The sequence below is a fragment of the Psychrobacter sp. Rd 27.2 genome (assembly GCF_001921755.1).
Classification (GTDB): domain Bacteria; phylum Pseudomonadota; class Gammaproteobacteria; order Pseudomonadales; family Moraxellaceae; genus Psychrobacter; species Psychrobacter celer.
Map to the genome: position 1 here is coordinate 115,343 of NZ_MRYB01000004.1, position 57,671 is coordinate 173,013.

A 57,671-nucleotide genomic window follows, 5' to 3' on the forward strand; every position below is an offset into this window, starting at 1 on the left:
TACGCGGACGATAATGGACGAACTTAGAGCGCTTATCAAAGAATGCAGAGTCATACTCATCGGCTTCGATGACAAAATAGCCGCCGTTTTTATTCTCACTGTCTTTATTCGCTGCAAGTTTGTCTGCACCAAGATAGCTGCTGTGGGCAAACACTTGCTGCAAGTGCGTATCAGGCGTATCGACCAGTGGCACGCCGCCGATCAAAAACCCTGCATCGATACCAGCATAGTGCAGTATCCAAGCGAGCATCGTCGTGGTCGTGGTCTTGCCGTGCGTACCGGCTACCGCGATGACGTGACGCGACTGCAATACTTGCTCAGACAAAAACTGCGGACCTGAGGTGTAGCGCAGTCCTTCGTTTAGCAGGTACTCGATGACATCCATACCGCGTTTCATGGCATTGCCTACCACCACTAAGTCTGGCGCCGGCTGTAAATGCTCGATCAGGTATCCTTCTTCGATGACGACGCCGGCATTTTGCAGCTGGGTCGACATCGGCGGATAGACATTGGCATCTGAGCCGGTAACCTTGTGCCCAAGCGCCCGCGCCAGCAATGCCAGCGACCCCATAAAAGTACCACAAATGCCAAGGATATGAATATGCATAGACGTTCCGTACGTGCTGAAGTAAAAAGGTGGACTCTCAAGCTGGTAGACCCAAAGACATAAGGTCTATCGGGGCAAACTGACTGGCTGAACCTTGCTGGCTAGACTTGCTGATTAGAGTTCGTCTGCAAGGTTGGATGTGCAAACGTTTGGCGCCCAAGAGTGGGATTCATTGTAAAGTAAACGTCGTTCGATGACCAATAAAAAACACCTAATGGTGGGTAGGCGCAGTATTGAGGCTTTATCATAACAGGCATGAGTCAGCAACAAATGGATACGCTATTTACGCGATAAAACATAATCGTCATCGAGCTGTTCGTCATTGTCCATCATTATCAGATGATTGTCTTGAATACGGTAGGTCTCTATGTTTTCTTGCTCATAAACGATGGTAATGAGGTCGTTATCTTGACGATAAATGCCAGACTCAATCGTCGGGACTTTGGGCTGGGAGGGGTTTTTATACAGACTGGTTTTTAGGACGGAGCCATCGGCAAATAGGTTTAGGGTGATATCGATACTGTCACAAAAAGAGCAGGGTACCATACCGCCGTAGTCGCCTATTAGCGTGGCTTGTAGCGAGCTATAATTGGCGGTGTCTCCATCCCTATCTACAGTGTCAATGCTGCTATCGGCAGTTGATTGCGCTGCCATGATCAGTGAGCGACCTTCTACGGCGTCGAGCTCGTCGGCATCAGCCTTAGGTTTAGATAGGCTGTCTGCCAGATCGACGGTAGATGGGCTGCTGTCTGCAGCGTTATTGACCGGCGCAACTTTAGTACTCACTTCTTTGTTGGTATTAGAAGAGGCGCTATCGCAGCCAATCACCAACACGCAAAGCGGTATACCTAAGAGCAGACGATGAAAGCGTCTGATCGTCGATACAATAAAAGAGCAACTAGGCGCACGGTATATCATGGTCACACCAAAAACAGTTTTTTAAACAACATCTGAAAAGACTGCCTATCATATCGGCAAGTTCAGGGTATTGTCAAAATCGAGAAGTAATGAAAAAACCAGACAAACCATCAAAAACCATGATTTTTATGAGGCGATTATCATGTGACTCATCGTTGGTTTTGAGGTAGATAAACAGCGTTCAATCGCTTGGCAATTCTATAAAGCGGCGTATGTCACGCAGGTCTGCTTATCAGCAAATAGAATAAGCTGTGACAAGATATCAAAGGTTTAGAACATCTTTGTAGCGTTTTTGTTATTGGTTATTTTTATAGAATTATGCCATACCGATAGGCGTATCGGTATGGCAAGGGATAATATGGGGATAAAGAGGACTATTTAGAGGCGATAGGACGTACGATACGCCACAACACCAAACCGTGGACGACCAGCAATAGGCTAAACAAAATCAAAGACTGCTCAGGGATACTCAGTCCCATAAACGTCCAGTCGATAGCGGCGCACTCACCAGAGCCTGCAAAAACTTCTTTAAACACCTGCAAAAGAGGTAAGGTATCTAGCCAGTAGTCTAGCCCCGGGCCACAAGAAGGCACTTGATCGGCAGGTAGGTGCTGTAGCCAGACGTGACGGCCTGCTACCACAGTCGACCAGCCGATACCCACCAGGCTACCTAGCCATAATACCAGACGCACCGCCATAGATTTGGGGTGAAATAAAGCCGCCATTAGGGCAAACACGCCCATCACAATCAGCCCGATACGCTGAAAAACACAAAGCGGGCAAGGGGTAAACCCCATATAGCGCTGCAAAAAGAACAGCGCAAAGCTCATACCTATCACGGCCATAACGACCAAAAATACTTGTAGATTGCGGTAAGTGGTCAGCGGTAGCATGGGACAGTCACTCTTATTAGGTCGTTGTCTAAGATATCAAACCAGTGGTTAAGTTGGTTGCTGGCGGTATTGTTGTAAAAAGTCCATAAAGTCTTCTGTTTCGGCAGACTCAATCTCTGCTTGTTGCAAAATAGATTTTTCTGCCAATACCTCATATTTGGCTTGGGTGTTGGGGCTCAAGGTCTGCTGCAACAACGCGTCACGATGCTGCTCTGCCAAGGTAAAGCCAAGTTGCCATAAGCTGCCCAAGCGTTTGCTATCGGCATTGACTTGCGCCGAAATCGTCGATTCTGGATGACTGGCTTTGCCTTGCATCAAGGCTACGGCTGCTCGGTAGTCATTGCCACCGTAGTGCGCGTCAAATAGCTCGGCAAGTGGTTGCATACGATCTAAATGCATAAGCATCCAGCTCTCAAGCGATTGCTCTTCGCCATTATTGATGATGTGCAAGCCCTCGCGGCGACCTTCGTTTACCACGCGCTCAAGGTTGATTGCCAGCGCTTCTTCTTCCTCAGGGAGCAAGTCAGGCGAGTCATTTAGCAGACAGTACAGCGCCATGACTTCTAGAAAACAAGCGCTAGAGAGACGGATACCGACATCGCTATACGGGTCGAGATCGATGGCGCGAAACTCGACATAGGCGATACCACGGCGCTCTAGTGCTTCGGTTGGCGTCTCACCGCTCATGGCGATTTGTTTGGGGCGGATAGGACTATAGTACTCGTTTTCTATTTGCAAAATATGATTGTTAATCTGAATAGGATTGCCGTCCGCATCATCCAAACCCAGTTTTTTAAAGCTCTCATGCGGCGTCTGAATCGCGCGGCGCAGTCCTTTGATATACTCAGGCAAGTTGTTGTAGCGGATGTCGAGCTGCTCTTGTACGCTGTTGGTATAGCCAAGTTTGCCCATCCGTAGGCTAGTGGCGGTAGGTCTGTAGTAGGTCGAGTCATTGAGGCGCTCTAGGTCATGCTCGCGCCCCGCTAAAAAACACGGACAAACGCTGGGGCTGGCTCCCAATAGATACAGCACCAAGCTGGTTAGGCGCTTAAAATTACGGATCAGTCCAAGATACTTATCGTTTTTAAACTCCGTCAGCGTCAGATTTTGCGCCGCTGGCGTCTTTTCTTGCCAAGCCGCAAACAAATCATCACCAAACGACAAATTATAATGCAAGCCTGCGATGGTCTGCATACGGCGACCATAGCGGATACCAAGCCCGCTGCGATACAGTGTTTTTAACTTGCCCGTATTAGAGCTGCCATAGTCGGCCAGCGGAATATCTTCATCGTTTGATGACAGCATACACGGCATGGATAACGGCCACATCAGCTCACCCTCAGGGATACCTTGATAGACCAGCAAATGCAGCTGGCGCAGCATGTTTAAGGTTTCTTTGGGAGAGGTTTTTGGGTCAGTGATCAGCTCAAGCAGACTTTCTGAGTAATCTGTGGTAATAAACGGATGAGTAAGTTTGGAACCCAGTTTGGCCGGATGCGGGGTTTGTGCCAAAAAACCATCAGGTTTAACACGCAAGCCTTCTTTTTCGATACCGCGGAGCATCCCAGTCAGATGCTGATGGTCAAACCAATTGGGGATTTCAAAGTTCACAAAGCTACTCACAAAATTACTCATAATAGGCATCTATTGTTATTGATTATGGCAGACCAAAACACGACGGGCGTTTGACCATAAAAGAGGTAAATATAAGGATAAAGAATTTGGTCAGTTTAGCTCAAAGCAGTCCTGAAAACCACGGACAATTACAAATACGATAAGCTTTATCCAAGGCGGTTTTGGCTGGTTTTACTAAAAAAATTGACACACAAATCACAGAAAAAAGCAGTCTGGTTTACTGCCCATTTAGCGAATGGGCAGGCACAAGACGAAAAAGCACCTATGGATAAGATAGAAGCCTTATCCATAGGTGCTTGAGCCGTCGTTTTCAAACCGCAAAAAAGCGTCATTTAGATAGAGAATGACGAGCCGCAGCCACACGTCGTGGTGGCGTTGGGGTTGGTCACGATAAAACGCGCCCCCTCTAAGCCCTCGGTGTAGTCAACGGTAGAGCCTTGCAGGTATTGATAGCTCATCGAGTCGACGACCAAGGTCACATCGCCATTATCAAAATTGGCGTCGTCTTCGTTTAGGTCATTGGCAAAATTAAAGCCATAAGAAAATCCTGAGCAGCCGCCACCGGTGACATAGACGCGCAGCATCAAGGTGTCATCGCCTTCTTCTTCGCGCAGGCGGCGCACTTTTTGAGCGGCGCTGTCTGTTAGGTTTAAAACCGTTGGGTCTACAGGCTGGGTGGCGCTTGGGTTAAATTGATTGGCTGATTCGTTCATATCTACCTCAGTTACTAGGATCAAAGGCTGTCGTCCTGTTTGGGTTTGCAAGCACAGTCATGCAAAAAAAGATACGCACGGCGTTTGATTCAATGGAATGCTGTCATTATGGCAAAGCGATGCGCGCGTTATCAATCCTCGTTATCAATATAATACAAGTGTCATCACTCACGCGCTAAATACATGCTCGGCCATGGGCACTTATGGTATCGCAGTATATCATAATGGGGGTGTTGATTCGTTTGTCAAGAGTGACGCTTGGTTATGCGCTATTAATAAACAAAACTGCCTTCGATGCTGCCGTACGGCCTCACCGAGGCGACTATGTTAACCGACTATGTTAACTGACCACGTTTAGCGATTCTGTTTAGCGATGATGGCCATCATAGCAATCAAGATTTGCTTGTAAAATAGTGATTTAATCGTTTGCCTATCGGTGAGGCGTTTGAAATAATAGCCGCCAGTAAACATGCCAGACGTGTGTTTTTTATTGCTTTGAGTTTTATATTATTGTTGAGATGAAGAGATTATATGATCGAATTTAAAGACGTAAGCGTACGCCGTGATGGTCGAGAGTTGTTTGCAGGGGCAAGCTTTCAGCTCCATCCGGGTCATAAAGTCGGCCTAACGGGCAATAATGGCACTGGCAAATCTACTTTGTTTGCGCTACTGCTTACGCAGATGGGTATGGGGGACACCGAGGTCACGCTGGACAAAGGCGAGGTGAGTATCCCTGATAGCTGGCAGGTGGCGCACATGGCGCAGGAGGTCGGAGCCAGTGATCAGACGGCGATTGATTACGTGTTGAGCGGTGATGAGCAGTGGTACAAGATTAATGCCGCGCTCAGTGATTTAAGCGCTGTCAGTGACGAGCAAATTGGGGTGTTGCATCAGCAGTTCGATGAAATCGATGGCTACCGTACGCCGACCAAAGCCGCACAAATCATGGCAGGCCTTGGGTTTAACACCAGTCAGCACGAGCTGCCTGTCTCAGGGTTTTCGGGTGGCTGGCGCATGCGCTTAAACCTCGCCAAAACCTTGATGAGCCGCGCCGATTTGATGCTGCTCGATGAGCCGACCAACCATTTGGACTTAGACGCCATTCTCTGGCTTGAGACTTGGATCAATGCTTATACCGGACTGGTCATCGTCATCTCGCATGACCAAGCGTTTTTGGATGCCACCGTTGGTCATATCTTGCACGTCGAACAACAAAAAATCACCCTTTATACCGGTAACTATCAGCAGTTTATCCGTACCCGTCACGAGCGTATGGCGCAGCAGCAGCAAGCGTTTGAAAAACAGCAAGCGACCCGCGCCCACTTGGATGACTTTATTCGTCGTTTCCGTGCCAAAGCCAGTAAAGCCAAACAGGCACAAAGCCGTATCAAGCAGCTTGAGCGTATGGCAGAGCTGTCGCCGATGATGGCGGACAACCCGTTCTCTTTTCGCTTTTATGAGCCAGCCAATATGAGCTCGCCGCTGATTGAGATGACGCATGCCGATATTGGCTATAGCGATACGCCTTTGCTTCGTAACGCCAATGTGCAGGTCACGCCTGATACGCGTCTTGGGCTACTGGGTATGAATGGCGCCGGTAAGTCGACCTTGATTAAAGCCTTGGTCGGCGAGCTGAAAATTTTGTCAGGTACTTACCGCGTGTCCGACACACTCAAGCTTGGTTACTTTAACCAGCATCAAATGGATGCACTGGATGCGGCGGCTACCCCGCTGCAGATGATGCGCCGCCTCGCTGGTAAGACATCAGACGCCGAGTTGCGCTCGTTCCTCGGTAGCTTTGATTTTCGTGGTGATCGTATCGATACGCCAAGTGAGCTGTTCTCTGGTGGTGAGCGCGCTCGTCTGACGCTGGCTTTGATTGTCTGGCAGCGTCCAAACGTGCTGGTCCTCGATGAGCCGACCAACCATTTGGACTTACAAATGCGTCAGGCGCTGACCCTAGCCTTACAAGGCTTTAAGGGAGCGGTGGTGCTGGTCTCGCATGATCGTGAGCTGATTGCCAACGTCTGTGATGAGCTATATCTGGTACATGACGGGCAAATCGATGCGTTCGATGGTGATATCAGCGACTATGGAAAATGGCTGAGCGAGAAGCGCAAACAAGAAAATAGCTCAGATAAAGCAGCAGGCAAGAAAAAAAGCAAAAAAGAGAGTAAAAAGTTTGTTTCACGTGAAACGCGCGATAGCCTAGCAAAGACAGCAGCGCCTACGAAAGCAATCAAAGACAACCCTACGTCGCCTGCTTTGAGCAAAGAAGAGCAGCGCAGAATGGCCGCCGAACAGCGTAAACTGACTGCACCGGTTCGCTGCGAGATTGAAGATACCGAAAAAGTATTGGCTAAGACTGAAACGGCGCTGACTGCTATAGAAGAAAAGCTTGCCGATACCAGTCTGTATGAAGAAAGCCGCAAAGCGGACTTGCTAAAATTGCTGGATGAGCAAAGCACCCTACAGCAGCAGCAAAGCGCTAATGAAGAAAAGTTACTGCTGGCCATGACAACGCTGGAAGAAATGGAAGCGGGTTTTGAATAGAGCCGTAACTGGATGCCGTACCTGGATAAAGCGCCGCACATAAAAAAAGGGAGAGCATAGGCTCTCCCTTTTGTTTCACGTTATTCTTTACGGTATTTACCATCACCATAAGACAGTATCTCCATGGTGGTGGTGCACAATTGGCAGTTGATTTGACCAGCAGCGGCTTTCGACAAATCTAAAATACGGCCTCGTATAAAAGGCCCTCTATCCGTGATTTTGACGATCACGCTTTGCTTTGTCTTTTGATTGGTCACTTGTACCTTAGTACCGAAGGGCAGCGTACGATGCGCAGCGGTCAAGGCATTCATATTAAAAATACTGCCACTGGCAGTACGCTTTCCATGAAACTTGCTACCATAATAACTGGTGTTACCTGCAAAAACGCTGGTGCTTAGTAGCAGTGACAAGGTGACAACCAAAGACTTGATTAAATACGACATTCAATACCTTTATACAGTTTATAAAATAGACAGATAACCTTGCCTATATCATCGATACTCCCTGTGAGTATCAAAGTTATATTCATTTTATAGCACATAAATTGTCGTATCCTTACGGCTCTGTTAAAAAACGCCCCAGTTCAAATAAGGGTAGGATACGAGAAAATCATTTTGATGGTTCAGGCAGTTTTGTACATTCAGTTTTCTAAACGTTGATTTATATGGCATCACACTGTGGAAAATTATCATGAAGTTAAGTGAATAAATATGTTTGCTCATAAATAGAACAGCGTTATCGCATCAAAAATGAATAATGGTAATGATTGAATTTATATAGAATTTGTGTCTTTATCTTTAGGGGGTTCGTAGGAAGCCCTTGAGCTACAAGGGTTGGTACCATATATTTAATAGCTGAAATATCAATAAAAGCAACCTAAAATAGCGTTTAATTTAATGTAAAAAATCTTGCTATATTCTTACAATTTTGTAAAATATGTAAGATTGAACATTATTTCATAATATTGAATAGTCACTAACAATATTTTGAGTAAAGGTTTGACAATTCGTTTTTTATCACTCTTTAAGGAAGTTGTATGTTGAAAAAAATTGCAATTGCTTCAGTTGTTGCTGCCATGATTCCATTTAGCGCAGCTAATGCCGATCTTGGTTCTAAATTTAAAACGGCAGAAACTGGTCGCACTATCGAGCAGATTTATAAGCAGTGTGGTATTGGTGGTGCTTTGTTTGGTAATTCTAGCCCTATCTTAGCTATTATCTCTAACGTGACTTGGGATTTAGGTACTACGGCTGCTACTTCTGACTCTATGTCTCCTGAAACTTGCCAAGGTGGTAACGTTAGAGCTGCGGTTTTGATTAAAGAAGCTTTCCCAAGTGTTGAAAAAGATCTAGCTTCAGGCCAAGGTGCTCATTTATCAGCATTACAAAGCGTTGCTAACTGTGACTCAGCCGCTAGCGTACGTGCACAGTATGGTCAATACGCGCAGACTTCTGCATATCGTACTGCTACCCAAGATCAAAATGCAGAAGCGCTATTCAGCATCGTTAAGACAAGCTGTGCTATCTAAAGCTTGTCAGTTTTAAAGTATTAAGTCATCGGTTTAATGATTAAGCTTTTGACTGTTTAATGATAAAAACACGTAAACCTAGTGCTTACGTGTTTTTTATTGCTTATGTGTTTATGGTGCTAATAAAAAATGCAAAAAATATTTTTGTACGTAGCTTGTTTTGCTGTACCTACTGTCTATGCCGCTGAACCCTACGTGATGAATTCGGTAATGGATTCAATAATGGTTGAAGAACAAGATAGTAGTGTTTTTACTCACGATGGAAATGCTGATAATAATGAGACTTCTGAACCACGCATGCTTGCTAACGGACTGGATATTTCATTAGCGAAAGAGCAAGGCATGCAACTGCCTAGTGAAACTATCATTGAAGAAAAACGACAACCCAGTAAAAACACAGCTACCACTTCTGCCAAGCTAAAAGCATTATCTAAGCACTCTCAATGGCAACATTTACTATTTTACAAAAATGGCAAAGCTGAAGTTATTTCACCAGATTTTTATTTAACCGATCCAAAATCACGCTCAAAACGCAATTTTGATCCTTATGCAGAGCTCATGGCAACGATAGAGCAGGCAAGTAATGAGAGCGTTTTTTGCAAGTATCCAGCCAGATATTTATGGCTGAATCACCATTTACCCGAACTAAATATTAATCTAAAAGATTGCCCGCAGCTGCCAGATCCCAATCAAGAGATAAGCCTAATCTTAGTCAGTAATTACTTAAAAAATCCTGCGTCTTCATTCGGCCACGTGTTGGTCAAGACCAGTATGACTGCAGAGGCTGAAGACAGTATGAGTGAAGCAGTCAGAGCGCTCTCAAGTGAGGATTTGCTTAATAACTCATATAACTTTGGCGCGCGTATTCCAGCCAATGAGAACGGAGCAATGTACGCTATTAAGGGGCTCTTTGGACTCTACGATGCGGGTTTTTCGGAGACAGAGTTTTTTAAACAAGATGCCGTGTACTCCAAAAACGAGCAACGAGATATGTGGGAGTATGTGCTAAATCTTGAAGCATTTGAAACGCAATTACTTAACTACCATTTATACGAAGCAAAATCCGCTCGATTTGATTATTACTTCATCAAACAAAACTGTGGTTATCGTTCAGGAGAGATATTAGAGCTGATAAGCGATGTAAAAACGACTGAGCGCATAGGCCCTTGGTACGCGCCAGATTATGTGTTTGACCAGTTGTTAGAGCATGATAGTGGCACAGAGTCGTTAGTAGCCTCGGTACGTTACCTACCTTCTGAGCAAACGCAATTGCGAGAGAAGTTTGTACAGCTATCTAAGCCACTACAAAATGTTATCAATGAAGTTATTCGTACAGAAAATACCGCACCGCTTACCACGCTGAATGCTGATGACAGAGCACTTGCGCTTGATTTTCTAATCTTACATCGCACTTATAAAATATCGCAAGACAATACTCCAGAGCAGCTAGCGTTTAAAAATGAATTATTGAGTCAACGTTTTGCGCTACCAGCCAGTGATGATTTAGCTAATCTGGCTGTACCTAATAAAGCGTCACCCGCACTCAGTAACAAAACCACGCAGACCAAAGTAATTTTGTCTAATGAGCGTGTGCAGGTGGGACTATCACTATTTGTGAAAGATCCTCTCAACGCTTACACTGATATTGATAAACGGTTTGAAGCAGTACAAGCCTCTTTAGGTTATGATTTTGATGATAATAAATGGACGCTGACAGACTTTATCTTTTTGGACATGCAGCAGATCGAAAACTTAAGACAACCGTTATCAGGCGAACCCAAATTGTCTTGGCAACTAAAAACAGGCGCGCGCACAGACTTGTTTACTGGTAATAATCACAGCCCTTACGCGCAAGGTGGGATTGGAGCCGGCGCAAAATTTGGCAAGCATATGCTTGGCTATGGGATGGTAAATGCGACAGTCCACGATCAAGATCGGCATGCAGATATAGGGGTTGAGTTTGGTTTGCGCGCTAAACGTGATACTCAAAGTGCTGAGTTGTCTTATAGTGCCTCTAAACGAGAGGGACGTGCCTCCATTGCCCTTACCAAATTGACATTACGGCAACAGTTATCAAAGAACAATGATGCCAGAATCATAGTGACACACGCTAATTATGATGCTTTAAGCGATTCAGATAATACAAATGCTAGCATCGCTTGGCATCACTACTGGTAATACCTTAAAAATCAAAGTTGTATTTACAGGCAAAGAAATGAAATATTGCCGCATCATCCCTATATTATGTATTAAGTAAATCGTTAATAATAAATGCGATAAGGAAAAATAATATGGCAGAAAAAAACTACTACGACGTTTTGGGGGTCAAAAAAGACGCCTCAGATGCTGATATCAAAAAAAAATACCGTAAGCTGGTTCGTCAGTATCACCCCGATGTGAGTGATGACCCAAACGCGGATAATAAAATCGCTGAAATCAACAACGCTTATGAGACGCTTAGAGATAAAGACAAGCGTGCGCAATATGATGCCATGCTCGACAACCCATTTGCCGGTCAAGGCGGCGCTGGGGGCTTTGGCGGGTTTGGTGGTCAGTCGGCGGGCGGACAGGGTGGTTTTCGCTGGGAAGACATCAAAGATCAGTTTGGTGATGGACAAGCCTTTGGCGATGGCGGCTTTCGCTTTGATGATATATTTTCGGCATTTGGTCGCGGCGCGCGTGGCTCAGCTGGTGGACAGGCAGGGGGCCGCACGCAAGGTAGCGGCTTTGAGCAGTTTGGGGGTGGCTTTGGCGCGCAGGATAATAAAGGCCAAGATCAGCACGCCGAGATTGCGGTGGACTTGGCCTCAGTCTATAGCGGTGACGACTATAGTATCAAACTAAACGTGCCGGTACGCCAGCCCAATGGCAGCGTGGATTATGAAAATAAAACCCTTAAGATTAAAATCCCAAAAGGCATCACTGATGGCAAGCAAATCCGCCTAGCAGGTCAAGGCTCAGCTGGTATGGGTGGCGGCAAAAACGGTGATTTGTTTTTAAAGGTGAAAATTCGCCACGACGCCAATATCCGTATCGAGGGCGCTGATGTCTATCAGACAGTAAATATCGCGCCATGGGAAGCGGCATTGGGTGACAAAATCAATGTCAGTACGCCCGCTGGTACCCTTGGCGTGACCATTCCCAAAAACAGTAAATCTGGCAGCAATTTACGTCTAAAAGGTAAGGGCATCCCTGCCAAACAAGCGGGCGACTTATACTTAACTCTCAATATCGTCAACCCTGATATCACTGATAGCAATAGCGAGGCTGTGACAAAAGCCTATGAGCAGCTAAAGCAAGCCTTTGCTGATACCAGTATCAATCGCTGATATCTGCCGCGCTGCTATCGACAGAGGTCAGCGAAAAGCGATAACGGGGAGAGATGAAAACGATCACGATGACATAAAGCACAAATAAGGATAGCAACCAAAAGAGGATAATAATAATGAAACACTCGCCTGAATTTACCGATATTATCATGAGCTTGGATGAGCTGGTATCTGCCTGTGGTCAAGAGCGTCAATGGGTCATCGAGCTGATGGAAGAAAACATCATCGAGTACGACGTGCCAGAGCGTGAGCAGTTTACCGGCTATCAGCTCACCACGGTGCGCCGCGCCTCTCGTCTGAGCCGTGACTTTGATGCTAGTGTGCCAGCGATCGGCCTGATACTGGAGCTATTAGAAGAAGTCGAGCAGCTGCGTCAGCTCAAACGCCAGCTAGAAGGACAGACGCCAATCATTGAAGTAGATACCGAGCATCTAAAGTAACCAAACCATTGATAAAGCTCAGCTCATAAAAAAGGCCTCATTGCGATCATTGAGGCCTTTTGTTTTACAGTGTGTGATGTACAGATACGGATTGCGCCGGATTAACGCGCGTATTTAGGGTCGGCTGCCGCAGTAAACAAGACGTCAGTTGACGAGTTGAGCGCGGTCTCGGCCGAGTCTTGAATCACGCCGATGATAAAGCCAATGGCAACCACTTGCATGGCAATGTCATTGGGGATACTAAAGAGGCTTGCGGCCAGAGGAATCAGCAATAACGACCCACCAGCGACCCCAGAGGCACCGCAAGCACTAATGGTCGCGACCAAACTCAATAAGAGCGCAGAGGCAAAGCTCACCTCGATACCGAGCGTATGCGCTGCCGCCAGCGTCAAGACGTTGATGGTAATCGCCGCCCCTGCCATATTGATAGTTGCACCAAGTGGAATGGTGACAGAGTAAGTGTCTTCGTGTAGGCCCAGTTTGCGTGCAAGGTTCATGTTTACAGGGATGTTGGCCGCCGAACTACGCGTAAAGAATGCTGTAATCCCTGACTCACGCAGGCAAGTAAATACCAGAGGGTAAGGGTTTTTGCCGGTTTTGAGTAAGACGATAATAGGGTTGGCAACGAGGGCAATAAATACCATACAGCCGACCAATACCATCAAGATACGAGCATAACCTGCCAATGATGCAAAGCCTGTCTCAGCGACTGTATTGGCAACCAAACCTAAGATACCAAATGGCGCGAGAGCGATGACCCATTTCACCACTTGTGAGATGGCATTGGCAAAGTCGCCGACGACCGTACGCGCGGTATCGCTGGCTTGACGCAGTGCAAAACCGATGATAATCGCCCAAGCCAAGATACCGATATAGTTGGCCTCAGCGATGGCATTGACAGGGTTTGCCACCAGATTCATCAGCAAGTTGGTCAATACTTCTTTGAGGTTGGCTGGTGGTACTTGCTCGACAGTTGCGTTGACGAGCACCAGTTCCGTTGGGAATAAAAAGCTGGCGCCGACAGCAGTCAATGCCGCCAAAAATGTGCCAAACATATACATGATGAGCACCGGTTTGACATACACTTCGTTGCCACTACGATGCTGACTAATGGCCGCCATCACCAGCACAAAGACCAATATCGGCGCGACTGCTTTTAGCGCACCGACAAATAGCGTCCCCAACAATCCTAAGGCGATACCAACGCTTGGTGCCAGCCAGCCTATTAGCACCCCTAATATTAAACCGATAATAATGAGCGGCACCAGCCCTATACGCTGGTACATCGCAATCAATGAACGCATTTGTACACCCTCGAGTTAGTCAGTCAGAAGTAAATGAATTATAAAAACAGAAAAACAATCGGAGGATAGTAGCATTTTTTCGGATACTCGCCTACCAGTCAGACTGGACGCGGCAAATCAGACGGCAACAAACCACGCTGTAAAAACTATAAAAACGGTAAGTAGAATAAAGGAAAGGCAGGCAAGCGCGCGAGGAAAACTGAGCGAGGTGACTGATATGACAAAGCTGATGGAATAAAGCTAAGATAGCAAAACTAATGGGAAAAAGTTAAGATGAAAAAACTGGAAAATAAACCAGCAGACAGTCCGCAAGTAACGTGTATAGCAGTAGCGTTATGTCGTCTTTAGAACAAATCGACTGTATAAGCTACACCGTATAGTGCGTCAGCTCATAGCCGAGCTGTTTATAATGCTTATATTTATGACGGCCTTCTTGCATACTTTTGGCATCAGGTTTTATCAGCTCAAGTATTCGAGTGGGTTTGGCAGGACTAGTCGCGGCTATAAACTCGCTGACAGGCTGCAATGTGGTATTGAGAACGATACCTGAGAAGTCCGCTGGCATATAACTGCCGAGCATGACGGGTGCTGATACTGCCTCCTCGATATCGGAGGTATCAGGCTTTGCGGCATCAGGCTCCATCGTATCAGGTTCTATGGAATGAGGATCGCGGCCCAAAAGGCGCTGGTGCGGGATAAAGCTGGTCGCGTCGTGCGTCCATAGCGCTTCATCAAGCGAGCTGAGTAATGCCTCATCTTGAGACAAAATCAGTAGCGATTGGCTACTTTTATTGAGCGCCGTTTGGGTCAGCTGACAAATAAAGCCCAAGATTTCTTGGGCTTTACGCTCGCTTAATACATAAAAACTTACGTTCATAAATTGGTCGTCATCACTGTATTAAGCGTCGTTTGCACTGTTTTTTAAGTACTGCATAAATAAAGGCACAGGGCGACCGGTTGCCGCTTTATCTTTGCCTGAGTTCCATGCGGTGCCTGCGATGTCCAGGTGCGCCCATGGCTGACCTTCTTCGACGAAGCGTGATAAGAAGCAAGCTGCGGTCACAGCGCCTGCGCCTTTACCACCGATGTTTTGCATATCGGCGATGGGTGAGTCAAGCTGCGCCTGATAGTCGTCATCTAATGGCATGTGCCAGATGAGGTCACCTGATGAGTAGCTGGCGTTTTCTAGTTCAAACAACACATCTTCATCATTACTAAAGACCGCTGAGCGTACATGCCCTAAAGCCACCACGCAAGCGCCTGTCAACGTCGCCACATCGATGATGGCTTTTGGCTGATAGCGCTGGACGTAGCATAAGGTATCGGCCAACACCAAGCGACCTTCCGCATCGGTGTTTAAGATTTCAACCGATTTGCCGTTCATGGCTTTGACGATATCACCAGGACGCGTGGCCTCACCTGATGGCATGTTTTCTGCACAAGCGAGTGCCCCTACGACATTAATTGGTAGACGCGCCTCACACAGCGCTTTGATGGTACCTAATACAGACGCTGAGCCGCCCATATCGAACTTCATCTCATCCATGGCCGCACCTGGCTTGATAGAGATACCGCCTGAGTCAAAGGTCACGCCTTTACCGACCAACACGATAGGCGCATCGTCATGGCTGCTATCAGTGTTTTTGTCTGATTTTTTGCTAGGCAGTTTGGTGGGGAGCTTATCAGCCAACGCTTTGAGACCACCGGTGACTTTTGCACTGCTATTGCCGGCTGTATAAGTATCAGTTGCGCCTGCTTTGGCACTAAAGTTAGACTTGCCGCGATACTCGAGTAGTACCAATTTGCCTTCTTTGCTAGAGCCTCTAGCCACCGATAAAAAGCAGTTCATGCCCAGCGCCGACATTTCCTCTTCGCCCAGCACCGTCACTTTTAGGAGGTCAGGATAGGTCTTTGCAAGCGCTTGGGCTTGTTCTGCCATATATGCTGGGAAGCAGATATTGCCTGGCTCATTGGCGACGTCACGAGTCAAGCTTTGACCGGCGAACACCGCTTGCGCGAAGTCTAGCGCTGGCTGCAATGCTGCATCGGCCAACAAATACACATCCGTGAGTACCGGTGTGGTTTGCTCAGACTTGTATTTATCAAAACGATAGCTGGCCGCTAGTAGATTTAGCGCAAATTGGCCAAAGTGGTTTTCTTCTAGGTCATCGCCGAGCGCGACCGTGATAGAGGCGACGCGTTTTTGCGTATTGCTATAGATGGTTTTGGCGATTTTTTGTAGGGCAGTGTGGTTAAGCTTGTCGATATTACCAACACCGACCAACAATAACTGAACTGGGTTTTGCTTGGTAGTTTTTTTGTCACCGGCCAATGCCAAGTCAGCAACGGTTTCGCAGGCCTTACCACTAAAGTGTGACACTTCCATCAATTGCTCAATACGAGCGCTATAGTCAGCTAGCGCAGACTCAGCGAAGAGATTTTTTTTGTCATCCACCAACACCACCAAACAAGCCGCGTCTTTGCTCTTCGCTTCTTTTTTGAGGATTTTTTGGGTATGGGTTTTGGGGAGCTGCTGAGTTAATTTGATATTCATATAGTTATCCTTATTTGAATGGTCAATAGATGCTGCCTTTTAATCGGGGTACTAAACCATCAGGTTGTTAAACAACCAAATTATTAAACAACCAAATTATTTAACAACTGGGTTGCTAAATGGCTAAGCTGTTCAATCAGTTAAATCAATAATCACCGAGCCAAGCGGCTGTTTATCACCAGCTTAATTTTTCGTAAGCTTAATGTCGCACAGACTCAGTGCAATAGCCGCATGACAAGTGACTGCCAGACGATGCCTGAGATTATGTGTATGGTTCGAGGTGATAAGGTGATAAAAACATAGAGTCATCTTGCCCAGCCGATATCTGACCGCTATGCTCAAACCAACGATAAAATCCAAGATTAAGCCATTGGTTCAGTCAAAGCTTCAGTCAAAGTATTGGAAGGTTGGGCGCTTGTTGTAGTGTAGCATATCAGGTAATCAGCGTGCTGTCGGCATCGGTTAAGTAATGTTTTCGTATATATTTGCTGCGAGATCTTAAGAGCGAATGCTGCATAAACCACCGCCTTAATCTTAGCAAGGGTTAGGTAATGTTTTAGCACATTTTTCACAGCCATTTTTTGCCAAAACATGCTAGCATTAACGGTTATATTCATGGCTTGTATTTGTGTAGTATCGCTAACGATACTACTGTTAAGTGTTATTATCCGTTAACTATCGGCGAGCGGTACAAACCTGCCGCCCAAAAAAAGCCATTATAATAGCCAAATAAGTGCCACGCCTGAGCCAGCGCTCTATCATACAGCACGCGCATACCAACTGTTTAAGAGTCTCTATTGTGATATTACGCCGCTACATGACCCAACAAGTTGCCTCGACCACCGCTTTGGTGTTGGGGTTTTTAGTGGTGATGATGCTCGGTGGGCGCTTGATTCGTTACTTTGGGATAGCTGCTGAAGGTCGCTTAGACATCAGTTTGTTATTTACCATTATCGGCTACAATCTGCCGTACTTTTTAGAGCTTATCTTGCCATTGGCGTTTTTTATTGCGCTGATGCTGGTATTTGGCCGTCTATATGTCGATCAAGAAATGGCAGTTATCAATGCCAGCGGTGTGTCGCGTGGTAAGTTGGCACGCTTGATGACGCCATTTATCCTCGCGCTGTTTGTCGGCGAGGCGGCGTTGTCTATCGTTGGTAAGCCGTGGGGGGTGCGCTCATCTGAGGCGGTGTGGCAACAGCAAGCCTTGACCAGCGCCTTTGATTTGATTCGCCCAAAAGAGTTTATCAGTAGTGGTAATTATCATCTGTATGTCGGCAGTCTGAGCGAGGACAAAAAGCAGCTGCAAGATGTGATATTGATTCAATCAGAAAAACCAGAAAAAGGCAGTCAGCCCAAAAACGCGGCGGCCAATACAGCAAAAAATGAGCATGATCAAAGCGCTGCGGTCTCTGTCGATAATCGCATCGATCCCAAAACCGCTGAGCAGTTAGATATTCCAGAGCTGCCAGAGACACTCGTCAATCATGATATCAGCAAAGACACCATCACCTTAGCCAAACGTGCCGAGCAGGTCGATACAGGCAGCCGCGGCGTGACGCAATTGGATTTGTTTCAAGGCCGACGATACGAAGTCGGCGCAGGGAGTCTAAAGTACAATCAAGTAGGCTTTGATCGCTACCGTATCAGCTTGACTGAGTCTGCCAAAGACGTCGTCACCGAAGACAATATCGAAACCCAAGCCATCGGGCCGTTGTGGCAAGCGGCAACCGGTAGCGGCAGTGCACAAGTGAGCACGGTCGAGGCCAAGCGCGCTGCGCAAGGTGAGCTCGGTTATCGTTTTGCGTTGCCTTGGCTAATGATTATCGCGCCGATGCTGGCGGTACCGCTGGCACAAGTGCGTCCCCGTCAAGGTCGCTGGCTGCGTTTGTTTCCGGCGATTTTATTGTTTGTCAGCTGCGCGCTGGGTATCATTTCGCTCAAAAACGCGGTGAGTAAAGGCAGCGTCAGCGTGTGGGCGTATGCGTGGCTAATCTTAGGGTTTATGGCATTGGCGCTGTATATGAACTGGGGCAGCCGTGTGCAGCATCGCCTGCGCTTTCGCCAACCTCAGCCGCCGCAAACAGTGGCAGACAGTCGCGCCAATCCAAATGACAACACGTCAGGAGGGCAATCATAATGCGCTCCTTATTTGCCAAAACCCCAAGCGCTGAGCCGCTGGCCCGAAAACCCGGTCAACTAAAAGTGCTCGGCCGCTATGTCAGACGCAATGCGCTGCTTGCTATCATCGGGGCCGTTGTCGGTCTATGGGCCTTGCAGCTTATTTTTTCTTACTTATCCGAGCTTGATTCGCTCGATGATAGCTATACGATGAGTGAGGCGATTAAGTATATCTTTTATCGCTCGCCTTACTTTTTAGAGCAGTTTATTCCGACAGGGGCGCTACTTGGGGCGGTCGTAGGTTTGGGGCTGCTGGCCAACAAAAGCGAGCTGGTCGTCATGCGCGCCGCTGGCGTCAGTATCTATCGCATCGTCGGTTGGGTGCTACAACCCGCTCTAATTTTTGTGCTGCTTGCCTTAGCGATCAATCAGTTTGTCTTGCCACACTCCAATCAGTTGGCAAAAGATATCAATGATGAGGACAGCCGCTCGCTTGTGACCTCGGTACGTGGCTATTGGACGGTGCAACCACGCTTTGAAAATGCACAAGATGGTAGTGCAAAGCCTGCTGGCAGCGATATTTTATATATCGATTATGCCGACGTACAAGGCAACATCGGCGAGGTGAAGCGCTGGCATTTGGACAATGATGGCAATTTGCAAACCGCTATTCATGCCAAAGATGGGCAATATGTCGGCCGGCAAGCTCTAGATAGTAGCAGCGGCACACCGAGCGGACAGTATCGTTACGAGTGGCAGCTCAATGATATGACCACGCTTAGTATCAACCAAGGCTTCGAGAGTAGTCAAGCTGTATTCGCCTCCGATACGCTCAGTTTGCCATTTGCCCCAGAGTCGGTGTATCTACTGACGCGTAAGGCAGAGGATTTGTCTCTGACGCAACTATATGAGCATCGTCAGTTTATGCGAGGGCAGGGCAATCGCTCTTTAGAGCATGAGCTGGCATTTTGGCAAAAGCTGCTGTCGCCGCTATCGATTTTATCTCTGGTGATCGTTGCTTGCTCATTTGTCTTTGGCTCGCTGCGTACGCACAGCTTGGGTCTGCGTATCGTCGTCGCGCTACTGTTTGGTTTGCTATTTAGCTATGTGCAAGATTTGGTGGGCTTTGTCTCATTAGCGACAGGATTTTCGCCATTATCGATGGTGCTATTACCGATACTTGGTAGCGCCGCCTTGGGTTTTTATCTGATAAAACGGCAGATGTAAGACAATGTGGTAGGTGGTATGCCATCTTTAATGCCCTCAGCAAGAGAATAAAAAAACAAAATCCCGCCAACACATCAGCATGTTAGCGGGATTTTTGTTTGTGCAGCTTTTAAGTTACTGAAGCTTATTCTTTGGTCGCCATAGTAATGGTATAGGTTTTGCCCTGTTTGACCTTTTCGCTATTACCAAATACTTCGGTAAACGAGCGCTTCATAAACTGGCGCAAACCATTGATGGTCACCACATAAAACCGCCCACCTTGACGCATACGCGCATAGGCATCGAGGAAGTATAGATAGTGCTGCTCTTTGCCGACCTTGGCTGGCAAGTTTGACATCACAAGGCTAAAGTCTTTGTCCGCTGCTACATGATTGAAGCCGTTTGATAAATGCACATCGACATTTTTTAGACCGTTTTGCACGCAGTTACGGCGCGCATATTCTACCGCCATAAAGTCTTTATCAATGAGTGTATGCTGACCGTTCGGGCACTCACGCGCTGCCGTCATTCCGAGCACGCCATAGCCGCAGCCTAAGTCGATCGAGTCATCATCCGCCTGAAAATCCACATAATCGAGCAGCATTAGGCTACCGTCATCGAGCTTTTGTGGTGAAAAAATACCCCAAGTGGTCGAAAAGTCAAACGGCTTACCCAGTACGTCTTGGCGAAAGTGAATGTCTTCGCGCCAGTGTTCAGCGTTTTTTAGCAGGTCGGCAGGGGGACGGTGGTTTGTAGAGTGGCTCATGGGGTTCTCGGATAGTAGATAGGTAAAAGGTTAATAAGCTATGGCAGGTATTGTAGCGAGAAAAGGGTCAGTTTGCAGCTAGGGATTGATAGAGTGAGTGGAAACAGCATTATTATTTTGGCTGTTTAATAAAAGCGAGTCGCGTCTTGTCTGAAATGATATTTTACGTCCATGTCAATTTTTATACTTATTTCAATAAATTATTAGTAAAAATTTGTTGATTGAATTTTATTAAATGATATAATTTTTTAAATATATCTAAACGAGTGTTGGCAATGATGTGGTTTATAATTTTATTGGTATTGATTGGCTTGATCGTGTATGTATTTTTGCATGCTTATAATACGCTACAGCGTAAGGCGCAAGAGATTAGAGAAAGCTTGTCTAATATCTCTGTAACTATGTCAAAAAAAGTTGGGCTAATCAATCAGCTGGTAGATGTGGTAAAAAACTATCAAGACAGTGAAAATCTGGTTCACTTAACGGCTGTAAAAGAGACAGGGGTAAGTGCCGTACAGTCGACACTCAAAAACACTAATATGATGATGGCAACCATGCAGAGCATGGCAGATCGATATCCAAATCTAAAAGCAGATCAGCAGTATCATAGACTTATCGATAACATCGAAGGCTTGGAGGATGAGTTGGCGCAATATCGCAAAAACTATAATAGCAAAGTCAAAGACTACAACACATCTAGAGCGTCTATTCCGACTATATTCGTCGCCAATGCGCTAGGTTTTACAAATGCCCCTTATCTAGATATGTCTTTGGAAAACGATGTTACGATCTTAAATGAGTTTAAGACAGATGATGGCGCGCGTCTCAATGCCTTGTTAAGCACGGCTAAAAATAATATTGTCGATAGTTCACGCTCTATCGCCCAATCTTCTAAAGGCGCGATAGACAAAGCGACAAACGCTCATAAAAAACCAGCGGCACAAAAAAGCAGTGATGAAAAAGCAACGTATTTTTATATGTTGCTGAGCGCTGCACCAAAAGGTCCAGTAACTGAAGAAGACATCATTTCGTTGTCAGAAGATGGGGACTGGTGTGACACTGTGAAGATCAACCAAACATCGACTGAAGCGTGGCTCACCTATGATGAATGGTTGGCAAAAAATACGATTGTAGAAACTGAGATTGACAATATGCCAACCAGCGAGTCAAATGCAATCACTGAGAACAAGATACCTGACGAAGTGGCTGAATCTGATGAACCAAACCCTAATATTGATGCCAGCGAAAAGGCAAGTTGATCAAACACTCTGTACGTTATCGCTTATATAATATAGGAGGCAGGGTGGGTTCATCGCGTAACCTGCCCTAGCGCTTAGCCAAATAAACATCATCTTTAGACCAGCGCATCGCGTCTACCATAACTGCTATCAAACCACTTTTCTTGTCCTCTAAAGTTCTTCAACTTACGCTCTTTTTTAGCGCACACGCTTCTTTAAAAAGTAATCAAACACAAACGGGCCAAATGGCAAAAATGAGCCGAGCACGCCAGCCGGCATGGCCCATAGCGGCAGCCTTATTTTGCTGGCTGTGAGCAGCAGCATTAGGATATAAGCGATAAATAGTGCGCCATGTGCCATACCGATGTATGTCACCGCCTCAGAAATGCCGAGCATATATTTTAGTGGCATAGCGATACCAAGCAATAATAAAAAAGACGTGCCTTCTAAATAACCCGTTATGGTCAAGTTTTTGAGGGCAGCATGCTGCCCTTTGGTGAGCGTAGGCTGCAAAGATGGCTGAGCTTGCGACACGTTATATTCCTCTTACAATCTTCAATAAATAGTCAGTTTTTATGTTAACCGTTCAATACTAGCCGCGTGGATGATGTTCGGCATGCAATTTTTGCAGTCTCGCTGTCGCCACATGCGTATAAATCTGCGTGGTGGACAAATCACTATGCCCAAGCAATAACTGCACGCTGCGAAGATCGGCACCATGATTGAGCAAATGGGTCGCAAAGGCGTGACGCAGGGTATGCGGTGACAATTCTTTATCAATACTGGCGACTTTGGCGTATTTCTTTAATAAGTACCAAAAGTTTTGCCGCGTCATATAGCCGCCTTGCGCCGTCAAAAACACTGCTTGGCAATTGCCTGACTTGAGATGCGCAATCAGCTCGCCACGCCCGTGAGACAGATAGTCCTCTAGCGCATCGCTTGCATATTCACCAAGGGGCACCAGTCGGGTCTTATTGCCTTTACCTGTGATTTGCAACCAGCCTGAGTTTAGGTTGACTTGCTCAAGCGATAAGTTAATCAGCTCACTGACGCGCAGGCCGCAGGCATAGAGCACCTCTAACATGGCCTTGTCCCGTAAGCCAAGCGCGGTGCTAGTGTCGGGGGCAGCCAATAGATTGTCGACATCGGCTTCGCTCAAATCCTTTGGCAATGGACGACCAAGCTTGGGGCTTTTGATACGCTCGCACGGATTGTCCTCGCGCAGGTTGCTGGCAATCATCCATAGATAGAACTGGCGCAGGCTTGAGAGCATGCGCGCTTGGGTGCGCGGGGTTTTGTTTTCTATAGAGAGGATCGATAGGCAGTGCAACACGTCATCCGCTTGCCATTTGGTCAATGGCGCGGTATTGGTCAGCTCACAGGTACGTAGGTCGCGGACATAAGCGTTACGCGTCCGCGTTGCCAGACCGCGCGCCAGCATGGCTTGGCGAAACTCGGTGATATAGGCAGGCTCGTCATCGACAGCCAATGCTTTGGGTTGGCGCTGTTGTACGGCACGGTCACGGCTCATGGCATGTTACTCAGTTATTTATCATTCATCAGGCTAGCATTTATTAGGTGTCAAGCACCACAGCGAGGTGACCTCAGCACGGCGCGCCGCATAGAGTGGATCAGAATCGTCTTGACTGCGGCCATGGGTAGGTTTGGTATCGAGGCGGTATTTTACGGTCAATTCGTGAGCAGCAAACCAGCCCAATAACTCTTCTCGGGTGCGTAGCTGTAAGTGCTCAGCCAAATCCGATAAGATCAGCCAGATCTCACCGTGCTCGCTTAAATGATCTCTGGCGCCTTGCAAAAAGCCACGCAGCATCGCGCTATTGGCATCATAGACGGCGTACTCAAGCGGCGAGCTGGGCTTGGCAGGTAGCCAAGGTGGATTGCAGATAATCAGATTGGCAGGTGGCGCATCGGCGGGAAATAAATCCACTTGCTGTAACGCTATGCTAGACAATCCTAGCCGCGTAAAGTTTTCATCAGCACAAGCCAGCGCCCGTGGATTAAGATCGGTGGCTATGACGTTTTTGACACCGCGCTTGGCTAAAATAATCGCCAGCAGCCCTGTACCAGTGCCGATGTCGTAGGCGACGTCACAAGTCTTTGGTAGCGGTGCCTTGAGCAGTAGCGATACATACTCATGACGCGTAGGGGCAAAGACACCGTAGTGCGGATATATCGATAAACCCAGAGTGTCGATTGGCACGCCTTTTGCGCGCCACTGCGCCGCGCCAAGCGCGCCTTGTATGTCACGAAGCGATAGGACACAAGAGTGATCTGCGGCTCCTTCTAGCTGGCCAAACGCCGCTATGCAGGCGGCGCTCATATCAGGAGCACGGCGTAATTGACTGACATAGTCGGTATCGAGTTCTAAGAGCAAACGGCCCAATATACGAGCGCGCTGAGCTTGGGTTTGGCGCTGCTGATGAAACAAATTGGGTATCAATACAGTAGCATCGGTCGATGACTCGGAGGTTGCCCGTTTATTAGCCTTAGCGGCTTTTTTTGTTTTGCGAAGCGCGGCGCGCTCCTCGGTACGCTCGATGCGCCGACCAAGCGCTTGCAGCAGTTGCTGAGCATTATAAAAGTCACCGCGCCATAACAAGGATGTGCCCTCGCACGCTAAGCGATAAGCCTCATCTGCCGTGGTTTTGTCATCGACTATCATGATACGCGCAGGCGGCCCATGATTGCTTTCAGACAGCCAGCGCGCGTGACGCAAGGTTTGGTTTTCATACCACTGTACGTACTGTTTTTCAGGTGTTAACACACGATCTACCTTTAATTTGTGAATGATATATTTCGTACAAAGCAAAGATATCTTTATGTGATGAGGGCATGCCTAGGACGCGTAACGTCAGCACGTCGGTTTACGCGCTTTTTTTCTTGACCAAATAGCGATATAGCGTGGCGCTCGTCGGGGCGTCATCATCGTCTGCCACCGTAATCTCATCGGCATCGACGTTTACATGGATATTCTCAGCCAGCGTTTCTTGTTGTACAAGAGTGTGGCCAAGATGGCGACAAAAATTAGGAATATCACGCGTCGTCGCAGGGTCCGTGGCCAGTATTTCTATCACTTCGCCTGCATCAGCGTTGCGTATGGTGCGATGCAGCATCATGACCGGCTCAGGGCAGATTAATCCTTGAGTGTCTAAATGATGGTGAACCGCCGTCTGTGTCATGGTATCTGGTATGGAAGTTGTCATAGTCTTGGTGTTGAGTCAATAAAATAAGGTGAAAGTGGTGTGTGATTGAAAACGAAAGCGGGTGTTATGGTTTTTTAGTGGTAACTTCAGGGCTGCCGGTTTGTTCTTGCGCCGCCAAAAAGTTAAAAAAGCGCGTAAAGCTGACTTTAAACAAAAACGCCACGCCCACCCAGCAAGACAGTCCTAGCCAAGCCGTATCAGCAAATAACAAACCGCCGAGTAGCACGATGCTTGAGACGCCGATGGTCATGATTACCATTGATGCTTGGTTTAGGCGATAACGATAAATAATAAAGGCATCATAAAGGCTGGCAGGAATGGTCAGCGCCACCAAGGCATAAGGCAGGTTATAAAATAACTGATAAAGCAACTGATTGTCGTGAAAGGCCTTGATACTAGCGATGGTACCAAAGACCACAAAAGCAAAAATGGCCGCATAAATCAGATAAATCGCCAGCTGGTTGGCTCGCTGTGCGCCCTTGATACGAGCGATAGCAAGCGGCGCAAAACCATGTCGCGACTTATTGGATACAGGTTGGTTTAAAGCGGTGGTCATAATCATCAGTCGTATATATTGGTTTATAGGATGGGCGTGGCAATATCTAAGCGTTAAATACTAGCCGTCCGCTTGTGCGCGACTACCTGCGCGTCACTGCTTGAGGACAGGCCCTAGTCAGGCTTGATCGCATCGATAGCCAAGCTGCTATTTGGATCGGCAAAATACGTCGACATCAAAATACACGCAGAGATATCATCAATCGGGTCGCGCTCGTTTTGGATCCAGCCATTCTCCCACGCGATTTCGCGCGCTGCTACCGACGTCAGACGCTCATCACACAGCGTCACAGTCACTGGTAGGCGCTGCTCCATGACTCTATGCGCCAGCCGCCGCGCAAATTTGTGCGCCCGTTTAGAGAGCATGGAGCTGCTACCGTCCATATTGAGTGGTAAGCCGACCACCACCTTTGCCACGCCCCATACTTTTATGATACCCAGTAAGTTGTCCCAGTCAGGTTGACCATTGTTCATCGCCAAGATATCAAAGGCGCGCGCCGTTTCAGTAATGGTATTGCCTAAAGCCATGCCCATTTTTTTGACACCATAATCTAGCGCTAAGATCAGATGCGGTTTGACACTCGGTTCGGTAGCGCTCGGCTCGGCTGTATTATTATCGATATCGGTGGCGACATGGGGTGCTTGCGCGCCCTCATCGTCTCTCATCTCTGCGTTATCATTCATAAAAGAACGGTCTACCATAATCAAAAAAATTTCCTGTGTTGCAGCTTAGTAGCGAGCTTTGGTGTCTGGGTTTGGCTGAGTCACTGCAATCAAGCATGGCCGATATCGCTGCTTAAGTAGTCGAAATTTACGCCAATTTTGTCAGCAGCGATCTGCCAGCGCTCCGCAAACGGGGTATCAAACAACAAGTTGAGATCCGCTGGACACACCAGCCAGTCACCACTTGCAAGCTCACGCTCTAACTGGTCTTTGCCCCAGCTGGCATGCCCCAAGCACAGATGATAGTGACCAACGCCTTGGCCTGCGGCGATACGCTTGAGGATATCTTGGCTGGTGGTGATACAGACATTCTCTGAAATAGCAAACGACGATGCCCACTCCGGCTGGCCAGTATGCAGCACAAAACCGACCTCAGGATACATCGGCCCGCCTTCTAAGGCCACGTCTTCCATCACTTGCGGGTCGGTCACTTCGATGCTCAGATTCTCTAATAGCTTGCCCACGCGCGACTGCTCTAAGGGACGATTGACCATCAGACCAAGCGCGCCATGTGCATCGTGACGACAGATATAAATCAGCGCCTGCTCAAACCGTGGGTCTGGCAGCTCTGGTGCCGCGATTAAGAAATGATGGGTCAAATTGGCTTTAGACATAGAAGCAACTGCAACCTAATAATAAAATCAATAATAAAAAGATAAAGACATTACTACATTAAAAACACAACCACACCGGCAAGAGAAGGTTATATGGCGATGATGACCAAAAAAATCAACCAAAGCAAATATTTAGCAGCAGTTTGATTTTAGTGGTCTCGCTCTCAATGGTTTTTTAGCCCTGCGCTCGCTGTTTTAAAATAGGCTAACGATATCCCCCTATGCAGAGCAGAGAGGGCACTGTGCAGGATAGCAAACGCCTTATTTGACATCCGTTAGTAAGCTACGAGCGTGATCACGAGTGACCTCCGTGATGGTCACGCCGCCCGACATGCGTGCCAGCTCATCGACTTGCGCGCTATCTGTCAAGATGACCAGCTCACTTTCGGTTTGCTCGTCATGATGTTTTTGTACCAAGATATGTTGGTGCGCTTGCGCGGCGACCTGTGCTTGGTGCGTGATGGCCAGTAGCTGCTGAGTCTGCCCCAGTTTACGCAGGAGCTCACCGACCACCTGCGCGGTGCCGCCACTGATACCGACATCGACCTCGTCAAAGACCAACATAGGCTTGGCGGCATCATTGTCCGCATTGGTGGCTTGTAGCACTTGCATCACCAGTGCCATTCGCGACAGCTCCCCACCTGAAGCGATTTTATGCAGCGGCTGCATAGGCATACCGACATTGGCGCTAAACAACAAATCGATATCATGACAACCTTGCGCATTATATTGGCTTGGGTCGAGTTTTTTGGTAAAGACAAACTCACAGCGCGCATTGGGTAGCGCTAGTGGCTGCAGCTGCTGGACCAGTTGTTTGCTGATATGTGGCGCGGCTTTTTCGCGTGCTTTTTGGAGTTTGGTGGCCAGCAGCAGATATTGCTGCCACGCTTGCTCGATTTGCGCGGCCATGGCATCACTACTTGGTTCGTTTTCTAATTGTTCTAACTGCGCTTGCCAGTGGTTGGCTTCCTCAATCAAATCAACGGCGGGTAAGCCGTGCTTGCGCGAGAGGCGATGACCGAGGCTGATGAGAGTGTCTAAGGTTTGCAAGCGCTCAGGGTCGGGCAGTTGTTGTTCGGCATAGTCTGATAGTAATCCTGTGACTTCGGTGATTTGCTGCTGAGCTAGATGTAGCTGCTCTGAGGCTTGCTCAAACGTCTGACTGACTCCCAGTTGATTATCACACAGCTTGATCGCTTGTCCAAGCAGGGTCATGACGTCTGGCTCATCGGTATCGTTGTCGAGCAGATGCAGACCATGACTGGCTTCCATCATCAAAGCTTCAATATTAGACAGCTCTTCGTGCTCAGCTTCGATGTCGGTATAATCAACAGCAAGGAGCGGCTCGATGTCTGCCAGCTGGCTTTGTAACAGCTGGATACGGTCATGGCGCAGCGCTTCGCGGCTGGCAATCTCATCAGCGCGGCGTTTTAGCTGCTGATAGTGTTGATAGCTGCTCGCGGTTTGCGCAGCCAGTGTGGTGGTTTGTGCCATGGCATCCAACCACTGCACCACAAACTGCGGCTTTAGCAGTGCTTGCTGGGCGTGCTGGCTATGAATATTGACCAACAGTGTACCGAGGCTCTTTAGCTCAGCTAAGCTGACGGGCGTACCATTTAACCAAGCCTTTGAGCGCCCTGTTTGGCTAAGCTGGCGACGAATCAACACATCTGGCTCATCTAAGGCGCGATCATGCTCGGCAAACCACTCTGCGACAAGTGCATTGTTTGCCACATCAAACTGAGCATAGATATCGGCATGTGCCGCCCCATGTCTGATCATGGCGCTGTCGGCTCGCTCACCTGCACACAACGACAGCGCATCGAGCAGCAGCGACTTACCGGCACCTGTCTCACCGGTGATGACGTTAAAGCCTTCCGCCATACTCAGCTCATGCTGAGCGATCAATGCAAACTGATGTAAAGTGAGTGATACTAGCATCAACGCCTCTCATGACAGACAATGAGTTTCACCGATTATTTAGATGAAGTCATCGCTAAAATAGAATAAATACAACGATAAAATGGCTCGTTTATGGTACTCAATAGACTATAGTGATTGGCAAATATTATGGTGGCAAACGCCGCTAAATACAAATCATAAAGCCGCGCAATAACATAAATCTCTGCAGCCCGCTTTGGATAAAGTCAGCGGCCCACCGGTGGCACCTCTTGCGCCTGCCGCAACATTTTCCTTGCCCCTGTAACAAACTTTATAGATATAATGTGGTAGCATAATCTCACATAATGACAAACGCTTGCTAGCTTGTTTTATGCTTGTCGTCTGATAATGATAAGTCATCTTATCGTAATATCTCATCGATACCATAGTCGGCATACGCGGGTAGGCATCTTAAGTTGTCAACCAGATGTCAACCAGATATTAAGGCTGATGTCAGTATGTGTGCGAGTCTGTGTCCGCGATTGGGCAAAGACTGTCACTCGATCGAATACAGCACATTTATATAGTAGGCTAGGCCGCTTGCAATGCTGATTCATAAAGTCATTTCATCTGTACTTATTTTTTAGTTTTACCATAATTATTTGATAAGGAAGCCACTATGACAGCGGCGCAATTTACCAATGTAACAGTCAATGCTCATGCGACGGTCTCTTATGATGGTCGTTGCTCAAGCCATACCATTATGTTTGAGGATGGACGTCATAAGACGCTAGGCATCATCTTACCTTGTGATAATTTGGTGGAGCATTATCATTTTAGTACCAATACTTCTGAGCGTATCGAGATCACCAGCGGGGAGTGCGAGGTCAAAATAAATGGTGAGGAAGCGTTTAGCTACTACCGTGCAGGCCAGTCATTTGTGGTCGAAGGCAACAGCGGCTTTAACCTCAGAACCGAAGAGATCGTACAGTATATCTGTCATTTAGAAGGCTAAAGACGCATACACTAAGCCATTGGCGCAAGTCCGCGCCTACCTGCATTTTGCTAGATAATCTACATATAGTCTTCTTAGCAAAATCAACCAAATTAGGTACTCATCAAGCGTCACCCCAAATAAAAACCTCAATCGATCGCGGATAAACCATATCAGTCGGTATGGTTTATTTGTTTTTGATGAGGCTGCACTGTTTTTTTTATTGTTGTTTTTTATCGTTACTTCTTATCGCTTTAGCGATATCCATTTGATACTTAAGTAGGCCTATTATGGCAAAACCCATTTATTTTTATGGCATTCATGCAATTGATGCCTTACTCAAATATCGTCCGCTCGATGGTCTTAGCTTGTTTGTCCAACAAGGCCGTGACAGCGACCCTCACGTGCAAGCAATCATGGCCGAAGCCGAGGCCAATGGCATCAGTATTCAGCCCACACAAAAAGACAAGCTGACCCAGATGTGTGGCAGCCCGCAGCACCAAGGCGTGGTGCTTAATGCCCGCCCTCTAGGTTTTGCTGACGAAGCGCTGCTAGACACCATCGCGGGGCGCGAGCAGTGTTTGTTGCTGATACTCGATCAAATCACTGATGCGCATAACTTCGGTGCGTGTTTGCGTACGGCTGTTGCGATGGGCGTGGATGCGGTGGTTTGTCCAAAACATCACGCCGCCAGCCTCACCCCAACAGTGGCAAAAGTCTCTGTAGGCGCCGCTGAGCTGATGCCGATTGTCAGTGTGACCAATTTGGCGCGTACGCTTGACCACATCAAAAACGCTGGTGTATTTGTGTTTGGTACGGCGCTTAGTGATGCGGCCAAGCCCATACATGCAGCGGACTTGACCGGCAAAACGGCCATTATCATGGGTTCAGAAGGAGAGGGCATGCGCCGGTTGACCACAGAGCGCTGTGATGAGCTGGTCTATATCCCGATGTCGGGCAATGAGCATGGCAACTTACAAAGCCTAAACGTCAGCGTGGCTACCGGTATGGCGCTGTATGAGGTCAATCGGCAGCGTACTTTAGCTGCTGGGCAAGCGTAAGATAGTTTTGGTGTAGCGGCTCCAGCTGTGCATACAGAGCCGCTAGGTCGCGATCGTTTAAGATGACATCATCAGCGTGACGGTTGCGCGCTTCGCGGCTTAATTGATTGACCATGATGGCTTTGATCTTTTGGACACTTTGCTCATCACGCTGGCTGGCGCGCTCAAGTTGGGTGTCTTCGCTGGCATCAATCACCAGTACTCGTTGGCACAAGTTTGCCAGCCCCGCTTCTGCCGCCTCTATGAGTAGCGGCGCGGACAGCACCACATAAGGCGAAGTGCTAGCGGCTAGCTGTGCTTTTGCCGCTTCTCTTATCGCTGGGTGAGTAATGGCTTCAAGCTCGATGAGCGCTTCGGGATGGGTAAAAACGTGCGTACGCACCGCCGCTCTGTCCATCGAGCCGTCGCCATTTAACACCCAATCGCCAAATTTTCTTTGAATTTTGCGCAATGTCGCGCTGCCTTTTGCCACCACTTCATGGGCGATCACATCAGCATCGATAATATCGATGCCTTGCTGCGCAAACCAGTCACTAGCAGCAGACTTGCCACTACCGATACCGCCTGTCAATCCGACCACCAGTGTCTTGCTTTGCTTTTGGTGGGTTTGCGGCTTGTGAGAATAAGGTGAAGCGTTAGCGTTTGACATAATAATGACTTATCTGACCGATATGATAAAGATGAAAACGTGCGCAGTTGTTTTGCCCCATCTGTGCTGATGATTTGAGGCTGGCACAAAGATGAGAGAGGTAAGCGCCATTGCCACTTACCCTGCTACTTTTACAGTATGTTTTTTAGAACGTATGGTAAAACTCACGCCTGTTTTAGTAAGTATACATGCCTAAGTACCAACTGACGATATCTGTGCCATATAATAAGGCGACAATACCGGCAATAGCAATGTAAGGGCCGAAGGCAAAGGGTCTGCTCTCGCCTTGTTTTTTCATTAAGATCAGCCCGACGATAGAGCCGAGCAGGGAGGACAGTAAGATGATAAGCGGTAGCATCATAGGCCCCAGCCAAGCGCCCAATACGGCCAACAACTTAAAGTCGCCCTGACCCATGCCGTGTTTTTTGGTGATCAAATAAAACAGCTTTACCACCACCCATAATGACAAAAACCCCAACAGCAACCCCCAAATAGACTGGCTGGGTGAGACAAACCAGCCTTGGCTGTTGACTGCTAGACCTAGCCCCGCCAAAGGGAAGGTTAAGCGATCAGGGAGGAGCTGAGTATCAAAATCGATACCGGTTAAGGCGATTAGCGTCCATACTAAGACCAATGCCGATAAGCCTGTTGCACTCACCCCAAATTGATAAATGATCAGCACAGAGAGTAGGGCGGTGATCAGCTCCACCAGCGGATAGCGGATACCGATGGCGGCGTTACAAGCAGCGCAGCGCCCGCGCAGCATCAGCCAACTGATCAAAGGGATGTTTTGATACCAGGTGATTTTATGAGCGCAGTGCGGGCAGCGCGACGCCGGCCGACTCAAGGTAATTGCGCTGTCGCCTGCGACGATACGGGTCAGTGGCTGCGTATGTTCGCGCGGCATGTCTGCCTGCTCAGCCAGAAACTGACTACATTCTTGTCGCCAGCTTGCAAACATCATCAGCGGGAGCCGATGGATGACCACATTTAAAAAACTACCGACACAAAGCCCTAATAACCCAAATACGACCAAAGCCACGGTCGTATTGTCTTGTAATAACTGTATAAATTGCATGAAATCGCAGTCCTTGAGTGAGGTATTAGCCGACCACTGAGCCCATTTGGAAGATCGGTAGATACATCGCAATCACGAGGCCACCGACCAATACCCCAAGCACCGCCATAATCATAGGCTCCATCAAACTGGTCAGGCCATCAACCGCGTTATCGACTTCGCTTTCATAATAGACAGCCACCTTGTCTAGCATCTCCTCTAAGCTACCAGACTCCTCACCGATACCGACCATCTGTATGGCCATACTGGGAAATAAATTGGTAGAACGTATCGAAAACTGTAACTGCTGACCGGTAGAGACGTCGTTTTTGATCTGCTGAGTGGCATTATAAAACACCACGTTGTTGGTCGCGCCTGCTGTGGAGTCCAGCGCATCGATGAGCGGTACCCCAGCGGCAAAAGTCGTTGAGAGGGTGCGGGCAAAGCGGGCGATAATCGCTTGATAAGCAATATTACCAAACACAGGTACCTTCAAAACAGCGCGGTCCAAAAAGTCACGGAATTTTTTGGAGCGTTTTTTCGCTTCTGAAAACCCGATAATGGCGCCGCCGATGAGCACAATCAAAACAAACCACCATGACTGCATCCACTCAGACATGCCCACCACCATTTGGGTAAAGGCGGGCAGCTCAGCGCCAAAAGACTCAAAAAGATCAGAGAACACAGGTACCACTTTGATGAGCAAAATCATGGTCACGATGACGGCGACGATAATAACGGCAATCGGGTATTTGACCGCTTTTTTGATTTTGGCTTTGAGCATCTCGCTTTTTTCTTTATAAGTAGCCACCCGCTCGAGCATGGTCTCAAGCGAGCCTGATTGCTCACCAGAATCAACCAACGAGCAAAACAGGTCATCAAAGTAGCGCGGATGCTTGCGTAGGGCAGAGGCAAAGGTACCACCAGATTCGATATCAGATTTTATTTGCAATACCAAATCTTTCATACTGGGATTGTCTAATGAGTCAGCGACAATCTCAAAAGACTGCGTCAAAGGCACGCCAGCTTTCATCATGGTGGCCAATTGACGAGAAAAAATCGCGATATCGATGGGTTTAATGGCTTTTTTAAACGTATAAAGCGGCTTGGGTTTTTTCTTGATGCCCTTAACCGTAATACCCTGTTTGCGCAAGGTGGCTTTGGCCAGCTCTAAGCTGCGACTGGTGGTCTCGCCTTTTACTTTTTGTCCGCGCCGGTTTACGCCATCGTAGACAAAGTCTGACAGCATGTCGGTCTTCGCTTTTGCCATGTTTTTACCCTCAAAAATTGTCTTATTAGATATTGCAAATATATAAACGATGGTTCGCCAATAACCTTGACTTTAGCCACTTTTATAACAGTGGTTTTATGGCACTGCTCTTGTAAATACAACTGGGCATAGCGTAGTAGCGATAGCATAACCTTTTGCATTCCCTACTTTCCCTACTTTATTTTAGCCTAAAAAACCAGTGCTCATCTGTTTTATTTTGAAACATATCTGGTAGATATTATTGCTAGTTTATAAAAGAAAAGCCATACCTACTTATGACTGGCAAATGATGACCAAAATTACTGCTGGTGTCTTTGATAAAAACATCATTTAGCAATGACGCGGTATGCTCCTCTCTAACGCGATGAGAGTTGGTGCTATTCAGAGGTTACTCGCATCATCTCTTGAATACTGGTCACCCCTTGTAATACCTTTAAAATGCCAGAGCGGCGCAGGTCGCGAAAGCCGTTTTTGAGCGCAGCATCTTTGATATCCATGGCATTGCCATCCTCCATGATGATGCGAGAGATGTCTGGGCTGACCTTCATGACTTCATAAACACCCACTCGGCCTTTATAGCCTTCACGGCATTCATTACAGCCGACAGGCTCATAAATGACGTTGTCTGGATCATCTAGATCGGCATCAGTAAAGCCAAGCTCAAGCAAGCTTTGCCGCGGTACGTTGATGGCTTTTTTGCAGTTTTTACACAAGCGCCGTGCCAAACGCTGAGCAATGACCAAGTTGACAGAGGTGGCAATGTTAAAAGAAGCCACCCCCATATTGCGTAGACGCGTCAACGTCTCAGGGGCAGAGTTCGTGTGCAGGGTTGAGAGTACCATGTGGCCTGTTTGCGCCGCTTTTATTGCAATCTCCGCAGTCTCTAAATCTCGAATCTCACCGACCATGACGATATCGGGATCCTGACGCAAAAACGACTTCAAAGCATTGGCAAAGGTTAGGCCAACTTTTGGGTTGACGTTGACCTGATTGATGCCTTCAAGGTTGATCTCCACTGGATCCTCGGCAGTGGAGATATTGGTTGCTCCCGTGTTGAGGATGTTGATACCAGTATATAGCGATACGGTTTTACCAGACCCTGTCGGACCTGTGATCAACAGCATGCCCTGCGGCTTATGAAGAGCCTCTAAAAACATCTCTTGCTGATCTGGCTCATAACCTAAGGCATCAATCCCGAGCATGGCCGATGAGGGGTCCAAAATACGTAGTACGATTTTTTCGCCAAACAGCGTCGGCAAGGAGTTTACCCGAAAGTCGATGGCTTTGTTTTTTGACAGTTTTAGTTTGATACGGCCATCTTGCGGGATACGGCGCTCAGAGATGTCCATTTGTGACATGACCTTTAGGCGTGCTGCGATCTTACCGGCAAGCTGGACAGGCGGGCTGGCCATTTTTTGCATGACCCCATCGACACGAAAGCGTACGCGGTAGGTCTTTTCATAGGGTTCAAAATGCAGATCTGAAGCTCCCATACGAATGGCATCCACCAGCATCTTATTGACAAACTTAACGACAGGGGCCTCATCGACGCTATCACTGAGCTTGGTCTCGCCCTCGTCAGCCGCGTCATCCCCTTCTTCAAAACCGACGTTTAAATCGCTATCAGAAAAGCTATCAAAGCTTTGCATACTGTCTGCATAAAGCGCTTCGATGCGTTTTTTGAGCTTATCTTCTTCGACCACCACCGTTTCGATAGACAGCCGCGAGTTAAATGCAATGGCATCAATGGCATCGATACGTGTTGGATCACTTAAAGCGACAAACAAACGCTGACCGCGCTTAAACAAAGGCAAGGCATTAAACTTACGGACGATTTTTTCATCGACCAAGTCTTTAGGGATGACATCGAGGCTCAGAGCGTCTAAATCAAACAAAGGATCGCCAAAAGCTTGTGAGAGCATTTGTGCCAAGTGATAGGCGTCGGCCAGCTTGTTGTCTACCAAGTATGACACCAGTCCTATTTGCTGCTGCTGCGACTCGGTTTGTGCGGTTTTCATATTTGCTTCGCTAACGATACCTTCGCTAATCAGCTGCTGCGCTAAACCACCATATTTGCTGGTTGTGATAGACATGACGACCTCTCCTCAATAACAAACGTTTGTATCGTTATCTGCTGTTGCACGAATAAATAGGTAGTAAACGAATGCTACTATGCAGTTTTTTTGGGTATTAGGGTAATAATATAGAACATTACTTTAGTTTAAAGAACTTATGGCAACTATTAAACTGTTTATTGACGACACCAAAAAGATAATAAGGGGTCAATAAATAGCGCCAGATGGCTTAGTGCGGTCAGCCGCTGCAGCCATATCCAGCCATGACAGCCGATGTAGCACCATACTATAGCAGTTGTGAATTATTTGTTATACTGGCGCGCACATTAGCCGAATTGGCATAAATACTTAAGACAGGGTAACTACAGATGCAAGCTTGGGTAATTGGTAATTGGAAACAAAATCCTGCAACGAGCGATGATGTCCAGACATTATTAAGCGATTTATTGGCGACTGCTGATAAAGATGACGGTGCCAATAGCGCTGGCTGCCAGTTAATGGTGGCTCCTAGCTGTATCCACTTGGCCGGTGTCAGCGACCATCTACAAGACAGCTCAGTATTGTGTGCTGCGCAAGATATCAGCGCGCATAGTGGCACTACAGGTGCCTATACAGGGGATTGCTCAGCGCAGCAGGTGTCAGACGCTGGCGCAACTTGGACATTACTTGGCCACTCTGAGCGCCGTCAGTATCATCAAGAGACGCATGCTTGTTTACTCAGTAAAATGACCCATGCGTTTGACCAAGGCCTAGGCGTGGTATTTTGTATTGGGGAGACACAAGCACAGTATGACGCTGGACAAACACTTGCGGTTATCGATGAGCAGCTCACCGTCATAAAAGACATACTAACGCAGCAGCCTGCGCTTGCTGACACCTTGTTCGATCGCCTTATCATCGCTTATGAGCCAGTATGGGCCATCGGCACAGGTAAAGTGCCTACCGTGGCCGAAGTCAGCGCGACGCATCAGCATATCAAGCAGACGGTCGCAGGCTACGGGGAAGCATTGGACAATATCACAGTATTATATGGAGGTAGCGTCAATGCTGACAATGCCGATAGTTTTGCGGCAGATGCTATGATTGATGGCGCACTGGTCGGCGGCGCTTCATTAAAAGCTGCCAGCTTTTTGGCAATTGCGCAAGCTTTTGGCAATGGGCAAGCTTTTGGCAATGGGCAAGCCTAAGGCGTCTGACACTACGCCGAACATCGCAACTGGATCACTGTTATGTATAGTGATGCTGGTACTGACGGGCACTATAAACATACGGTTATGGTAAGGTCATCATTTGTATACAAAATGTCTTTATCAGTTGATAAAAGTGGGTTTAACAGTGCCCTTGTAATCGTGTACAATGCGCCTTATTTATATAATCTCATATATAAGCGGTCGGGCAGTGACTTTTGCGCGAAGTCGCCTCTGTGCTTTCATAGTAAGTAAAGTAGAGTTAGTAGGTAACGTAAAAGGTTAGCAATAGAAAGTTAACATTGTTATTTGCTAATGGTCCGGATTTTGAAGTCGCCTTGTTAGATTGTCGCTTTGTTAGACTCAAGTCAGCTTATATATTGATTCTTAGATTTATTTTCCGTTATCAGTCGTCATTACGCGGCAAAAGAGGCCAGCATGTTTACGTTTATATTAGCCCTGCATATTATTGTGGCGATTGCCATGATTGGCTTGATTTTGATACAGCATGGTAAAGGGGCAGACGCTGGGGCTTCTTTTGGTGCAGGCTCGTCTGGTACCGTCTTTGGGGCGGCAGGCTCCGCAAACTTTTTGACGCGAGCGACTGCTGTTTTGACAGTGATATTTTTTATCACCAGTATGACACTCGCGGTACATGCGCGTAAGCAAGCAGAAGATCAGTTTCGCTTAGATGCACCTGTGTCAGCGCCGCAAACGCCGCGCCCTTTGACTCAAAACCCTCAATAACGGCTGGCTCACTATCGGCCTATAGGGGAAGCCTTGTAGGCAATAGAGTAGTAAATGGCTGGTTTTTATGGATTGGGGTTTGAATGACGGTCTTTTTTTCAGCAGTACTTGCTATTTTTAGACGTTAGATTTACAATGCCTTTTCTGTTTTTCGCAGTCCAGCTTTAGAGTGGCTTATATAGACACTCAATAAGCTAAATGGCAAGTAAAGGCAGTAAAAAACGCGATTGTGGTGGAATTGGTAGACACGCCATCTTGAGGGGGTGGTAGCGCAAGCTGTGGGGGTTCAAGTCCCCCCAATCGCACCAAGTTTTATGACGCAGCATGACGTCAGGGCAGATTTTTTGATGATAAATGGCTTGTTTAAATTTTATTTAAAATAAGCATTGACAATCATACAAACCTTCCCTATAATATGCGTTCTAGATTGATGCGGGGTGGAGCAGTCTGGTAGCTCGTCGGGCTCATAACCCGAAGGTCGTTGGTTCAAATCCAGCCCCCGCTACCACTTTTTATACTGATGTTTTGTACACTAAATTTGTCAGTAACGATTAACCCACCATAATGTTTGTGGGTTTTTTTGTATCTGAAGGTCAGTGTTATCGCGGTATCTATCCTACTTATGCTAAGCTCTATGTCTATAGAGCACGATACGGGTCGTCACTTGCCGCCATTGGCACGATTGTTTCGTAAGCACACTATCTTTTATTCCCCACTCCTTTATCGATAGTACTGCTTTATGAATAATAAAAGCAATGTTTGGCTGAGCTTGATGTTTTTTTTGCTCAGCCTTATATAAACGCGCATACATACAACGATCTGTCTTGGTTTACAATATATGAGTATGACTCATCACGGTGAGTGATTATCATCGGTAAACGATCAGCATAACTTTAATAGAGTTTGTGAGTATGATAGATAAGTGAACAGGAAAATATAAATAAATTATGAAACTTTCGACCAAAGTTGCAGAACTGACCAATATCATCGCGCCTGCAGTTGCTGCTTGTGATGTGGCGCTATGGGGCATAGAGTTTGCGCCGCAAGGCCGTCGCTCATTGCTGCGTATTTATATCGAAGCACTGCCAGAAGAGCAGGCTCAGGGCAAACACGTCACTATCGAAGACTGTGCGGCGGTGAACCATCAAGTCAGCGGTATTCTTGAAGTGCATGATCCCATCGCAGGTGAGTACGTCTTAGAGGTGTCATCGCCTGGTTTTGATCGCGCGTTTTTCTCAGATGAGCAAATGCATGCGTATGTTGGTCAAACCATCAGCCTACGTTTGATCCAAGCGATCGGGACAGGTGAGCAAAAACGCCGTAAAGTGACAGGTACGCTAGACAGTATCGATGCCACTTCATTGAAGTTGACGGCCGCTGATGGCGAGCAGTTTGATATTGCGTTAAGTAATATTGATAAAGCCAATCTGGTATACGAAGATGCTTAGGTGGCCTACCTGAGCGACTGCACAAATGACCTAGATGGTTTATGGTGAAAAACAACGTTAATACATTAATGATAAAATTTAAGTCAATTAAAAAATGATAGGACAGGTATAGCATGAGTCGTGAAATCTTAACGGTAGTAGAAACTGTCAGTAATGAAAAGGGCTTAAATCCTGAAGATATCTTTGAAGCTATAGAAGATGCTTTGGTGGTATCAACCAAGAAAAAAGTATATACCGAGCAGCCAGAAGTGGCGGTGCGCGTATCAATCGACCGTGCAACTGGCGACTATGATACTTATCGTTATTGGACAGTGGTTGCCGATGAAGATCACGAAATGCCTGCGTGTCAGTTGGCCATCAGTGACTTAGATCAAGACGAGTGGTCCATCGGTGACATCAAAGAAGAGCAGATCGAGTCGATTGAGTTTGGCCGTATCGCTGCCACACAAGCCAAACAAGTCATTATTCAAAAGATCCGTGAAGCGGAGCGTGCACTGGTTGCAGACGCTTTTGAGCCACGTATCGGTGAGATGATGTATGGCGAAGTAAAAAAACAAACTCGTGATGGCTATATCATCGACTTAGGTGATAATGCCGAAGGCTATTTATCACGGGATCAGATGTTGCCTCGTGAGCAGTTACGTCCAAAATCACGTATCAACGCTATTTTATATCATGTTAACCGTGAAAACCGCGGTGCACAGTTATTGTTATCACGCACGCACCCTGAGATGCTTTCAGCCTTGATGCAAAAAGAAGTGCCTGAAATTGCAGAGCAAATCATCGAAATCCGTAACGTCGCTCGCTTGCCTGGGACTCGTGCTAAAATAGCAGTCAAGACCAACGACCATCGTATTGATCCAGTTGGCGCTTGTATTGGTATGCGTGGTACGCGTATCCAAGCGGTGCAGCAAGAGCTCGATGGTGAGCGTATCGATGTGGTGGTGTGGTCAGATGACCCAGCCCAATTTATCATCAGTGCGCTAGAGCCAGCCGATGTTAGCAGTATCATCCTCGATGAAGATACCCAAACCGCTGACATTATCTTTAGCACCAACGACCAGCTCGCGCGTGCGATTGGCTCACAAGGTCAAAACGTCCGTCTGGCCTCAGAGCTGACTGGTTATAAGCTCAACATGATGCTAGAAGAAGAGTATCAGCAGCGTCAAGAAAACGAATCCAAAGCCTTTATTGAGCTGTTTTATGAGCGTTTGGAGGTCGATCATGATCTGGCACAAGCGCTGGTGGATATTGGCTTTACCAGTATCGAAGAAGTCGCCTACGTACCTGTAGAGACTTTTTATGATATCGAAGGTTTGGATGACGAAGCGATTGACATCATTCAAGAGCGTGCAAAAGAAGTGGTCATCGCAGATGAGCTGGTCAAACAACAAAACATGAAAGAGCCAAGTCAAGAGCTGCAAGATCTTGAAGGTATGACGGTCAGCTGGGCCTATAAAATGGCACAAAAAGACATCATTACCGTAGATGACTTGGCAGAACAAGCCGTCTTCGATTTAGAAGATATCGAAGGATTAGATTCTGAAACTGCAGGAAAACTCATCATGAAAGCTCGGGAATCTTGGTTCGATGAATAAGCGGTAACTGCATATCGCTGTCTTTTGGTGATATGCTATTGATAATAAAGCGCTGATAACAGGCACTCATACCGTCACAGGCATTATTGCCGTATCAATACGGACAGATGAGCGCATGAAATCAGCCTTACCCCAATCATTTGTAGCCAACAACTGAATTGAACATATAGCAAATAATAGACAGTAGGTGATAATAAATGGCAGATAAGACCGTCAAAGAACTGGCAGATATGGTAGGCAAAACCGCAAGTGCTGTAAGACAGCAACTGGTGGATGCTGGGCTGCCTGCTCGCGCAGAGGATGACCCAGTCACCGAGCTTGAGCAAGAGAAGTTGGTGACGTATTTAAAGCAAAGTCATGGTCAGCAAGAAAAGCGCCGTATTAGTCTGAAGTCTAAGACGACTAGCACCGCGCGTGTGACCGGCTCTTCAGGTAAGTCTAAGAGCGTCAATGTGGAAGTGCGTAAAAAGAAAGTCTTTGAAAAACCCAATCCAGAAAAGATGGCTGAAGAGTTGGCTGCTCGTGAGCAAGCCTTAATCGAAGCCCAAGCTCGTGCTGCTAAAGAAGCAGAAGAACGTGCTGCTGCTAAGAAAAAAGCAGAAGAGCGTCAAGCGGCAACGCTGGCCGCTATGCGTGCAAGCCTAGGTTCAAGCAAAAAGTCTGACGATAAAAACGACGATATTTCAGCCTCTGTGGTGGTAAAAAAAGGTGGCAAAGCAGCCGCTGAAGTGAAGCCAAAAGAGCAACCGAAGAAAAAAGCCGCTACGACCAAACCAAAGGTAGAAACCGCTGCTGAGCGTAAAGCTCGTGAAGCACGCGAAGCCGAGGAAGCGCGTCTGCGTGAAATTGAGGCAGAAACACGCCGTAAGCAAGCAGAAGAAGCGCAAAAGCGTACGCTTGAGCAAATGCGTAAAATGGCAGGCAAATATACCGATCGTGAGCCTGTGGCAGAAGTGCGTAAAGATGAGCCGTTGGCCGAAGGTCTGGTCGGTGATGCTCTAGAAGAGTCGTTTGAAAAAGAGCGCCGTGAGATCAAGCGTGGTGCTAGTAGCACGGGCGCTCGTGGCCGCCGCCGTAAAAACCAAGATGAGCGTGAATTCAAAAACCGCAAAAACGGTCTACGTTCAACGCAAGCCTCACAGCACAAGTTTGAAAAACCTGTCGAAAAAATCATCTATGACGTCGAAATCAGTGAGCATATCACTGTTGCAGATCTTGCGCAGCGTATGGCAGTCAAGGCTCGTGAAGTCATTAAATTACTGATGAAAATGGGTGAAATCGCTCGCGAATCAGACACCATCGACCAAGCGACAGCAAGTCTGCTCGTTGAAGAGATGGGCCACAACCCTGTCCCTGTCAGTGATACCAAGGTCGAAGACGATCTACAAGATGCTGTCGATGAGCGCAGCAGTAACGTGCAAACCCGTCCACCAGTTGTGACTATCATGGGTCACGTTGACCATGGTAAGACCTCATTGCTCGATAAGATTCGCGAGACCAAAGTAGCGACTGGCGAAGCAGGCGGTATCACTCAGCATATCGGTGCTTATCATGTTAAGACTGACCGCGGTGTGATTACTTTCCTTGACACCCCAGGTCACGCAGCATTTAGTGCCATGCGTTCGCGCGGCGCGCAAGCGACAGATATCGTCGTCTTGGTCGTGGCCGCTGACGACGGTATGATGCCACAAACAGCAGAAGCCATCGACCATGCGCGCGCTGCTGGTACGCCGATTATCGTTGCTATCAACAAAATGGATAAGCCAAGTGCTGACCCAGATCGCGTCCTCAATGAGCTGACGACCAAAGAAGTGGTGTCAGAAGATTGGGGCGGTGATACCCCAATGGCACGTATCTCTGCTAAGACAGGCGACGGTATCGACGAGTTATTAGAGCTTATCGGATTGCAAGCTGAGCTGATGGAGCTAGAAGCACCGCTTGATGGTTCAGCGCAAGGTGTGGTCATCGAGTCAAGACTAGAAAAAGGTCGTGGTCCTGTGGTGAGCGTGTTGGTCAAAAAAGGCACACTCAAGCAAGGCGACTTGGTATTGGCAGGTGAATACTACGGTAAAGTGCGCGCGATGACAGATGAGCGCGGTCAGCGTATCAAGTCAGCGGGTCCTTCTATTCCTGTCGAGATTTTAGGTTTACCTGAAACGCCAGCCGCTGGTAGCGAGTTCTTAGTCGTCACCGATGAGAAAAAAGCACGTGAAGTTGCGGACTTTAGAACCAATCGTGAGCGCGAGCGTCAACTCGAGCGTCAGAACAAAATGCGTTTAGAGAACATGTTTGATCAGATGGAACAAGGCGATGTATCGACCTTGAACATCGTGCTAAAAACGGATGTTCGTGGCTCATTAGAAGCCTTGCTGGCCGCCTTAAACGAATTATCAACGGACGAAGTCAAAGTCAGAGTGATCAGCTCAGGTGTGGGCCCTATCTCTGAATCTGATGTCACGCTTGCTGAATCTAGCGAAGCGGTATTGCTAGGCTTTAACGTCCGCGCCGATGCGACAGCACGCCGCAAAGCTGATGTCGCCAATATCGATATCCGCTACTATAGCGTCATCTATGGCCTAATCGATGATGTCAAAGCGGCAATGAGCGGTATGCTAGCGCCTGAACATCGCGAAAAAATCCTTGGTATCGCTGAGGTTCGCGAAGTCTTCCGCTCTAGTAAGTTTGGTGCCGCCGCTGGTTGTATGGTGGTCGAAGGTACAATCTACCGTAACAAGCCTATTCGCGTCTTGCGTGATGACAAGGTTATCTTTACAGGTCAGCTGCAGTCATTACGTCGCTATAAAGAAGACGTCAATGAAGTACGTACTGGTATGGAGTGTGGCCTTGCGGTTCGTGGTTATGATGTCGAAGCGGGTGATAAGATCGAAGTCTTTGAAATCCAAGAGTTTGCTCGTACTATCTAAAAACAAAGCTAGATACAAACACCCATCAGACCATAGGCTCTATCAGCCAAGTCTGAAAGGTGTAGTGGATAGACCGTAGTACAGAGGCCTAACAGGTACATCCTGCTAGGCCTTTTTTACCATAGATAAGTCCTCATGACCAAGTCACTTAATCAATAAAAATAAGCCATATTAACTAAGCCATACTCATATTAAGGTAATAACATGAATCAACGTTTACAACGCTTAGCCGATCAAATCCAGCGTGAGCTTGCCGTCCTTATTCGCGACGAAGTCAATGATCCGCGTTTGACCGGTTTTGTCACCATCTCTAGTGTCAAAGTCAGTCCTGATTTGGGTTACGCTGACATTTATGTCACTATCATGGAGCCAGGGCTCGATGATGCGATGACCAAGACCAATCATGAAGAGAGCATCAGTGTGCTCAATAAAGCAGCAGGATTTTTGCGCACCGAGCTTAGCCACAGCCTAAAAACGCGTACGACCCCGCGTTTGCGTTTTCACTATGATGAAGTGACAGCGCATGGTAATTATATGATGGATTTGATCAATCAGGCCGTCAGCAAAACCGAAAAAAACGAGCATGACGAGTAAGCCTATATTATGTCTATCCCAGCGAAGCAAAATGACAAGATAAAAGTCTCAGGGGTTATTTTGGTGGACAAGCCCTATGGTCTGACCTCGCAGCAAGTGGTGTCCAAGGTTAAGTATTTGTTTAAATCCCCAACCCATGACAGCAAAAAAGCAGGCCATACGGGAACGCTCGACCCCATGGCCACCGGTCTGTTGCCGATTTGTCTGGGAGAGGCCACCAAGTTTAGCCACTATCAGCTAGATGCCGACAAATCTTATCAAGCCACCATTTTGCTTGGCGGCCAGACAGATACAGGAGATGCTCAAGGTCAAGTAGTTGCAACGGCTTCTGTGCCGACATTTGATGCTGCCGCTTTAGAGGAGCTTGCCCAGCAGTTTTTAGGCGCGCAGCAGCAGATACCACCGATGTACTCTGCCCTAAAAAAAGACGGTAAAAAGCTCTATGAATATGCCCGCGCTGGCATCGACGTCGTGCGTGAGCCGCGAGATATTATTATCCGCTCTATTCGCCTAACAGCGCTCGATCATGAGCAGATTCAGCTAACCGTCACTTGTAGCAAAGGCACTTATGTGCGCGTGCTGGGTGAAGACATCGCTAAAGCGCTCGGCACACTCGGCCATCTCACCGCCCTGCGCCGCTTACAAGTGGGTAGCTTTAAGGTTGATAATGCCATCACTTTATCTGCTCTAGAAGATCTGCCATTGGCCGAGCGTTTCACGCAGCTGATGCCGATAGATGCCTGTATCGAGATACCTGCGCAAATGACGCTGACGGCCGAGCAATGTCAGCGTGTCCATATGGGACAGCGTCTAAATGTGTCTGCACAACTGACAGATGAGCTACAGGCTTATATATCCCAAAACATTCGCCAGTCTGCCAGCAGCCAAGTAGTAGAAGCTACTGCGGCTCACGAAACGACTGTCAGCAACACAGCTCTCGCCTCTGACGTACCAGTAGATATTCGTCTGCTAGATGACCAAGGTCAGTTTTTGGGTTTGGGTGCTGTCAGTCTAAACGGTAGGCTACAACCGAAAAAGCTTATTCAACGTTAATGTTACCGTTTTGGTTGATCAGCAGCTTATTGCCCAGTTGGCTTACTAACAGTTTACACTAATCACATATCGTCACATTTTATTGCAGGTTTCGCCTATGGTGAGACCTGTTTTTTTTGTACATTGATTAAGTCAGCGAGGGAAACGTGACATCATAATAATAAAAATACTCATAATAAAGATAATAATTAAGAGTTTTATTAAGATAAGAAAAAACAGGACGTTTGAATGGATTATAAAAATAATAATAAAGTATAAGAAAAATTAGAAACGCATTATAGTTTTACTATATAGGATTGAGAGGGAACATAGTAATAATTATTAATAAAAAATATAAGTAAATAAAAATAATGGATTATGATTTTGCTATCTAAAAATAAAATAATAAATACGTGGCTATAAATCGATAAAAAGTAGTTTCTAACAGAGACAACGATAAGGATACGGATAACGATGAAGACCATTGCTTTTTTATTACATAATCACTTTGAACAAGCCGAGTATGAAGATGTCAATAACCAGCTAAAAGATAAGGGTTATCAGACAGTGTTGATTACTACCAACAAAGACAAGCAAGTCCAAGCGATGCAGCAAGACGTTAATAAAGCAGATACGTTTACTGCTGATATTTTTGCTAGCGAAGCAGACGCGAACGACTATGACGCGTTGGTCTTGCCAGGCGGTACCGTCAATGCTGACACCATACGCGGCAAGCAAGACGCCCATCAGCTGATTCATGCTATTAATGATGCTGGTAAGCCTTTAGCGGTGATTTGCCATGCGCCTTGGGTGCTTATTAATACCGGTATCGCAAAAGGTAAGACGCTTACGGCTTATCATTCGCTAAAGACAGATTTGCAAAATGCTGGGGCAGACTTTGTAGACCAGACCGTACAAGTTGATGGTAATTTGATTACCTCGCGTAATCCAGACGATATTGACAATTTCGTTGCTGCTATTGACAAAGCATTATCGTAACTGTGTATGTGCAATATTTTGTCTATTACTTGTTCTGTTTAAAACGCTTCAACAGCTAACATTTACACTTATTTTACAATCAAGTTTTATTATCAAGAGGAAACTATCATGGCCAATTCAAATCCAAACGATACAAAGTTAGAACAACAACGCTCAGAATCAGCAAAGGCGGCACTAAAAAGCCAAACTGAAGATAATCATACAGAAGATTCTGAGGCGGCGGCTGATAGAATTGCTGATAATTTAGAAAATGTAAAAAAAGATCAGTAATCAATACAGCTTATTTATAGTTGAGTTTAGCTGTAACTAAACGGAAATAATAAAAATAGGAGGGATTATGAGTCAGTCCACAGATAATATGGATCAACAAGAACAAGAAATTGAAAAACTGGCTGAGGATATCAATCCACGTGAAGATGCGACGCCAGATAGCTTAGCAGAAGCCACCACGGTGCCTTTAGAGGACGATGAGCTGGGCGCGCATGCAACACAAACAGACGCAAAAAAATAGAAGCCTTTTATAGTCAGTTGAAAACAAAACTGTCATAAGTTCCAAAGCGCTACTGGGATGAATTTTTCGCAGCCTCTGTGCATACAGCACGCAAGTAAAATTTATACCAGTAGCGTTATAATATTTTTAAACTGAATCTACTATAGTTGGTCTAATAACTTATAGATCTACTGTCATCTTTTGACGCGTTTGAGTCGATTTGTATCCTTCGCTTTTTATCACAAACTAATATGAAAAACTGCTGCGGGTTCAGCAGTTTTTTGTTATAATTGCCGCCACATTTAAATTTGGTTTGAAGATAGCATTAGGCTTAAATTATTGCGCTCATAAGGAGCGAGATAGAGCCGTTACTTATCTGCCTTTTTTAGATGATGACCTTATGTGATTGAGCTTAGCGACACTAGGTCAACTCTAGTAATGCAGGGTTGTCCTGAATGCCGTATAAGCTGTTTTACTTTTTATTTTACTGCTTTATATACCGCTCAAATTCGAGCGTATTTAGAGCTTTTAGCATTGCCGGAGATATTTATGCTAACCAATACTGATCGCGAACAAATCATTGCCCAATACCAGCGCAGCGAAAACGACACGGGTTCTCCAGAAGTACAAGTAGCGTTGTTAAGTGCACGTATCAATGATTTGCAAAACCATTTTAAAGAGCACAAAGCTGACCATCATAGCCGCCGTGGCCTTATCCGTATGGTGAACACGCGTCGCAAATTGCTTGATTACCTAAAAGGTAAAGATCTTGGTCGCTATACCACTCTTATTAGCCAGTTAGGTCTACGTCGTTAATACAGCGACGATAGTACGAGCGCTCATTCAGATAAGTGACGCCCCTTTAGGCGCTAACTGTCAAGTTTCTAGCAGAGCGCGTCACACTTACTTGCTGATATCGATACAATAGATTTTTCTAAAAACGGTGTGGAATAGTTTCACGCCGTTTTTTTATGCTTATTTATAAGAAGTTAAGAAGTAATACTGTCTGCATCGGTGATGCGTGTGGCACGTGTGCTGTGTGTTATTCTTACTGTCTGTTATAGTGATAATGGTCGATCATCAGCGGTGGACGTACCGTTTTGTAATTGATTGGTCAATAGCCACAAATCACTGTAAAATAATGCATTGTTAACTTGATGGCTTAGCGGTTGTTAGATAGAGGACTTGCCAGTGGGTAGGGTGTTTATGCAGGGAGTGCCAATAAGGCAGTCATCATAAATATATTGCACAAGGTAGCATAAGATGCAGGCAGCTAAGCGCGCTGCATTGGTTTTAGATAATAGATCGATCAAACGATAGTAAGACCACATCTGCACAGCCACATATACATACCAGCAAAATATCTGTGGCAGGCATGGATACAAAGATCGTAATGAGATATGCCGCCGCGGCGATGACATAGCAAACGATGTCAGTCAGCGAACGGCTATATTCAAAGAATTTTAATGACAGATATCAGCTTTATACGATGCTGATATTAGTTTTTGTCAGTCAACATTAGGAAGATTATATGACAATGTTTAATACTATTAAGCGCGAATTTCAGTATGGCGACCAGCAGGTTGTCATCGAAACAGGACGTGTGGCTCGTCAAGCCAACTCTATTTTGGTTCATATGGGCGGGGTGACTGTCCTTGTAGCAGCGGTAGTAAAATCAGAAGCCAAAGAAGGTCAAAACTTCTTTCCGCTCACCGTAAACTATCAAGAAAAAATGTATGCCGCGGGTAAAATCCCAGGCGCTTATGGCAAACGTGAAGGCCGCGCTAGCGAGTTTGAAACCCTTACCTCGCGTCTTATCGACCGTCCGATTCGCCCGTTGTTTCCTGAAGGTTATGTAAACGAAATCCAAATTACCGCCACCGTGGTGTCATCAGACAAGACTCAGTCTGCTGATATTGCAGCGCTTATCGGTGCGTCAGCGGCGCTTGCTATCTCTGATGCGCCATTTAATGGCCCTGTCGCGGCAGCGCGTGTTGGTTTTATCAATGGTGAATATGTACTCAACCCAACGCTTGAGCAGCTAGAGAGTAGTGATCTGGATTTGGTGGTTGCCGGTACCAAGTCAGCAGTATTGATGGTAGAGTCTGAGGCCGCAGAGCTGTCAGAAGATCAGATGTTGGGCGCTGTGTTATACGGTCATCAGCAGCAGCAAATCGTCATCGACAATATCGCCTCTTTGGCAGAAGAAGTCGGCACTGCCAAGCAAGAGTTTGCGGCACCTGAGCGAGATCAGACGCTTGAGAGTAGCATGAAATCGCAGTTTGGTGAGCAAGTGGCTGATGCCTATACCATCACCAACAAACAAGATCGCTATAGCAAACTTGATGACATCAAGAATGCTGCCATCGAAGCGCTGGCAGGGGATAGCGAATCAGAAGACTACGACAGCAAAGTCTCTGAGATAAAAGACATCTACGAAGATCTGAAATACCGCACCGTTCGTGACAATATCTTATCAGGCAAGCCGCGTATTGATGGCCGTGACCTTGAGACCGTGCGTGCGTTAGACGTGCAAGTTGGCGTATTGCCTTATACCCACGGTTCTGCGCTATTTACGCGTGGTGAGACGCAGGCGCTAGTAACCACGACGTTGGGTAACAGCCGTGATGTCAATATGATTGATTCACTAAGCGGTACGATTCGTGATCATTTCATGCTGCATTACAACTTCCCGCACTTTTCTGTCGGCGAGACAGGCCGTGAAGGTATCCCTAAGCGCCGTGAGATCGGTCATGGTCGCCTAGCGCGCCGCGGTGTTCAAGCCATGCTACCAGACAGCGAGCGCTTCCCGTACGTCATTCGTGTGGTATCAGAGATTACCGAGTCAAATGGTTCGTCTTCTATGGCGTCTGTGTGCGGTGCCAGCTTGGCATTGATGGATGCTGGCGTGCCTCTAAAAGCCCCTGTGGCAGGTATTGCCATGGGTCTGGTAAAAGAAGGCGATCGCTTTGCTGTTCTATCAGATATCTTAGGTGATGAAGATCATTTGGGCGACATGGACTTTAAAGTGGCGGGCTCAAAAGACGGTATCACTGCACTGCAGATGGATATCAAAATCGAAGGCATCACCCCTGACATCATGGAGCAAGCGCTAAAGCAAGCGCATGCTGGTCGTATTCATATCCTTGAGGCGATGAATAAAGTCTTGCCGCAAAGCCGTACTGAAATCAACGCGCATGCACCAAACTACGCGGTCATCGAGATCAACCCAGACAAGATCCGTGATGTCATCGGTAAAGGCGGCGCGATGATTCGTCAGTTGACTGAAGAGACTGGCGCAGTCATCGATATCGATGACGGTGGTACGATTCGTATCTTTGGTGAAAATAAAGCAGCGACCAAAGCGGCAATTGGCAAAATCGAAGCGTTGACGGCTGAAGTGGAAGTAGGCAAAACGTATGCCGGTACGGTTGCCCGTATCGTAGACTTTGGTGCCTTTGTCAATGTACTGCCAAACACCGATGGCCTTGTGCATATCTCACAAATCGCAGAAGAGCGCGTCGAGAGCGTATCAGACTATCTGAGCGAAGGTCAGGCAGTCAATGTCTTGGTTCAAGACGTCGACAACCGTGGTCGCATCAAGCTAACCATGAAGGGTGTTGAGCAAAACTAAGCTGTCGTTATAAACGTGTGATGCGTTTTATAAACACCCAAAACCGCTTTAAGTTGTTCTTTATGAATGCTTAAGGCGGTTTTTTTTGGCCGTTATAAAGCCGATAGCTCATACAACACAATCAATATACATGTTGCTGGTGTCGACTGGTGTGTCGGTTAGACTTAAGCAAGCACGGATGCTATTTGGCAGATTGTTTTAATGGATGCTTAAATGTCAAAATGCTTGGGGACGTGTACATCGACACGCAGTTTGGGCAGATCTTGTAAATGCTGCATCAAAAGCGGTAATGTCTCTGTAGCCCAATCTGGCGGTACGGCGTTTGCTAAATGCGCGGTAGCAGGTGAGTGCTGCCGCGTAGTATCATAAATTAGGGGACGGGCCAGAAGAGCGGCCCTACGCATTCCGTGATAGCGTATCAATGGTATCAGCTGCTCACGTAGCTGTATCAACGCGGCAGTCAGCCAGCGCATACGAGCCGAATGGTAGGGATGGTCTGATATCACAAGGTTGGCAATGTGGCTTGGCTGATTGCCATTACTACTGGCTGCAAGTCCCGCTTGCTCGCGCATGCGCTTATGCAAAAGACAGCTGCCCACGTGCAAGCTACCGTCGCGGCAGGCACGATGATAGTGCTGGTAGTTGTCAGGAAACAGCGTTTTGGCGCGCGCGAGAATAGGGTCTAACAAAATGCCAGCAGTATTGACAGGCAGGATAAGCAGCTGCGCGCTACTATTTAAGATAGGGGCGTGAGTGAGTTGGATGCTTGCCATGATCAGCCCCTTAAAAAAATCCTTATTGCTCAGTGGTTTTGCTGGCGTTATCCGCTTCTAGCTGGGCGATTTGCTGTTCGAGTAGAGCGATTTGCTCTGCTTTCATATCTGCAAGTTTTTTATTCATTGCTAATTGCTCAGCGGCGAGTTTTTCTTGCTCGGCGAGACGTTGGCGCTCATCTTCTAACCGATCAATCTCTTCTTTTGCTAAGCTATTATTCTGTGGTAGCGGTGCTTGTAGGATGGCTTTTGGATCTGGTATTTGGCTGCTGGCCATCGCAGTGCTATTGTTTTCGGTATTTATCGTATCATTATCACGGCTGGTGCCATCATCAGCCGTGTCATCTATACTACCTTCTACATCACTCTTTTCTATATCGCTCTTTATATCATCTGATGAGACATCGGGAGACGCTACCGTATTTGTTGTTTTAGTCTGTTCAGCTAAGGCCGACGAGGATTGGTCGATAGGCTCGCTTACTTTAGGCTGAGACTGCGTCCAAATAAAGTAACCAAAAGCTGCAACAAGCAAAACCAATATCACAGCGACTGCGGCTTTTGAGTGCGATTTAGAGGGCTTGTTGTTTAGATGCTTATTTAATAAAGGGTGCGGTTTTTTGTTTTTCATACTTTGGTCGATTTATGTCAAAGATATCAGAGGCCATACTATAGCAAACTCAAAATAAAAAGCCTATCTATTAAAAGATAGGCTTAAAACACCGTTAAAGAATAAAACACATCGCTATCATCAAATAGCGATATGTGCCGTTTAGGGCTTAAACTTCACTGTCCCGCTGGTGCCTGTCGCCATGGCATCGCGAGCGAGCTGGTCTTCGGCATGGGTCTTGGCACTGATGGCATCAGGGTCTGGACGGCGCTCTGTGTGCCCGCACTGGGTACACTCGATATATTCATCAGCTACGGGCGTGACGATATTTACCTGCACCACCGCATCCATCGCCTGACATTTAGGGCAACGAACGCCTGCTAAAAATCGGCGCTTGGGGGTTGATGATTGATAACGCATTTAGATGCCCTCGCGCGTGCTGTGAGTAGTATCGGTGTTTTGCATGCCTTGAGTCGCGACAAAACCGCTATGGCGCAATAACGCATCAATACTGGCACTACGGCCACGGAAGTTTTCAAAGTTGGTCTTGGCAGGGAAACTACCACCGACCGACAAAATCGTCTCACGAAACGCCTTACCGGTGATTGGGTTAAAGATACCGTCTTCTTCAAACTTACTAAAGGCATCGGCAGAGAGTAGCTCTGCCCATTTGTACGAATAGTAGCCAGCCGCATAGCCGCCTGCAAAGATATGACTAAAGCCATTGGCAAAACGGTTGTAGTCGGGGGTATGCATGAGAGCGACGTCACGACGTACCGCATCTAGTGTCGCCAAAATACCCTCATAATCAAGTGCTGGCGTGTGTGCATGAATCAGCAAATCAAACAAGGCAAACTCGATTTGACGTAAGGTCTGCATGCCGCTTTGAAAGTTTTTTACCGCCAGTAGAGCATCAAGCTTATCGGTTGGTAGTGGCTCGTCAGTATCGACGTGACTACTAATCAGCGCGATGCCCTCGCTGTCCCATGCCCAGTTTTCCATAAACTGACTGGGCAACTCGACGGCGTCCCATTCAACCCCATTGACCCCAGCCACATCGCCGACCGTCACTTGGGTCAATAAATGATGGAGACCGTGACCAAACTCATGAAATAAGGTCAATACCTCATCATGGGTCAATAGGCTTGGCTTGCCATCTAAGGCAGGGGTGAAGTTGCCAACCATAAAGCAAACTGGTAGCTGCTGATGCTCTGCGGCCTCATGACGATAGCGCGACTGAAAGCCACTCATCCATGCGCCGCCGCGCTTGCCACTACGAGCAAACAAGTCGAAGTAAAACCCTCCAAGCAATGTATCATCGGCATCAAACAACTGATAAAAACGCACGTCATCGTGCCAGCGCGACACCGACTCGCTGTGCTCTTGTACCTTGATACCGTATAAGCGCTCAACGATTGCAAACAAGCCGCTGATGACCTTTGGTAAGGGGAAATATGGACGGATCTCTTCTTGCGACAAGCTAAACTTGCTTTGTTTGACTTTTTCGGCGATATAAGCGCTGTCCCATGGCTGTAGCTCAGTAATGCCGTAGTCTTGGGCGCATGTCTGTAGCTGCGCTAAGTCCTGCTGCGCCGCTGGCGTGGCCTGCGTGGCCAAGTTGCGCAAAAAGTCTTCGACCTCCGTCACACTGTCCGCCATCTTGGTCGATAAAGAAACCTCTGCATAATTATCAAAACCCAACAGCTTGGCTTTTTGTTCACGCAGCTGCAAAATCTGACTCATGATATCCGCGTTATTTAGCGACTCGCCTTTGGCATTGGTATGCGTGTCAAACTCTGAGGCACGGGTCACATACGCGCGGTATAGCGTCTCGCGCAAATCGCGGTCGTCGGCATGGGTCATGATGGCCAAATATACCGGGATGTTTAAGCTGGCCACATAATAAGGCGTCGGTAGTGCATCGACATCGGCCTGCAAGAGCGTACCACGAGCCAGCTCACGCGCTTTATATTGCTCACCTGCATCTGCTAGCAGTGCTAAGCCACTCTCGGTTAACCCTGCCAACTGCGTTTGGCTAAGCGGCAGAGCATAGGCTTGAGTGGCGTCCAAAATATGGTCTGAAAACGTCGCAGATAAAGTTGAGAGCTTGCTTTGAATATCAGCAAAAGCCGCTTGCTCCTCTTTTGGCAATGCCACGCCTGATAGCTCAAAGCTACGCAGTGCCAGCTCAATCGCCCGTGCGAGCGCAGGCTCAAGCGCTGCAAAAAACGCTGTGTCATTTTTGATGGCTTGATAACGGCCAAAGAGCGGTTGGTGTTGGCCGACGCGTGTGCCATAAGCGGAAAGCTTGGGGAGCAGCTCGTGATGTACCTGACGGATATCATCATTACTCATCACGCTATTTAGATGCGACAAAATCCCCCAACTGCGGTCCAACGCCAGATTGATATGGTCAAAGCTCATCACATCTGCCAGTGCTTGCTCAGCACTGATTTGGCGGTCAGCTGGCAGGGAGTCTAAATCTGGCATCGTATCTAAAAAAGCATTGGCCGCATCAATGGCGCTGCGGACTTGGTCTTGTAGAGTGGCGGGTGAGACGTTGTCAAAATCGACAAGGTGTAATGCTGGAGAAATGGCTGTCATAGTGGCGTCCGGTATCTGATATGAATAATTGACAATCATGCGTTTGGCATGAGGTGGTGTAGGCGGCCTTATTGTTTTATTTATAAGCTGTATAAAAGATGGGTTCGTTTGCCAAAAATACAACCTACGCGCCAGTCATACCGCAAACAGTGCAAAATCGCAAACGGTGTAAGCAGGGCGGCTTTTTTTGAGTCAGGTGGTTTTATATACAATGATTTATACAATAAAGAGTGTTTCGCTTACAAAGCGCTATCATTTGCTTGCAAATTCACCCTATAGAGCGTGAGGTTTAGCTGTTAGCATCAAGGTAATGGACTATCAGCATAGGCATGACAAGCAGTACAACATAAAAACAAACAGCTCTGTCTTTTAAGCGGATGTTTTTTCTAAGCAGTTTTTTTAATAGAAAACATCGTTTAATAAATACTAAGTGTAAAAATATTAGGTTTAATGAATACTAAAAAGCCGTGAAATCATAATAAAACAAGGAGCAATATATGAAAGCAACTCTAAAGAGCTTACGTGAAACCAAAGCCAACCCTGCGGTCAGTATCTTTGTAAAAACGCATCGTGAGCACCCTGCCAACGATCAAGACCCTATTGCCCTAAAAAACCAATTAAAAGTCGTCGAAGAGCGTTTAAATAGCGAGCATGATAAGCGTACGGCTACTGCTATTTTGGACAATATCTACGCAAAAACCAAAGAGCTCAATCACAACTATAACCTTGACACCTTAGCGATATTTGCCAGCACCGATGATGTAAAAGTCATCCGTATGCCGATCGATACCCAAGAGCGCGTCGTTATCTCAGATCGTTTTGCCACCCGTGATCTAGTACGTGATATGGCAAGTGCCGTCCACTACTACACCGTGGTGCTAACCCGCGAACATGCGCGTCTCATCGAAGCCTCGAACGATCGTGTCATCAGAGAGTTTGATAAAGATGACGATGCTCAAAACAACATGGAAAATATCCCATTTCCTGTAGAAAATAATGGCCCCTATACCACAGGCGATGGTGGCTCAGATCGCTCATCAAACAACGAAAGCAGCTATCTTAAAGAGTTCTTTAATCAAGTCGATAAAAGCGTGCAAGAGCTGTGGGGCGATAATAAAATGCCGCTGGTCATCGTGGGTGATGCCAAAAACATCGGCTACTATAAAGAAGTCTGTGATCGTCCTGACAACATCATTGCTACCGTCACCAATGCGACCAACCTAGAAGATGGCAGCGCCCAGCATATCATCGATAGCGTACAAGAAGCGGTCGAGGGCTATCGCTCGTCGCTACATCAAGAAGCCCTCGGTGAGATAGATAAAGCACGTGGCGCCAGTATGCTCCAGACTGACTTGCAAGAAGTCTATCGCAGTGCCTATCAAGGCGTGGGCGAGACCCTCTATGTCCGCCGCGGTTATATCCAACCTGCACAGATAGATGAACAAGCGCAGACCCTGAGCCTCGCAGACGACCCAGCTGCTGATGGCGTGACGGATGATGCCATCGGTGAGATCATTGAGCATGTCATCCATAATGGTGGTAAAGCGGTGTTTATGCCACAAGATATCATGGGTGCAGACCAACCGATTGCTCTGGTGACTCGCTACTAAACCGGGGCTGCCAGATACTGGCGTTATACGATGACGCATTAGCCATCGGCGGCAGTTAGGTATAACATAAGAGCATTGGTTCACAACGAATCAATGCTCTTTTTACGTCGGTTTTGGCTCACCGCAGACCATGCCGCCCTTATCCTACATACTGAGTTTATGACCAAACCTATGACTACCACGACTTCTTTTGTTTTAACCAGCTATAACATTCATAAAGGCATGTCGCCGATGAATCGCCAAGTCAAAATACAAGGCATCGCGCAAGCGCTCGATATCATAGGTTCTGATGTGCTGTGTTTGCAAGAAGTGCAGGGTCAAAACCTAAAGCGCAATATGCAATACAATGAGTACCCTGACCAGTCTCAGCACGAGTGGTTTGGCGAGTACCTAAAACTACAAAACAGCTACGGCAAAAACTCAGAGTACGAAAATGGCCATCATGGCAACGCGGTGCTCAGCCGCTTCCCCTTAGACCCAAAGCATAACGTCAATATCACCGTCAATAAGCTAGAGCAGCGCGGCGTTCTCCACTGTGAAGTACAACCCGTCGGCTGGGAGCGGCCAGTGGTGGTATTGTGCGCACACCTAAACTTGTTTGAGCGCGACCGTATCAAACAGTACGAGGCCATCGCCAACTATGTACGTAACGAAATCGATGACGACCAACCTCTGGTTTTGGCCGGGGACTTTAATGACTGGAAGAAAATGTCTTGTGATAAGCTGGCGGCCAGCCTCGGCATGACAGAAGCCTTTAAGCACTGTCATGGCAAGCTCTTGCCCACCTTTCCAGCCAAGCTACCAGTCCTCAGCTTAGATCGCATCTATGTGCGCAATCTGACGGTCAAAGACGCATGGGTGCACACGGGCAAGCCTTGGTCGACCCTATCTGATCATCTGCCGCTCAGTGCTGAGCTGACCTTATAGCGGGTGCAGCTTATGAGAATTACGACACCGACCCTGATGTATGAGTACGTGTATAAACGTATGTATAAAAAGCCAAAAATACTTTAATCAATAGACGAATAAGGATATATACCATGTCTAATTTAACAACCGAAAAACCACTGCCAACCACGCAGCACGCTGTCCTCATCAAAGAGTTTGGTGCACCTGAGGTGATGCAGTATCAAGACGGGGTGGCGATGCCATCGTTGGCAGACGAGCAAGTTTTGATCGAAGTGGCGTATGCAGGGATAAACCCCGTCGATTATAAGACGCGTCAAGGCAAAGGCTGGGGTGCAGAGGCTATTCAAAACAATAAGTTTGATAAAAACGAGCCAGCAATTTTGGGTTTCGATGTCGCAGGTACGGTGGTAGATAGCCGTAGTGATAAATTTGCCATCGGTGACCAGGTGGCGGCTTTGAGCTTTGAGGGCAGCTGCTACGCTGAATATGTGGCAGTAGATGCCAAACTGCTGGCCAAAGTGCCCAACCCTGTCACACTAAAGCAAGCAGGCGCACTGCCTTGTATTGGCCAAACCGCGCTACAGTTTGTTGAGTTTGCTGATATCAA

General features: G+C 47.1%; 51 protein-coding genes and 2 tRNA genes (2 of these 53 running past the window's edge). 27 read left to right on the top strand and 26 right to left on the bottom strand.

Features of this window, described 5'->3' with window-relative positions:
* From mpl to erpA, 5 genes are all read right to left on the bottom strand, one after another.
* Positions 1-607: the 5' portion of a UDP-N-acetylmuramate:L-alanyl-gamma-D-glutamyl-meso-diaminopimelate ligase gene (gene mpl, locus BTV99_RS05290; RefSeq protein WP_075101332.1), read on the bottom strand. The gene continues 878 nt to the left of window position 1, outside the view; 607 of the gene's 1,485 nt are visible here — the first part of the coding sequence; the start codon lies at positions 605-607; its stop codon lies beyond the left edge, outside the window.
* A gap of 279 nt (positions 608-886) precedes the next feature.
* Positions 887-1,525, bottom strand: a complete 639-nt coding sequence (locus BTV99_RS05295; RefSeq protein WP_075101333.1) for a copper resistance protein NlpE N-terminal domain-containing protein — start codon at positions 1,523-1,525, stop codon at positions 887-889.
* Between the two features lie 374 nt (positions 1,526-1,899).
* Positions 1,900-2,418 (bottom strand): disulfide bond formation protein B, encoded by a 519-nt coding sequence (locus tag BTV99_RS05300; RefSeq protein WP_075101334.1) that lies wholly within the window; start codon positions 2,416-2,418, stop codon positions 1,900-1,902.
* A gap of 48 nt (positions 2,419-2,466) precedes the next feature.
* Positions 2,467-4,053, bottom strand: a complete 1,587-nt coding sequence (gshA, locus tag BTV99_RS05305) for a glutamate--cysteine ligase (protein WP_075101335.1) — start codon at positions 4,051-4,053, stop codon at positions 2,467-2,469.
* 332 nt (positions 4,054-4,385) lie between these two features.
* Complete coding sequence (gene erpA, locus BTV99_RS05310; protein ID WP_075101336.1) at positions 4,386-4,766, bottom strand: iron-sulfur cluster insertion protein ErpA; 381 nt, start codon at positions 4,764-4,766, stop codon at positions 4,386-4,388.
* 531 nt (positions 4,767-5,297) lie between these two features.
* On the opposite strand from erpA, the gene BTV99_RS05315 reads away from it, so the two are divergent.
* Positions 5,298-7,319 carry an ATP-binding cassette domain-containing protein gene (locus BTV99_RS05315; protein ID WP_075101337.1) on the top strand — a complete coding sequence of 674 codons (2,022 nt, stop codon included), beginning with the start codon at positions 5,298-5,300 and terminating at the stop codon, positions 7,317-7,319.
* Between the two features lie 80 nt (positions 7,320-7,399).
* Here BTV99_RS05315 and BTV99_RS05320 read toward each other — a convergent pair whose 3' ends face one another.
* A complete protein-coding gene (locus tag BTV99_RS05320; protein ID WP_075101338.1) occupies positions 7,400-7,762 on the bottom strand; it encodes a septal ring lytic transglycosylase RlpA family protein in 363 nt (120 codons plus the stop codon).
* A gap of 593 nt (positions 7,763-8,355) precedes the next feature.
* Between BTV99_RS05320 and BTV99_RS05325 the strand changes: the two genes are divergently transcribed.
* From BTV99_RS05325 to BTV99_RS05340, 4 genes are all read left to right on the top strand, one after another.
* On the top strand, positions 8,356-8,847 hold the full coding sequence (locus tag BTV99_RS05325) for a DUF3015 family protein (protein WP_075101339.1): 492 nt from the start codon (positions 8,356-8,358) through the stop codon (positions 8,845-8,847).
* Between the two features lie 222 nt (positions 8,848-9,069).
* Positions 9,070-11,025 (top strand): DUF4105 domain-containing protein, encoded by a 1,956-nt coding sequence (locus tag BTV99_RS05330; RefSeq protein ID WP_075101340.1) that lies wholly within the window; start codon positions 9,070-9,072, stop codon positions 11,023-11,025.
* A gap of 113 nt (positions 11,026-11,138) precedes the next feature.
* Positions 11,139-12,176, top strand: a complete 1,038-nt coding sequence (locus BTV99_RS05335) for a DnaJ C-terminal domain-containing protein (RefSeq protein ID WP_075101341.1) — start codon at positions 11,139-11,141, stop codon at positions 12,174-12,176.
* A gap of 116 nt (positions 12,177-12,292) precedes the next feature.
* A complete protein-coding gene (locus BTV99_RS05340; protein ID WP_075101342.1) occupies positions 12,293-12,616 on the top strand; it encodes a chaperone modulator CbpM in 324 nt (107 codons plus the stop codon).
* Positions 12,617-12,717: 101 nt separating this feature from the next.
* On the opposite strand, the gene sstT is transcribed toward BTV99_RS05340, so the two are convergent.
* From sstT to BTV99_RS05355, 3 genes are all read right to left on the bottom strand, one after another.
* Complete coding sequence (sstT, locus tag BTV99_RS05345; protein ID WP_075101343.1) at positions 12,718-13,920, bottom strand: serine/threonine transporter SstT; 1,203 nt, start codon at positions 13,918-13,920, stop codon at positions 12,718-12,720.
* Positions 13,921-14,287: 367 nt separating this feature from the next.
* Positions 14,288-14,797 carry a DNA polymerase III subunit chi gene (locus BTV99_RS05350; protein WP_075101344.1) on the bottom strand — a complete coding sequence of 170 codons (510 nt, stop codon included), beginning with the start codon at positions 14,795-14,797 and terminating at the stop codon, positions 14,288-14,290.
* Between the two features lie 21 nt (positions 14,798-14,818).
* The gene (locus BTV99_RS05355) at positions 14,819-16,474 is read right to left on the bottom strand and encodes a leucyl aminopeptidase (protein WP_075101345.1); all 1,656 of its coding nucleotides are present in this window, start codon (positions 16,472-16,474) and stop codon (positions 14,819-14,821) included.
* 817 nt (positions 16,475-17,291) lie between these two features.
* On the opposite strand from BTV99_RS05355, the gene lptF reads away from it, so the two are divergent.
* Complete coding sequence (lptF, locus tag BTV99_RS05365; RefSeq protein ID WP_075101347.1) at positions 17,292-18,614, top strand: LPS export ABC transporter permease LptF; 1,323 nt, start codon at positions 17,292-17,294, stop codon at positions 18,612-18,614.
* Positions 18,614-19,822 carry an LPS export ABC transporter permease LptG gene (lptG, locus tag BTV99_RS05370; protein WP_075101348.1) on the top strand — a complete coding sequence of 403 codons (1,209 nt, stop codon included), beginning with the start codon at positions 18,614-18,616 and terminating at the stop codon, positions 19,820-19,822. The genes lptF and lptG overlap by 1 nt, the downstream gene beginning before the upstream one ends.
* Positions 19,823-19,946: 124 nt before the next feature.
* On the opposite strand, the gene BTV99_RS05375 is transcribed toward lptG, so the two are convergent.
* Positions 19,947-20,567 (bottom strand): class I SAM-dependent methyltransferase, encoded by a 621-nt coding sequence (locus BTV99_RS05375; RefSeq protein WP_075101349.1) that lies wholly within the window; start codon positions 20,565-20,567, stop codon positions 19,947-19,949.
* Positions 20,568-20,842: 275 nt separating this feature from the next.
* On the opposite strand from BTV99_RS05375, the gene BTV99_RS05380 reads away from it, so the two are divergent.
* Positions 20,843-21,826, top strand: coding sequence for a LemA family protein (locus BTV99_RS05380; protein ID WP_075101350.1), 984 nt, complete (start codon positions 20,843-20,845; stop codon positions 21,824-21,826).
* A 177-nt stretch (positions 21,827-22,003) separates the two neighbouring features.
* Here BTV99_RS05380 and BTV99_RS05385 read toward each other — a convergent pair whose 3' ends face one another.
* The 8 genes from BTV99_RS05385 to recN all read right to left on the bottom strand — a co-directional run bounded on the left by BTV99_RS05385 (position 22,004) and on the right by recN (position 28,862).
* Positions 22,004-22,339 carry a DUF3817 domain-containing protein gene (locus tag BTV99_RS05385; protein WP_075101351.1) on the bottom strand — a complete coding sequence of 112 codons (336 nt, stop codon included), beginning with the start codon at positions 22,337-22,339 and terminating at the stop codon, positions 22,004-22,006.
* Between the two features lie 58 nt (positions 22,340-22,397).
* Positions 22,398-23,336, bottom strand: coding sequence for a site-specific tyrosine recombinase XerD (gene xerD, locus BTV99_RS05390; RefSeq protein WP_075101352.1), 939 nt, complete (start codon positions 23,334-23,336; stop codon positions 22,398-22,400).
* Between the two features lie 33 nt (positions 23,337-23,369).
* Positions 23,370-24,590: a methyltransferase gene (locus BTV99_RS05395; RefSeq protein ID WP_075101353.1), complete on the bottom strand. Its 1,221-nt coding sequence runs from the start codon at positions 24,588-24,590 to the stop codon at positions 23,370-23,372.
* Between the two features lie 100 nt (positions 24,591-24,690).
* The gene (tusA, locus tag BTV99_RS05400; protein WP_075101354.1) at positions 24,691-25,029 is read right to left on the bottom strand and encodes a sulfurtransferase TusA; all 339 of its coding nucleotides are present in this window, start codon (positions 25,027-25,029) and stop codon (positions 24,691-24,693) included.
* A 64-nt stretch (positions 25,030-25,093) separates the two neighbouring features.
* Positions 25,094-25,585: a hypothetical protein gene (locus BTV99_RS05405; RefSeq protein ID WP_075101355.1), complete on the bottom strand. Its 492-nt coding sequence runs from the start codon at positions 25,583-25,585 to the stop codon at positions 25,094-25,096.
* Between the two features lie 113 nt (positions 25,586-25,698).
* Positions 25,699-26,286, bottom strand: a complete 588-nt coding sequence (gene ruvX, locus BTV99_RS05410) for a Holliday junction resolvase RuvX (protein WP_256713730.1) — start codon at positions 26,284-26,286, stop codon at positions 25,699-25,701.
* 71 nt (positions 26,287-26,357) lie between these two features.
* A complete protein-coding gene (locus BTV99_RS05415; RefSeq protein ID WP_075101356.1) occupies positions 26,358-26,921 on the bottom strand; it encodes a YqgE/AlgH family protein in 564 nt (187 codons plus the stop codon).
* 261 nt (positions 26,922-27,182) lie between these two features.
* Complete coding sequence (recN, locus tag BTV99_RS05420) at positions 27,183-28,862, bottom strand: DNA repair protein RecN (RefSeq protein ID WP_075101357.1); 1,680 nt, start codon at positions 28,860-28,862, stop codon at positions 27,183-27,185.
* Between the two features lie 619 nt (positions 28,863-29,481).
* Here recN and BTV99_RS05425 point away from each other — a divergent pair.
* Positions 29,482-29,817 carry a pyrimidine/purine nucleoside phosphorylase gene (locus BTV99_RS05425; protein WP_075101358.1) on the top strand — a complete coding sequence of 112 codons (336 nt, stop codon included), beginning with the start codon at positions 29,482-29,484 and terminating at the stop codon, positions 29,815-29,817.
* Positions 29,818-30,086: 269 nt separating this feature from the next.
* A complete protein-coding gene (rlmB, locus tag BTV99_RS05430; RefSeq protein ID WP_075101359.1) occupies positions 30,087-30,857 on the top strand; it encodes a 23S rRNA (guanosine(2251)-2'-O)-methyltransferase RlmB in 771 nt (256 codons plus the stop codon).
* Here rlmB and coaE read toward each other — a convergent pair.
* The 4 genes from coaE to pilB form a co-directional block, all read right to left on the bottom strand.
* A complete protein-coding gene (coaE, locus tag BTV99_RS05435; RefSeq protein ID WP_075101360.1) occupies positions 30,820-31,506 on the bottom strand; it encodes a dephospho-CoA kinase in 687 nt (228 codons plus the stop codon). The genes rlmB and coaE overlap by 38 nt on opposite strands.
* 175 nt (positions 31,507-31,681) lie before the next feature.
* Positions 31,682-32,584: an A24 family peptidase gene (locus tag BTV99_RS05440; protein WP_075101361.1), complete on the bottom strand. Its 903-nt coding sequence runs from the start codon at positions 32,582-32,584 to the stop codon at positions 31,682-31,684.
* A gap of 25 nt (positions 32,585-32,609) precedes the next feature.
* Positions 32,610-33,833, bottom strand: a complete 1,224-nt coding sequence (locus BTV99_RS05445; protein WP_075101362.1) for a type II secretion system F family protein — start codon at positions 33,831-33,833, stop codon at positions 32,610-32,612.
* Between the two features lie 377 nt (positions 33,834-34,210).
* Entirely contained in the window at positions 34,211-35,926 is a 1,716-nt protein-coding gene (gene pilB / locus BTV99_RS05450; RefSeq protein ID WP_075101363.1) for a type IV-A pilus assembly ATPase PilB, read from the bottom strand.
* A gap of 350 nt (positions 35,927-36,276) precedes the next feature.
* Here pilB and tpiA point away from each other — a divergent pair, with 350 nt between their 5' ends.
* From tpiA to pnp, 14 genes are all read left to right on the top strand, one after another.
* On the top strand, positions 36,277-37,095 hold the full coding sequence (gene tpiA, locus BTV99_RS05455; RefSeq protein WP_075101364.1) for a triose-phosphate isomerase: 819 nt from the start codon (positions 36,277-36,279) through the stop codon (positions 37,093-37,095).
* 438 nt (positions 37,096-37,533) lie between these two features.
* The gene (gene secG, locus BTV99_RS05460) at positions 37,534-37,842 is read left to right on the top strand and encodes a preprotein translocase subunit SecG (protein ID WP_075101365.1); all 309 of its coding nucleotides are present in this window, start codon (positions 37,534-37,536) and stop codon (positions 37,840-37,842) included.
* 223 nt (positions 37,843-38,065) lie between these two features.
* Positions 38,066-38,150, top strand: a tRNA-Leu gene (locus tag BTV99_RS05465).
* A 123-nt stretch (positions 38,151-38,273) separates the two neighbouring features.
* Positions 38,274-38,350: transfer RNA gene (locus BTV99_RS05470), tRNA-Met, on the top strand.
* Between the two features lie 439 nt (positions 38,351-38,789).
* Positions 38,790-39,290, top strand: a complete 501-nt coding sequence (rimP, locus tag BTV99_RS05480) for a ribosome maturation factor RimP (protein ID WP_075101367.1) — start codon at positions 38,790-38,792, stop codon at positions 39,288-39,290.
* 113 nt (positions 39,291-39,403) lie between these two features.
* Complete coding sequence (nusA, locus tag BTV99_RS05485) at positions 39,404-40,888, top strand: transcription termination factor NusA (RefSeq protein WP_075101368.1); 1,485 nt, start codon at positions 39,404-39,406, stop codon at positions 40,886-40,888.
* Positions 40,889-41,085: 197 nt separating this feature from the next.
* Complete coding sequence (gene infB / locus BTV99_RS05490) at positions 41,086-43,812, top strand: translation initiation factor IF-2 (protein ID WP_075101369.1); 2,727 nt, start codon at positions 41,086-41,088, stop codon at positions 43,810-43,812.
* A 204-nt stretch (positions 43,813-44,016) separates the two neighbouring features.
* The gene (locus BTV99_RS05495) at positions 44,017-44,406 is read left to right on the top strand and encodes a ribosome-binding factor A (RefSeq protein WP_075101370.1); all 390 of its coding nucleotides are present in this window, start codon (positions 44,017-44,019) and stop codon (positions 44,404-44,406) included.
* A 9-nt stretch (positions 44,407-44,415) separates the two neighbouring features.
* Positions 44,416-45,459 (top strand): tRNA pseudouridine(55) synthase TruB, encoded by a 1,044-nt coding sequence (truB, locus tag BTV99_RS05500; protein ID WP_075101371.1) that lies wholly within the window; start codon positions 44,416-44,418, stop codon positions 45,457-45,459.
* Positions 45,460-45,912: 453 nt separating this feature from the next.
* On the top strand, positions 45,913-46,437 hold the full coding sequence (locus BTV99_RS05505; RefSeq protein WP_075101372.1) for a type 1 glutamine amidotransferase domain-containing protein: 525 nt from the start codon (positions 45,913-45,915) through the stop codon (positions 46,435-46,437).
* A gap of 108 nt (positions 46,438-46,545) precedes the next feature.
* Positions 46,546-46,707: a hypothetical protein gene (locus BTV99_RS13415; protein ID WP_158676696.1), complete on the top strand. Its 162-nt coding sequence runs from the start codon at positions 46,546-46,548 to the stop codon at positions 46,705-46,707.
* Between the two features lie 67 nt (positions 46,708-46,774).
* Entirely contained in the window at positions 46,775-46,948 is a 174-nt protein-coding gene (locus BTV99_RS13420) for a hypothetical protein (RefSeq protein WP_178377932.1), read from the top strand.
* Between the two features lie 528 nt (positions 46,949-47,476).
* Positions 47,477-47,743, top strand: coding sequence for a 30S ribosomal protein S15 (rpsO, locus tag BTV99_RS05510; protein ID WP_075101373.1), 267 nt, complete (start codon positions 47,477-47,479; stop codon positions 47,741-47,743).
* A 715-nt stretch (positions 47,744-48,458) separates the two neighbouring features.
* On the top strand, positions 48,459-50,561 hold the full coding sequence (gene pnp, locus BTV99_RS05515) for a polyribonucleotide nucleotidyltransferase (protein ID WP_075101374.1): 2,103 nt from the start codon (positions 48,459-48,461) through the stop codon (positions 50,559-50,561).
* A gap of 209 nt (positions 50,562-50,770) precedes the next feature.
* Here pnp and BTV99_RS05520 read toward each other — a convergent pair whose 3' ends face one another.
* The 4 genes from BTV99_RS05520 to BTV99_RS05535 all read right to left on the bottom strand — a co-directional run bounded on the left by BTV99_RS05520 (position 50,771) and on the right by BTV99_RS05535 (position 54,545).
* A complete protein-coding gene (locus tag BTV99_RS05520) occupies positions 50,771-51,334 on the bottom strand; it encodes a hypothetical protein (RefSeq protein ID WP_075101375.1) in 564 nt (187 codons plus the stop codon).
* Between the two features lie 22 nt (positions 51,335-51,356).
* On the bottom strand, positions 51,357-51,962 hold the full coding sequence (locus BTV99_RS13425) for a hypothetical protein (RefSeq protein WP_075101376.1): 606 nt from the start codon (positions 51,960-51,962) through the stop codon (positions 51,357-51,359).
* A gap of 141 nt (positions 51,963-52,103) precedes the next feature.
* Positions 52,104-52,361 (bottom strand): YheV family putative metal-binding protein, encoded by a 258-nt coding sequence (locus BTV99_RS05530; RefSeq protein WP_075101377.1) that lies wholly within the window; start codon positions 52,359-52,361, stop codon positions 52,104-52,106.
* Complete coding sequence (locus BTV99_RS05535) at positions 52,362-54,545, bottom strand: M3 family metallopeptidase (protein ID WP_075101429.1); 2,184 nt, start codon at positions 54,543-54,545, stop codon at positions 52,362-52,364.
* A gap of 497 nt (positions 54,546-55,042) precedes the next feature.
* Here BTV99_RS05535 and BTV99_RS05540 point away from each other — a divergent pair, with 497 nt between their 5' ends.
* The 3 genes from BTV99_RS05540 to BTV99_RS05550 all read left to right on the top strand — a co-directional run.
* Complete coding sequence (locus BTV99_RS05540) at positions 55,043-56,155, top strand: hypothetical protein (protein WP_075101378.1); 1,113 nt, start codon at positions 55,043-55,045, stop codon at positions 56,153-56,155.
* 171 nt (positions 56,156-56,326) lie between these two features.
* The gene (locus BTV99_RS05545; protein WP_075101430.1) at positions 56,327-57,082 is read left to right on the top strand and encodes an endonuclease/exonuclease/phosphatase family protein; all 756 of its coding nucleotides are present in this window, start codon (positions 56,327-56,329) and stop codon (positions 57,080-57,082) included.
* Between the two features lie 113 nt (positions 57,083-57,195).
* A protein-coding gene (locus BTV99_RS05550) for an NADP-dependent oxidoreductase (protein WP_075101379.1) crosses the window boundary here: on the top strand, positions 57,196-57,671 show its start. 532 nt of this gene lie beyond the right edge of the window; 476 of the gene's 1,008 nt are visible here — the first part of the coding sequence; its start codon is at positions 57,196-57,198; the stop codon falls past the right edge of the window.

Excerpts from the sequence above, each read along its gene's own strand:
- BTV99_RS05295 (WP_075101333.1), bottom strand. The coding sequence starts at position 1,525 with ATGATATACCGTGCGCCTAGTTGCTCTTTTATTGTATCGACGATCAGA.
- BTV99_RS05300 (WP_075101334.1), bottom strand. The coding sequence starts at position 2,418 with ATGCTACCGCTGACCACTTACCGCAATCTACAAGTATTTTTGGTCGTT.
- gshA (WP_075101335.1), bottom strand. The coding sequence starts at position 4,053 with ATGAGTAATTTTGTGAGTAGCTTTGTGAACTTTGAAATCCCCAATTGG.
- erpA (WP_075101336.1), bottom strand. The coding sequence starts at position 4,766 with ATGAACGAATCAGCCAATCAATTTAACCCAAGCGCCACCCAGCCTGTA.
- BTV99_RS05315 (WP_075101337.1), top strand. The coding sequence starts at position 5,298 with ATGATCGAATTTAAAGACGTAAGCGTACGCCGTGATGGTCGAGAGTTG.
- BTV99_RS05320 (WP_075101338.1), bottom strand. The coding sequence starts at position 7,762 with ATGTCGTATTTAATCAAGTCTTTGGTTGTCACCTTGTCACTGCTACTA.
- BTV99_RS05325 (WP_075101339.1), top strand. The coding sequence starts at position 8,356 with ATGTTGAAAAAAATTGCAATTGCTTCAGTTGTTGCTGCCATGATTCCA.
- BTV99_RS05330 (WP_075101340.1), top strand. The coding sequence starts at position 9,070 with ATGGTTGAAGAACAAGATAGTAGTGTTTTTACTCACGATGGAAATGCT.
- BTV99_RS05335 (WP_075101341.1), top strand. The coding sequence starts at position 11,139 with ATGGCAGAAAAAAACTACTACGACGTTTTGGGGGTCAAAAAAGACGCC.
- BTV99_RS05340 (WP_075101342.1), top strand. The coding sequence starts at position 12,293 with ATGAAACACTCGCCTGAATTTACCGATATTATCATGAGCTTGGATGAG.
- sstT (WP_075101343.1), bottom strand. The coding sequence starts at position 13,920 with ATGCGTTCATTGATTGCGATGTACCAGCGTATAGGGCTGGTGCCGCTC.
- BTV99_RS05350 (WP_075101344.1), bottom strand. The coding sequence starts at position 14,797 with ATGAACGTAAGTTTTTATGTATTAAGCGAGCGTAAAGCCCAAGAAATC.
- BTV99_RS05355 (WP_075101345.1), bottom strand. The coding sequence starts at position 16,474 with ATGAATATCAAATTAACTCAGCAGCTCCCCAAAACCCATACCCAAAAA.
- lptF (WP_075101347.1), top strand. The coding sequence starts at position 17,292 with ATGACCCAACAAGTTGCCTCGACCACCGCTTTGGTGTTGGGGTTTTTA.
- lptG (WP_075101348.1), top strand. The coding sequence starts at position 18,614 with ATGCGCTCCTTATTTGCCAAAACCCCAAGCGCTGAGCCGCTGGCCCGA.
- BTV99_RS05375 (WP_075101349.1), bottom strand. The coding sequence starts at position 20,567 with ATGAGCCACTCTACAAACCACCGTCCCCCTGCCGACCTGCTAAAAAAC.
- BTV99_RS05380 (WP_075101350.1), top strand. The coding sequence starts at position 20,843 with ATGATGTGGTTTATAATTTTATTGGTATTGATTGGCTTGATCGTGTAT.
- xerD (WP_075101352.1), bottom strand. The coding sequence starts at position 23,336 with ATGAGCCGTGACCGTGCCGTACAACAGCGCCAACCCAAAGCATTGGCT.
- tusA (WP_075101354.1), bottom strand. The coding sequence starts at position 25,029 with ATGACAACTTCCATACCAGATACCATGACACAGACGGCGGTTCACCAT.
- BTV99_RS05405 (WP_075101355.1), bottom strand. The coding sequence starts at position 25,585 with ATGACCACCGCTTTAAACCAACCTGTATCCAATAAGTCGCGACATGGT.
- ruvX (WP_256713730.1), bottom strand. The coding sequence starts at position 26,286 with ATGGTAGACCGTTCTTTTATGAATGATAACGCAGAGATGAGAGACGAT.
- BTV99_RS05415 (WP_075101356.1), bottom strand. The coding sequence starts at position 26,921 with ATGTCTAAAGCCAATTTGACCCATCATTTCTTAATCGCGGCACCAGAG.
- recN (WP_075101357.1), bottom strand. The coding sequence starts at position 28,862 with ATGCTAGTATCACTCACTTTACATCAGTTTGCATTGATCGCTCAGCAT.
- BTV99_RS05425 (WP_075101358.1), top strand. The coding sequence starts at position 29,482 with ATGACAGCGGCGCAATTTACCAATGTAACAGTCAATGCTCATGCGACG.
- rlmB (WP_075101359.1), top strand. The coding sequence starts at position 30,087 with ATGGCAAAACCCATTTATTTTTATGGCATTCATGCAATTGATGCCTTA.
- coaE (WP_075101360.1), bottom strand. The coding sequence starts at position 31,506 with ATGTCAAACGCTAACGCTTCACCTTATTCTCACAAGCCGCAAACCCAC.
- BTV99_RS05440 (WP_075101361.1), bottom strand. The coding sequence starts at position 32,584 with ATGCAATTTATACAGTTATTACAAGACAATACGACCGTGGCTTTGGTC.
- BTV99_RS05445 (WP_075101362.1), bottom strand. The coding sequence starts at position 33,833 with ATGGCAAAAGCGAAGACCGACATGCTGTCAGACTTTGTCTACGATGGC.
- pilB (WP_075101363.1), bottom strand. The coding sequence starts at position 35,926 with ATGTCTATCACAACCAGCAAATATGGTGGTTTAGCGCAGCAGCTGATT.
- tpiA (WP_075101364.1), top strand. The coding sequence starts at position 36,277 with ATGCAAGCTTGGGTAATTGGTAATTGGAAACAAAATCCTGCAACGAGC.
- secG (WP_075101365.1), top strand. The coding sequence starts at position 37,534 with ATGTTTACGTTTATATTAGCCCTGCATATTATTGTGGCGATTGCCATG.
- rimP (WP_075101367.1), top strand. The coding sequence starts at position 38,790 with ATGAAACTTTCGACCAAAGTTGCAGAACTGACCAATATCATCGCGCCT.
- nusA (WP_075101368.1), top strand. The coding sequence starts at position 39,404 with ATGAGTCGTGAAATCTTAACGGTAGTAGAAACTGTCAGTAATGAAAAG.
- infB (WP_075101369.1), top strand. The coding sequence starts at position 41,086 with ATGGCAGATAAGACCGTCAAAGAACTGGCAGATATGGTAGGCAAAACC.
- BTV99_RS05495 (WP_075101370.1), top strand. The coding sequence starts at position 44,017 with ATGAATCAACGTTTACAACGCTTAGCCGATCAAATCCAGCGTGAGCTT.
- truB (WP_075101371.1), top strand. The coding sequence starts at position 44,416 with ATGTCTATCCCAGCGAAGCAAAATGACAAGATAAAAGTCTCAGGGGTT.
- BTV99_RS05505 (WP_075101372.1), top strand. The coding sequence starts at position 45,913 with ATGAAGACCATTGCTTTTTTATTACATAATCACTTTGAACAAGCCGAG.
- BTV99_RS13415 (WP_158676696.1), top strand. The coding sequence starts at position 46,546 with ATGGCCAATTCAAATCCAAACGATACAAAGTTAGAACAACAACGCTCA.
- BTV99_RS13420 (WP_178377932.1), top strand. The coding sequence starts at position 46,775 with ATGAGTCAGTCCACAGATAATATGGATCAACAAGAACAAGAAATTGAA.
- rpsO (WP_075101373.1), top strand. The coding sequence starts at position 47,477 with ATGCTAACCAATACTGATCGCGAACAAATCATTGCCCAATACCAGCGC.
- pnp (WP_075101374.1), top strand. The coding sequence starts at position 48,459 with ATGACAATGTTTAATACTATTAAGCGCGAATTTCAGTATGGCGACCAG.
- BTV99_RS05520 (WP_075101375.1), bottom strand. The coding sequence starts at position 51,334 with ATGGCAAGCATCCAACTCACTCACGCCCCTATCTTAAATAGTAGCGCG.
- BTV99_RS13425 (WP_075101376.1), bottom strand. The coding sequence starts at position 51,962 with ATGAAAAACAAAAAACCGCACCCTTTATTAAATAAGCATCTAAACAAC.
- BTV99_RS05530 (WP_075101377.1), bottom strand. The coding sequence starts at position 52,361 with ATGCGTTATCAATCATCAACCCCCAAGCGCCGATTTTTAGCAGGCGTT.
- BTV99_RS05535 (WP_075101429.1), bottom strand. The coding sequence starts at position 54,545 with ATGACAGCCATTTCTCCAGCATTACACCTTGTCGATTTTGACAACGTC.
- BTV99_RS05540 (WP_075101378.1), top strand. The coding sequence starts at position 55,043 with ATGAAAGCAACTCTAAAGAGCTTACGTGAAACCAAAGCCAACCCTGCG.
- BTV99_RS05545 (WP_075101430.1), top strand. The coding sequence starts at position 56,327 with ATGACTACCACGACTTCTTTTGTTTTAACCAGCTATAACATTCATAAA.